Below are 57671 nucleotides of genomic sequence, written 5' to 3' on the forward strand. Positions count from 1 at the left end.
GCTGCTCTGTTGTTCTAAATCGTTTATCAGGTCCCGTATTCTTATTGGGGGATTTCAACAATCCTGCCAACCGAAAGCAAGAAGGTTATCAAATGGTGACTCAAAATTGGTTTGATACTTACCAGTTAGCTGAAGAAAAAGATAAAGGCTTTACCGTTGCAGAAGCTATTGATGGCTGGACAGAAAATCAAGGCGGTTTAAGGATCGATTATATTTTCTCAAATCAGCCAATCAAAACGCTCTCGTCAAAAGTGATTTTCAATGGAGAAAACGAACCAATCGTATCTGATCACTTCGGTGTTTCTGTTGAATTCGATCAGTAAATAAAATAAGACGACTAATCCTTGAGGATAGTCGTCTTATTTTTCTAGTTTCTTCTATCATATATCTATCAATTAGTTGACTCTTTTTATTAAGAGTCGCTAATTCCTGATTTCACAAGTTAATACAGTTTTATGGCAACTGTACTCATTTTTAACCCGTTTTTACTAATGGTTATTTCGCTGTTTTTTCATCGAAAACTCATTTAAAGACACACTGCTTTACTATAGCTTTCTTTTAAATCAGTGTCAATAAAAAGAAATTTTCACGGATGTCAAAATTTTGCTAAACTAAAAAACCCTTATTTAATAGCATTGTTTGAATGTTCAGAATAAACAAAATTGTACAAAAAATAAAAAATGAGAAGTTCTTTTAAATCCAAACTTGTTTTTAATAAACTGTGCACTTATACTAGTACAGTATCTAAAAAAAATTTATGAACGGAGGAAATAATAGTGATAAATAAAAAGGCTTCTTTATTGTTTTTATCATTATGCACTGCTTTAGTATTAGTAGCATGTGGCGGTTCAGGAAACGCCTCCAACTCAGGAGATCAAGTACTGAACTTGGTGGCAACTGCTGAGATCCCTACTATGGATTCAGCTTTAGCTGATGATACTGTTGCTTTTACTGTTTTGACAAACGTTAATGAAGGATTATACCGCCAGACACTTGACGGTACATTAGAATTAGGAATGGCTGCTGAAGATCCTGTTGTCAGCGAAGACGGCTTGACTTATACCTTTAAGATTCGTGAAAATGCAAACTGGTCGAATGGAGACCCAGTAACCGCTCAAGATTTTGTTTACGGGTGGCAAAAACTGGTTGATCCAGAAACTGCAGCTTCTTACTCTTATATGATGAGCGGCGTTATTGCTAATGCTACTCAAATCATGAATGGTGAAATGAAACCAGAAGAACTTGGTGTCACTGCACTAGATGATAAAACTTTAGAAGTACAATTGGAAACAAACCTTCCATACTTTAAAGATTTATTATCTCTAACTATGTTTTTCCCTCAAAACAAAGCTGTTGTCGAAGAACTAGGTGACGATTATGCATTATCAAGTGATAATTTAGTCTATAACGGACCTTTCATGTTAGAGGACTGGGTAGCAGCTGGTGTATCTTGGACATATGTAAAAAACCCTAATTACTGGGACGCAGAGACTGTTGCTTTAGACCAAATCAACGTCGACGTTATGAAAGAAACATCTACTTCATTGAACTTATATGATACTGACGCTACTGACCGTATTTTATTAAAAGGGGAATACGTTTCACAAAGAGCAGGCGATCCTGAAATGCACACAATGCCTACCTCTTCAGTATTCTATTTGAAATTTAGCCAAAACGATCCAAACAGCCCATTGACGAACAAGAACATTCGTAAAGCTATCGCAATGGCATTTGATAAAAAAGCTTACTCTGAAGTTGTTTTACAAGATGGTTCTATTCCAGCTAATGCTTTAGTACCAAGAGGTTTAGCTTTAGATCCTGAAACACAAGAAGATTTCCGTGAACAAAATGGAGATTTATTGTCTTATGATGTAGCAGCTGCTCAAGAATACTGGGAAGCTGGTTTAGAAGAATTAGGTGTAGATTCTATTGAATTAGAATTGCTGTCTGATGACACTGACAACTCAAAACGTTCTTCTGAATTTATCCAAAGTCAATTGACTTCTAACTTAGAAGGATTAAAAATCAATTTGCGTAACGTACCATTCAAAGTTCGTTTAGAAGCCGATAATTCTGGTGACTATGATATCCAATTATCTGGATGGGGTGCTGACTATGCTGACCCAATCAACTTCTTGGAATTATTTGAAACAGGTAACGGAAACAATACTTCAAAATACTCTAATCCAGAATTCGATGCTTTGATTGCTGAATCACGTACAGAAACAGAGGATTTGAAAGCAAGATGGAATTTATTATTAGAAGCAGAAAAAATCATGATGGAAGACGGAGCTATTGGTCCTGTTTACCAACGTGCGAATGCTGTTTTAGAAAAAGATTATGTTGAAAATATCGCAGAACATTTAGTAGGGGCAGAATACTCTTACAAATGGACATCGATTAAAGAATAAATTTTTGCTTATTTGTTTTTGTGAAAGAAAAAAATAAAGCAATCATCGGCTCTTTAATGTAGATGAGCTGATCATTGCTTTATTTTATGATTATAAGAAGTAATCCCATAAGAACAGTATGCTGAGAACGAGAAGAATCATCCCTACTGTTAAAACAGAACGGTACCCTTGTCCTATGGATTTGGAAAGTGCCTGAGGGTCATTGTCTTCTTCTATCTCATCTGTATCTTGCTTTCTTTTTCTTAATTTGGCTACTTTTTTCATACTATAGTGAAAAAAATCAAAGGCTCCGTTAGATAAGACGAATCCAAAAAGACCAATGATCACTAACGGCAACGCTACTAAGAATAAGCTGTTGGCTAAAGGAATCCATTGTACTGTTTGGTAGTTGAACCATTGGAACAAAAGAACTGCAAGAAAGATAATGAACGAAATCAAAATATTTTTTTTAGTGAAGTTCATGATCGGTGTATCCTTTCTTTAAAAGTGACATACCTAATGTAACTAAAAAAAACGATAAATACAATTCAATTCGAAAGCCAGCCTTATATTTCTCTCGTTCTATTATTATGATAAACTGTCTTTTATGAAAAAAATTATGATGGAGGTTGAATCTCAATGAAGAGTTACGCAAAGTACATTGGAAAACGTGTCTTATATATGCTTCTTACTTTGTTCCTAATCGCTTCGATAACGTTCTTTCTAATGAAACTGTTACCTGGTACGCCTTACAGCAACCAAGATAAGTTAAGTGAAGAACAAATAGCCATTATGGATGAAAAATATGGTTTGAATGAACCCGTTATTGTGCAATATGGAATCTATATCTTTGGTCTTGCTACAGGTGACTTGGGAACGTCTTTCCAATTCCACAACACACCGGTTTCTGACCTGATCAGCTACCGAATTGGACCATCCGCTCAAATAGGTATTCAGGCAGTCGTCGTCGGAACGTTGCTGGGAATCGTCTTAGGCGTTGTTTCAGCTATGAAACAAGGAACTTGGGTCGATACCACTGCTACATTGACGGCTATTGTCGGACGATCTATACCTAACTTCGTATTTGCCGTATTGCTGCAATTAGTTTTCGGAGTATGGTTGCGCTGGTTCCCGATCGCTTTATGGACAGGTTTTGCCTCTTCTATCCTGCCTTCAATGGCGTTAGCTATTTCACCGCTGGCCGATTCAGCTCGGTTCATGCGTACAGAAATGGTTGATGTATTGAGCAGTGATTACGTAGAGTTAGCGAAAGCAAAAGGTTTAAGCAAATGGGAAGTGGCTTTTAAACATGGAATCCGTAACGCATTGATCCCATTGATCACTTTATTAGGACCAATGGCCGTTGCTTTGATGACCGGTTCGATGGTAATCGAAAACATCTTTGCTATCCCTGGTATTGGTGAACAATTCGTTAAATCAATTTTAACAAATGACTACCCAACGATCATGGGTGTAACTATGCTTTATTCATTATTATTAGTTTCAGTTATTCTACTTGTTGATATTCTGTATGGAATTATTGATCCTCGTATTAGAGTAGCTACAGAAGGAGGAAAATAATTTATGATGAGCGAAAATAAATTTCAATCTGAAAACTCTATCCCTGATTTGTCACCAGACTTATTCGTCAAAGCAGATGGATTAGATGTTGAAGACAACGAAAAAATTACTGCCCCTTCTCTAAGTTTCTTACAAGATTCATGGCGTCGACTAAAGAAAAACAAAGTGGCTATGGTCAGCATGGTTCTATTGATCGTGATTACATTATTGAGTATTTTTGCTCCTGTAATTGCGCCTAATGATCCAAATGCTCAAGTTATCGAGCATGCTAACTTGCCGCCTAGAATTGAAAATATCAACATCAATGGTTTTAACGGAACGATTATAGAAAACGACAAACGTATCGATAAATACGCAGCTAAAGATGTTCCTAATGACGTCAACTACTACTTAGGTACTGACAGTCTAGGTCGTGATTTATTTTCTCGTATTTTATATGGTACACGCGTATCCCTATTTATTGCTTTTGTAGCAGCCTTATTGAACCTGACGATTGGGGTAACTTATGGTCTGTTGTCTGGTTGGCTTGGAGGAAAAGTGGATAACGTGATGCAACGTATTTTGGAAATTCTATCAGGAGTTCCAAACTTGGTTATCGTTATCTTGATGTTATTGGTATTAGATCCAGGTATCTGGTCTATCATCATTGCATTAGCTTTGACTGAATGGATTTCAATGGCTCGTATCGTTCGTGCTCAAACATTGAAATTGAAAAACCAAGAATATGTTTTAGCAGCTAAAACTCTTGGACAATCTACATTAAGTATTGCGTTCAAACATATCTTGCCTAACTTATTGGGTGTCGTGATCATTCAAGTTATGTTCTCTATCCCTTCTGCTATTTTCTTTGAAGCTTTCTTGAGCTTTATCGGTATCGGTATTCCGGCTCCTAACGCTTCATTAGGTACATTGATCAATGATGGATACAAGACATTCCGTTTCTTGCCTCATTTGATGTGGTACCCTTCAGCAGTAATGAGTATGATCATGATCAGCTTCAACTTGCTGGCAGACGGCTTACGTGATGCATTTGATCCAAAACTGAGAGATTAGGAGGAAACCTGGATGGAAAATATATTAGAAGTAAAAGACTTAAATATTTCATTTGATACGTATGCAGGACAAGTTCATGCGATTCGTGGAGTGAACTTTGATTTAAAACCTGGTGAAACGTTAGCCATCGTTGGTGAATCTGGATCTGGAAAATCAGTAACCAGTCGAAGCATCATGCGTTTATTGGCCAACAATGCCAACGTTGACAGCGGAGAGATCCTTTTCAAAGGTGAAGACCTGATCAAAAAATCTGAAAAACAAATGCAAAAAATTCGTGGTTCAGAAATCGCTATGATCTTCCAAGATCCAATGACTTCTTTGAACCCTACTCAAAAAATCGGCAAGCAAATTGCTGAACCGATTTTGAAACATCAAGACGTTTCTAAAGAAGAAGCCTTTAAAAAAGCTGAAGAATTATTAGGTTTGGTTGGGATTCCTAATCCTGCAAAAAGAATGAACCAATACCCTCACCAGTTTTCAGGTGGACAACGTCAACGTATCGTTATTGCGATCGCTTTGGGTTGCAACCCGGATATCTTGATTGCTGACGAACCTACAACAGCGTTAGACGTTACGATCCAAGCACAAATTTTGGAATTGATGAAAGAATTGCAGCAAAAAATCAAGACTTCTATCATTTTCATCACTCATGACTTAGGTGTTGTAGCAAACGTTGCTGACCGTGTAGCGGTTATGTATGCTGGTAAATTCGTTGAAGTAGGGACTGTTGACGAGATTTTCTATAATCCGCAACATCCATACACTTGGGGGCTATTGAGTTCTATGCCTACTTTGGAAACAAGCGGCTCTTTATACGCTATTCCTGGAACGCCTCCAGACTTGTTGAATCCTCCTAAGGGTGATGCATTTGCTCCTCGTAGCGAGTATGCGTTGAAAGTAGATACAATGTACGAACCGCCTTTATTCAAATTATCTGACACTCATTTTGCAGCAACTTGGTTATTACATCCGGATGCTCCAAAAGTTACTCCTCCAGCTGGTATCGTAGCCCGTCAAAACGGCTTCCGTGCTAAGCAAGTGGACCTTGCTCCGTCAAGCGACCTGACAAAACTGAGCGGTCAAGATGTTGAGATCGATCAAGAACAAGGCAATCTTTCAGTTGATGAAATCACAACTGAACGTGATTCGAAAGGAGAAGTAAATGAGCCAAGATACTAATCGTAAAAAACTTTTAGAAGTAAAAAACTTAAAACAGTACTTTAACGTTGGTTCTAAAAATGAAGTCAAAGCCATTGACGATGTTTCTTTCGATATTTATGAAGGTGAAACTTTCGGGCTTGTAGGGGAATCTGGTTGTGGGAAAACGACAACTGGACGTACGATCATTCGTTTGTACGACCCGACTGACGGTGAAATTTACTTTGATGGTACTAAAGTTCATTCCTTACACGGAAGAAAAGATCAATTAGACTTTCGTAAAAACATGCAAATGATTTTCCAAGACCCTTATGCTTCTTTGAATCCTCGTATGAAAGTAAGAGATATCATTGCTGAAGGAATTGAGATTCACAAATTAGCCAACAGCGAAGAAGAAGTTACTGCTCGTGTAGAAGAATTGCTGGAATTAGTTGGATTAAACAAAGACCACTCTTCTCGTTACCCGCATGAATTTTCAGGTGGACAACGTCAACGTATCGGAATCGCTCGTGCTTTAGCAGTGGATCCTAAAATGATCATCGCTGATGAGCCGATTTCTGCTCTTGACGTGTCTATCCAAGCGCAAGTAGTCAACTTGTTGATGGAATTGCAGAAAAAACAAAAATTAACGTTCTTGTTTATTGCACATGACTTGTCTATGGTGAAATACATTAGTGACCGTATCGGTGTAATGTACTTTGGTAAAATCGTTGAATTAGCGCCTGCTGACGACGTATACAACAAACCATTGCATCCATATACAGAAAGTCTGCTTTCAGCTATTCCATTGCCTGACCCAGATTACGAACGCAATCGTACTCGCTTTGCTTACACTCCTCGTCCTTCAAATGGCGAAGAAGAAAAGCTGAGAGAAATCGCACCAGGACATTTTGTGTACTGTCGTGAATCAGATGTACCAGGTCTTCAAGAAAAATTAGCTAAATACTAATTATTCTATCCCCTGCTATTCGGCAGGGGATTTTTTGTTTTCTTTAATTTCTAACAAAATTTCTTCCGACTTATAGGGGAATTATAGACAGCCATGGGACCACCTCGAGCCAAAGATCATGTCCTAAGGCTACAAGCACTCCCATGTTTCTCCTGAAATTTTTAGACGTATGTTTCTCATGGATGTAGAATTAAAAATAAATGTATTTAGTCAACTCTTTTCAGTTCTAGTATTTGCATAAAAACTAGATTGTATACTATTTGATATTAGTAAGTTACGATTAGTTCGTGAAGCTGTGACATACTGTCTTCGCCACTTCCTTGTTGGCTTTGAACGGTGAATTTTTGTCGCATTTAAAGAGTTTATTGAATTCCTTAAAACTAAAATAGTTTTTATAAAGACGTGTAAATAAACAGTATCGTCTTTACTTAAAAACTATAAGATGGAAAATTTTGCAATAAAAAATTGACAACTGTATAATTTTCTTCTAAAATCTTATACAGATCACCAATTAAATACGAGTATCCTTAATATTTTGATAGAGGTCGCGAGGTTCATTAATCCTGCTGAGTGAGGCAACACTGTGAAGCAGAGCTAGGGGACATCGCCGAAACAAAATGATTCTTGCTTGAACATTTTGTTGGGTTGCAAATGAACAATTTGTAAACTGTCTCAGCTATTGCTGAGTTGCGCTATGCTTGTAAAAGGTTTGCCGACGTAAAGTCTTCAGCCATTTCCCAATCATGGACGATGGCTTTTTTTGTACCTTTTTTTCTATCATTTGTTCAGACCTCGTGAAAGGAATGAGTCATTTGAAAAAAAATATTTTACTTTTACTACTAAGTGTCATTTGCTTTGTCTCTTTAGCACAACCTCTAACGGTGAAAGCACAAGAACAAAGTCCTGATAATGAATTTCGGGTTGGTTTAGAAGCCAGTTATGCACCTTTTAATTGGACACAGACATCTCCAGATAACGGTGCTGTTCCTATTTTTGGAGAGGAAGGGTCTGCTTATGCTGGTGGATATGACGTTCAGATCGCGAAAAAAATCGCAGACGGATTAGGCAAAAAATTAGTCATTGTCAAAGTCCAATGGGATGGCCTGGTTCCTGCGTTGCAGTCTGGAACGATTGATGCCGTTATTGCCGGAATGTCTCCAACTGAAGAACGCCGTGAGCAAATCGACTTTACCGATGCCTATTATGAGTCAGATTTAGTGGTAGTCACTCGAAAAGACAGTCCATTTGCCGATGCACGCAACCTGTCTGATCTTTCTAACGCAAAAATCACTGCCCAACAGAGTACGTTTCATTACACTGTTATTGATCAAATACCCGATGTACAAAAAGAACAAGCCATGAAAGATTTTTCGGCCATGCGTACTTCCCTTGCTTCAGGTGTCATTGACGGTTACGTTAGCGAACGTCCTGAAGGGATAACAGCTACTGGTGCTAATCCAGACTTAACCATGGTGGAATTTGATGAGGGAGAAGGATTCCAAACCAATCCCGAAGACGTGCAAGTGGCTATTGGAATGCGTCAAGGAGATCCAGATCTTGAACGAATCAATGAAATCATCGCAACCATTTCCGAAGATGAACGTACAGAATTAATGGACACTGCCATTAAAGAGCAACCTGCTGCAGTAGAAGAAGTACCTGATGGCGAAACTGCAGAATCTGATTCAGATGAAGGGTTGCTTAGTGATTTTAGAAACATTTTAGATGAATATGGTATCCTCTTTCTTCGTGGAACAGGTCTGACTCTTTTTATCGCTGTATTTTCAACTATTGTTGGGTTGCTGATTGGATTGCTCATTGGTATTTTCCGTTCACTGCCCTCTGCTGAAAATCCATTTAGCCGTTTCCTCCAAAAACTTGTGCATGGACTTTTGACTATCTATATTGAAGTCTTTCGTGGAACTCCCATGATCGTGCAAGCAATGGTCATTTATTATGGAACGGCATTAGCCTTTGGTGTCTCTATGAACCGGACAGTTGCAGCGTTATTGATTGTGTCGATCAATACTGGAGCGTATATGTCTGAAATCGTCAGAGGGGGCATCTTCGCTGTTGACAAAGGTCAAACTGAAGCTGCTCAAGCCATTGGAATGACACATGGCCAAACAATGATCAAGGTTGTCCTTCCCCAAGTAATGCGGAATATCCTGCCGGCAACGGGTAATGAGATCATTATCAATATTAAAGACACGGCTGTTCTGAGTGTTATTAGTGTTGCTGACTTGTTCTTCCAAGGAACAACCGCTGCGGGTACTAACTACCAATACTTCCAGACTTTCACGATCGTTGGTGTTATCTATCTTGTCTTAACGATTTCAGCAACTCAGCTCTTACGTCTGGTCGAACGAAAAATGGATGGTCCAAGTGAATATGCCATGCTTGATGAATTAAATCCTGAGGAATAAGGAGGTCTTCTCGTGTCAGCAACTATTGAAATTAATCATTTAAAAAAGAATTTTGGAAAAAATGAAGTCTTAAAAGATATCAGCCTTTCCGTTACTAAAGGGGAAGTTGTTACTATTATCGGCTCTTCCGGATCAGGAAAATCTACACTGCTTCGCTGCATAAATTTATTAGAAAAACCAACCAGCGGAGAAATCATTTATAAAGGTGAAAATGTTCTGAAAAAAGGATACAGTTTGCCAAAATACCGTAAAAATCTGGGTATGGTATTCCAATCTTTCAACTTGTTCAATAACATGAACGTTTTAGAGAACTGTGTCACTGGACAAGTAACTGTATTGAAAAGAGATCGTGAGGAAGCAGAAAAAATTGCTCAAGAAAACCTGCAACTAGTTGATATGGAAAGATACGTCAATGCTAAACCGAATCAACTTTCTGGGGGACAAAAACAGCGTGTAGCTATTGCACGAGCTTTGTCTATGAATCCAGACGTTATGCTGTTTGATGAACCGACTTCTGCTTTGGATCCAGAAATCGTCGGAGAAGTTTTGAAAACTATGAAACACTTAGCAGAAACAGGTTTGACGATGGTCATCGTCACGCATGAAATGGGTTTTGCAAAAGAAGTTTCTGACCGCGTGATCTTCATGGATAAAGGCGTTATCGCTGAATCTGGAACTCCTGAAGAAATTTTCAATCATCCTAAAGAAGAACGTACGAAAGCCTTTCTGTCTCGAGTATTGAACTAGCTTTAGCATTGCATTTAATATTGTTTTTTTAACGTAAGTTTTAAACGACGAGGTTCAAGGAGCTCTTGCCGATAATCTGATGGTCTTGAAATTTTATCGTTTAACCCATAGAAGAGTCCCATACAGTAAGCATTCTATGCTCTGTCTGTATGGGACTCTTCTTTTATTTGCTGGTTTAGGTATTGCGGAATCTGCGAGCACGCTTTCCGTCCCCTTTTTGAGGATTTTGATGCCTTTTAGGAACGCAAACCATTTGAGCATACCTTACTGCTCTTCTGCTTTAGGTAAACGAGAAAGGAAAAGCTCCAATCTGTCCATCGCTTCTTCTAAAACGTTCCTGTCGACACAAAAACTGATTCGTACATAATCATCTGCTTCAAAATAGCTGCCTGGAATCAAAGCTACTCCTTGATCAAGAACTAATTGTTTACAAAATTCATAGGAAGTCATCCCATATTTTTTGATCGATGGCAGTATGTAAAAAGTACCGTCTGGCAATTCCACGTCCACGCCCATAGCTCTCAAACGGTCATAAACATAATCTCTCCGTAAGCGGTAAGAATCCAGCATCTCTTTCACATCGTAATCCAGTGCAGCTATAGCGGCATCTTGAATGAAGGTGTTGACGCATGAAAGCACATATTGGTGAATTTTGAGGGCTTCTTCAATAAATTCCTGATCCGCTATTAAGTATCCGATACGCCAACCAGTCATAGCGTATGGTTTCGAGAAACTTTGACACGTGATGATATATTTTTTGATATCCGTATATTGCGATAATGGCTTAGGTAACTCAGTAAACACTAATTGATTGTAAACTTCATCGCTGATCACAAAAAGCTCATGTTTCTTCACAGCTTCATAGATTACTTTTAGTGAAGAAGCATCCAGCATCGTTCCTGTGGGGTTGTTTGGAGTATTGATGATAATAGCTTTAGTCTTAGGAGTGATCACTGCTTCCAGCATTTCTTCAGACAGTTGAAATTGGTTCTCAGAAGTATCGATAGAGACGCATACTCCTCTATTCATTTGAATCAATTGCCGATATAAAGGAAAAGCGGGTTGTAAAATAATCACTTCTTCTCCAGGATTCAATAGAGTCGCTAAAGCCGTTGAAATAGCTTCTGTAGAACCAACTGTGATCATGACTTCTTCTGGTGAATAATCTACGCGATTCGTTTTTTTCTCAAATGCACAAATGGCTTCTCTTAGTTCAAGGCTTCCTTGAGCTGATGAATAGCGTGTTTGGTTTCTATTTAAAGAATCGATTGCCGCTTCTTTTATAGATTCTGGTGTTGGAAAATCTGGTTCTCCTAAAGTTAGGAACAGTGAAGCCTGATTATCTACTGCATATTGGTTGAATGCCCGTATTTCGCTTGTTTGCAATTGAAGGACGTCTTTATTCAATAGTTCTTTCATTCGATCACTCCTTTTTCTTATGAAAAAAAGTGTACCAGTTTGCAGAAAAAAAACAATCTTTAATTTTTTCTTTTTTGACAAATAGACAAAGAAAACATTTAGTGGTAAGATATAAAAAATCAAAAACGTAAATTAAAAATTGAATAGAGGTAGCAATGTAGATGAGTACTACACCAGAGAAGGCATTCTGTGACGGTGTACGAAAGGCAGCCATTGCCGAACGATAAAGATCGGCGGATCTTTTTTCGTGGGGATATAGGGAATACCTATGTCACTCCTGCTGGAACAGCAGAGGCGCTATTATATGTCTGCAAAACAATTGCATACATTTAAGACGCCAGCAATGGGGTCTTTTTTTGTTGCTTGGAAAAAAATATAAAAGGGGTTTTGGTATGTCGACTTATAAATACAACGGTTGCGGCAATACTTTTGTGATCCGTGATTTTGAAGATGGAATGAATTATGCTGAGGAAGCTACTGTTTTATGCAGTTCAGAACAATTTGATACAGATGGGCTTATTGTCGTCAAACAAAACCCTTTGGAGATGCTGCTGTTCAATCGTGACGGCTCTCAAGCTCCGATGTGCGGCAACGGAATTCGTTGTTTTGCCAAATACGTTCTGGACAAAGGTTTGTCTGCAGAAAACCAATTTGCTGTCCAAACCTTGGCGGGCGAAATGACCGTAGACATCCTCCAACATGAGCCCTTCTATTGCGAAGTCAATATTGGCCGGCCTGATTATTCAAATGAAGCTTTTGGAGCTGCGGATGATGCTTCTTACGTCAATCGAACGATTTATATTGATGGGAAAGAGATTACATTCACTAGTTTATTTATGGGAACTGTACATACGGTTGTTTTTGTAGAAGATGCACCGGCTATGCTGGAATCCGATTTAGGCGAAAAGCTTTGTCACCACCCTTTATTTGCACAGCAAACCAACGTTAATTTTGTACAGGTGTTGAATCAAGAAGAACTGATCGTGCGGACTTTTGAGCGCGGTGTCGGCTGGACATTGGCTTGCGGGACTGGATGTAGTGCCAGCTTCGTCGTAGCCAGAGACGCAGGTCTCGTAAAAGATAAGGTGACTGTACATTTAGAACAAGGGGCATTGACCATTTCTGGAACAGAAGATGTTTATATGAACGGTCCAGCTGTATTTGAATACAAGAAATAATTTTAGCAAAATATTCTTTAACCCACTAGGAGGACATTTCCCATGAACGCACAAGACATTATTCTATTTATCCAACAAGCTAAAAAACAGACACCGGTAAAAGCTCATATCAACCTGACCGAGTCTATTGATTTCCCGAACTGTAAAGTATTTGGAGAAGGACTCTCTAAAGTTGTTTTCGGAGATTATGAAGATTTGAAGGTCATTCTTGAACTAAATAAAGAGTACATCAGTGATGTAGAATTGGAATACGATCGTAGAAACAGCGCTGTTCCTCTTCTTGACACTACCGACATAAATGCCCGCATAGAACCCGGAGCTATCATCCGAGACCAAGTGGAAATCCACGATCATGCTGTGATCATGATGGGAGCGGTCATCAATATTGGTGCTGTCATCGGTGAAAAAAGCATGATCGATATGGGAGCTGTTCTTGGCGGTCGAGCTATTGTTGGTAAAAATTGCCATATCGGTGCTGGTGCTGTTTTAGCCGGTGTTGTCGAACCTGCTTCAGCCACTCCTGTAGTAGTCGAAGACGACGTTTTGATTGGCGCTAATGCTGTTGTTATTGAGGGCGTTCGAATCGGTAAAGGAAGTGTTGTCGCTGCTGGTGCTGTTGTTATTGAAGACGTTCCAGAAAACGTCGTAGTTGGCGGCATCCCTGCTCGTATCCTGAAGGAAAAAGATGAAAAAACAACCCATAACACGGAATTAATCGCTGCCTTACGTGAGTTGTAAAATCATTTTCTCGTTTTAAAAAAATTTGTTGCTGTTAAATAATGCGGGTTTTCTAAAAATAAAATCTCTCTATTTAAATGAAAAATTCAGCTTTAATTATGGTATACTTTAAAAATCAGTGTGTAACGATAAACGGAAAGCCATCTGAATCAGGGCTTTCCGTTTTTTTTGTTATCTTCCATCTTTAGATGTTTTTATATACAACGCTTACCATCTGAAAAAAAATTTTGGAGCTGATACTATGAAAGAAGAAACAAGAATGCCTCAAAACGGAAAAGAATTTATTTTATTTTTAGCTGTAATCTCAATTATTTCCGTCAACACTATTGCGCCATTGATCATGGCTTTACAATTTGGATTTACTAAAGCCGTTTATCTGCAGACATTGAAAACTATTCCATTCATGTGGATTATTGTCGTACTGATCGTCCCTTTTATTGTTGAACCTATTGTAAATAATTTGATGCCGAAATTCACTCAACCTACTGATAGTTTTAATGCTGCAACGTTGTTCCATATCTTTTTCAGCGTTTTAATCATGTCTATCTTATTGACTGTTATTGGTACTTGGGTAGGAACAAGAACCATTTCTATGGAACCAATCAAAACTTTCTTCTATAATTGGCCGCGAAATTTCACGATCGCCTTTTTCATTGAGCTAGTAGTCGCTCAACCTTTGGCTCGTTTAGCGATGATTTTGATCCATAAACAACGAGCAAATAAAACGGTAAATTCTTAATTTGAGCTTTAAAAATAGAAAATCAACCTTTACGAGTCTTTTTTCGTAAAGGTTGGTTTTTTATTTTCTAACGAATCCTAAGGTTTTTTGTTTTTAAAGTAAGGTTTTCTGTGTTACAAAGAAGCAAAGATACCTTAAAACAATCAATAAAAAGGAGATTGAGGAAATGAAAAAGAACTTTGATAGTGTTGTGATTGGGAGCGGTGTTGCTGGACGGGGAGCTGCTTCCAGTTTAGCCGCTGCCGGGAAAAAAGTTGCTATTGTAGAAGAAGACTTATGGGGAGGAACCTGTCCAAATAGAGGCTGTGATCCGAAAAAAGTACTGCTTTCTGCAGTCGAAGCTAGAGACGCAGCACTGCAATTAAAAGAAAAAGGATTGCATACTGTTCCTGAAGTCAACTGGCCAGATTTAATGGCTTTTAAAGAAACGTTTACTCGTCCAGTACCTGAACAAACGAAAGACAGTCTCCAATCCTCTGGAGTAACTACTTTTTTCGGCAATGCATCATTTACTCCGAAACAAACCTTACAGGTAAATGAAGATGAACTAGAAGCTGAACAGTTTATCATCGCAACTGGAGCCCGCCCCTCTTTTCTCGATATTGAAGGAAAGGAACACTTTCTAACGAGCAACGACTTCTTAACTCTTCCAGAAATGCCGAAAACCATCACTTTTGTCGGTGGAGGATACATTGCTTTTGAATTTGCAGCTATTGCTAATGCAGCTGGCGCTGAAGTACATCTTATCCAACACAATGATCGTCCTTTGAAGGCATTTGACAAAGAACTGGTGGACCTTTTGATGAAACAATTAGAAGCTAAAGGTGTTAATTTCCATTTAAACATAGAGATCACAAAAATCACAGCTGCTGAAAACGGCTTTGTGATAACTGATGATTCTGATTTCCAACTGAATAGTGATCTTGTTTTCTGTACTACAGGGCGGATACCGAATACAGAAGCTTTGCATCTTGAAAACGTTGGCGTTGAGTACGATAAAAAAGGCATCCTAGTAAACGGTTATCTCCAAACCAGCAATGCTGCTATTTTCGCTCTAGGAGACGTTTTATCTAAAAAACAACCTAAGTTAACGCCTGTTTCCAGTTTTGAAGCGGATTATTTAGTATCTCATTTGACGGAAAAACAGTCTGAACCTATAGCTTATCCAAGCATCCCTACGATGGTCTTTTCTGGTCCCAAATTAACCCAGGTTGGAGTAACAGCTGAAACCGCAGCGGACAATCCGAATGACTATGAATTATCCACTATAGACGCTACTAAATGGTTCAGTTACAGCCGGACAAACGAACCCATTTCAACTGTTAAGATCATTACAGATAAAAAGACTGGATTATTAGTCGGTGCAGCTTGTTTAAATAACGAAGCTGATGAATTGATCAATTATTTCAGTCGAATGATCGATCAAAAAATGAGTGCTGAAGAGCTGTCTAAAAAAGTATTTGCTTATCCAACGATTGCCAGTGATTTAAGCTACTTTTACTCTTGATTCTTGCCTTATAAAATCCATGAGTCTAATTTACATTCTTGCAAGAACAAGGTATAGTAGTAATGGTTTGAAATTAGCTTACCTATTAGAGGAGAGATCATATTGGAAAGAGTAGTTGGAACAGTAGTACGAGGACTTCGTGGTCCAATCATTAATAAAGGAGACGACATCGAGCAGATCGTAGTAGATACAGTCTTAAATGCGTCAAATGTTGATGGTTTTTCAATCGAAGATCGTGATATTGTAACCGTAACTGAGTCTATCGTAGCCCGTGCACAAGGAAACTATGCCACAATCGATGATATCGCCGCAGATGTTCAATCTAAATTTGCTGGAGATACGATTGGTGTTATTTTCCCTATCCTTAGCCGTAACCGTTTTGCAAATAACTTGCAAGGTATCGCTAGAGGAGCAAAAAAAGTTGTTTTAATGTTGAGCTATCCATCTGATGAAGTGGGAAATCACTTAGTAAACATTGATGAGTTAGACACTAAAGGGATCAATCCTTGGACTGACATTTTAACTGAGCCTCAATTCCGTGAACACTTTGGTCAAGTCACTCATCCCTTTACTGGAGTAGACTACATCGAGTACTACAAAGGGATCGTCGAATCAGAAGGTGCTGAATGTGAAGTTATCTTCTCAAACAATCCAAAAACGATTTTATCATACACTAAAAGCGTACTAACATGTGATATTCATTCACGTTTCAGAACAAAACGTATTCTAAAAGCTAATGGTGCTGAAAAAGTATATGGTCTTGACGACATCCTTTCAGAATCTATCAACGGCAGCGGATTTAATGAAGCTTACGGTTTGCTTGGATCAAATAAAGCAACCGAAGAAAGCGTAAAATTATTCCCTAATAATTGCCAACCTATCGTAGACGGCATCCAAGCAAAAATCAAAGAATTGACTGGAAAAACAGTTGAAGTAATGGTTTATGGCGATGGAGCTTTCAAAGATCCAGTTGGAAAAATCTGGGAACTTGCTGATCCTGTAGTATCTCCAGGTTTTACTGAAGGTCTTAAAGGAACACCTAATGAAGTGAAATTGAAATACTTAGCTGACAACAATTTCTCTCAACTACGCGGAGACGAATTGAAACAAGCTATTTCTAAATACATTGAAAACAAACAAGAAGACTTGGTTGGATCAATGGAAGCACAAGGAACAACTCCTCGTCGTCTGACTGACTTGATTGGTTCATTGTCTGATTTAACTTCTGGAAGTGGAGACAAAGGAACACCTATGGTCTACATCCAAGGATACTTCGACAACTACACAGTTTAGAGAGCGGAGAAAGTTGTTTAGATTATTGAATATAAAAATGCCCACCATAGTTAAGTGCTTTTCTTAACAATGGTGGGCATCTTTATAGGCATATGATCTAACTTTCGCAGCTCGTTTTAAAAGCATAGATGTCTGAATCTCAAAGCACATATAGAGAGCGGAGAAAGTTGTTTTAACACATGAAAATGCTTGATTTCGAAAGCGGCTGGAAGAAAATCTTCCAGCCGCTTTTTGTTTTTTTTTAGAATATAAGGTAACTTTGGTTTTGCTAGGACAAAATGGGTGCTCAGATTTGGTCTATTAATCAAGTGAAGTCTAGTTTAGGACCCACTTGATTAATAGATAGGTTCTATTGATCAAGTGGCAGCTCTTTTTATGCTCACTTGACTAATAGCTCAGTCCTATTGATCAAGTGACAGCCTATTGCATCCTCACTTGACTAATAGAACAGATTGAACGCCCCACTTTTCCATCATCTATCGAAAACAGCCTCTCGATTCGCGAAAAGTCGTGAATCGAGAGGCTGTATTTTTCATTTCTTATTCTTTTGGTTCTAGATCTTCAATAGAATCAATGTCCATATACTCCGGCACTACAAAACCGTTTTGCGTTCCGGTCAAGTTAGGTCCTAAGTCTACTAGATCTTCTTTGTATTTTTCATAAAAAGAGTTGTGTGTAGTAGGCAGCCAAGGAGAAATAGAAGCATCTGCTTTTCCGTTTGCTACTGCTTCAAATAAAATCGCAGGATCCACATCAGATACGGTCACATCGTAGCCTTGTTGCTCTAAAACAGTTGCTAGAACTTGGCTAGAAGCTCGTTCTGAATCCCAAGGTGTTGAGACTAAGTCGATTTCTTTTCCGTCTACTTTTTCTGTACCTTCTAACCAGCCATTGATTTTTTCTGGGTTGGATTCTATCCAATCTGCTGAAGCTTCTTCAATGGAACTCGTTTGAGCGTCAAACGTGATTTTTTCCATATCTTCAACTTCCCATTCAAAGGCATCTAAAATTTTATAAGCATTTGGCATTTCTTCTTCAAATCCTAGTCGGGCAATGGTATGGATACTTTCTACTTCTCCCAATGTTCCTTTAGGATCCTCAATAAATTTCAAGTCATACTGGGTAAATTTGTAATGAGGAGCCCAGCCTGTAACAATAATAGGTTCTTCATTTTCAATCGCTTGCCCAAGCAGCGTCAACATACCTGCTGTAGAACTTTCTTCCAGTTCCCATCCCTCTAGATTATCGTATTCTTCTAATGTCTTTTCTGATAAACCTGTCAATCCTGCTCCAGGTTCGATACCTATAATAGTATGCTCTACTTGTTCACTGATGCTGTTATTCGCACTTGCAGCATCTTCTTCTTTACTACCGCATCCTGCTGCAAGCAGCACCGTTGTCAATCCCATCGTTATCCCTATGTTTCTTACTTTCATTTCTTTTCCTCCATCATATTAAAAGCATTCCACTTTTTTATTTCGGCTAATGTTTCGTCCTTGAGCAACGCATGATTAAATGCATCAATCAAGGGATAGTTAGTCTTTTCGCTCCACTTTGTTTTTTGATTACCGATAACCATATGTACAAATAAGCAGTTCTTTCTATTAGGAATCCATTAATACTCAGAAGTATACCCCTGTTTTTATTCACTTATATGCAATTTAATCTTGAGGCCTCCTCTCTTGAGAGCAGGTCACCGATTTAGAATAGCCACTATCCACTGTAGCATTAATCGTGTATCGTTTCAAATTTGATGAATAAAAACACAGAAATAGACAGCGCTGCTTCTTTCAGCAAACACTGTCTCTATTTTGGTTATTCTCTTATAAAATCAATCATCCACTCATTTACTTGTTCGGCTTTTTCATGTTGAATCCAGTGCGTCGCTTCGCCGATTAATCTTCCTCGACCATTATCGCAGTACTCTAAACTTTTGCTTGCTAATTCTTGACCTAAAAACTGGTCTTTAGCCCCCCAGATCACAAAAGTCGGGACTTTCACTCTTGCGGAAACCTTTTGGCTGGAAGGGTAACGAACTAAAGCGCGATACCAATTGATCATCGAACGCATCGCTCTAGGCTGCGACCAAGCAGAGCGGTAACGTTGCAGGTCCTCTTCACTAAACGTCCCTTTTTGACTGGTTGCTTTCAACGCTTTCACTGCCGGTTCCCAATCAGACACACTAAACAGTCGTTCCGGCACTCCTCGTAGTTGGAAAAAACCGATATAAGAACTTTTCAAAATTTGCAGCGGATGCTGTAGTATTTGCTTAGCCATAGCTTGTTCATGAGGTACATTCAAGATGATCAATTTGTGCAGCAGATCAGGGTACTCTCTTGCCACCCTCCAAGCAACGATGCCTCCCCAGTCATGTCCAACCAAATAGACTTTTTCTTTTCCGGAAGCTTTGATTAATCCGGCAATATCAGCTGCTAAATCTTTCATTTGATAATCACGGATATTTTTAGGTTTGTCGCTGAGATTATACCCTCTCTGGTCAGGAACCCAAACTCGGTAGCCTTGACTCGCTAAAGCGGAGATTTGTTTTTCCCACCCGTACCAAAATTCAGGAAAACCATGCAGTAAAAGAACCACTTCTCCTTCTTTTGGTCCTGCTTGAACCACATGCAGCTTGATGCCGTTTGTTTCAATAAACGTATGTTCAATAGTTTCCATTTTGCTTACAACCTCCTGATCGACTCTAAGTTTCAAATTGTTGGATGACTAGTTGATAATGGTATTTACTTTCCTATATTCTAGTTCATCTTTTGTTAGTATTCGAAAGATAAGGCTTTTAAAAATATCTACAAAAAAAGAAAGCCACTTGTAGGCTTTCCTTTCCGATGGAATATTAAATATCACTAGTGTTGTATAAAAAATCATAAAAGCAGACTTCAATTTTTTTAACTTCGTCACATGTTTTTTCCGTGACTTTTTCTAGAAAATTTTAATGTTATTTTGTTTTACCTACAACGTTTCCCGACAATCTACATTTAACCAGATTCAATTAGTTTCTTAAACTGCACGTATAGTTCAAATTGAGTTTAAGCTTTATGAGCAAGTCAAGTAAGTAAACGATCATTGCCAGACATAACTGATTGGCCACACCATTTTCCGTTTTTGAGAAATAGGTTTTTATGGTCAATTTTGATTTATACTTATCCATGCGTAAGTTCATTATAATGCTCTTAAAAAATAAAGATAAAAAGTTTACATTCATATAGATTTAGATGTATTAAATCCAGCTATTGCTTTATGCAGCTTAATAGTTGCTTTAGCCAACTCCACTTTATAAACACTGCTAAATATTGAGAAAAAGTGCTATAGTCTCGACTTTTTAATTAGATTGCGTTTTTAAACGTGTTCCAAAAAAACTGACCGTATGTTTATAAAATAGAATTTCCATTAGGAGTTTTGTTCCTCCTAATGGGAATTCTATTTGTATTTACTGGCCAAACCGGCTTTTGTCTCGCTCTTTTTAATTTCTGTTATTCTTCTAAATAAGAAATTTCCTCTTGAACTGGAACCTTGGTACCTTCAAATTGTTCCTCAATATATTCTTGAGCTTCTTCGCTATGGTACAATTCTCCTAATTTCAAAATGTCTTCATTGTCGGCATTCTCTTTTTGGGTGACTAAAATATTGATATTGTCTTTCGTATCTTTACTGATTTCTTCATGGAAAAGTGAATCCTCTAGAACATTTAATCCGCCTTCCATCGCAATAGTATTCCCAATTAATACTAGGTCTACATCTTGCAACACTCGCGGACCGGTAGTGTCATCAATTTCAACAAATTCCAAGTTTTTAGGATTGTCAATAATATCGCTCGTTGTTCCTAATGCATCAAACTCATCCGGCAAGGTAATCAATCCTGCTGCTTGGAGCAGCAATAAGCCTCTTGACGCGTTAGATGGATTATCAGCAATCGCCACCACAGACCCCTCGGCTACTTCCTCAATAGCCTTAAATTTATCCGAGTAAATCCCCATTGGTTCTAAGTAAGTTGTTGCAAAAGCTGTTAAGTCCGCTCCGCTTTCTTCATTAAATGATTTTAAATACGCCCAGGATTGAAAGGCGTTAACATCTACTTCCCCTTCAACAGTTGCTGTATTCAATTGAGGTCCACCATTGACTTCTTCAACTTCTAATGTGACGCCTGCTTCTTTTGCAGCATCTGTTTGGGCAATATATTCCCAGATTTGAACGTCTGAGGCTTGTGCTCCGATCACTATGGTTTGGGATTCATCTGGATTACTAGTTTCAGAAGATACGCTTTCTGATGCGCCTCCTGTTGTTGAACCGCACGCAGCTAACACGATAGCTGTTGTGATCAACATGGAAGATAGAATACTTTGTCTTTTTTTCATGCCTCATCATCCTTTCTTTCATTCCTATTCTTAGTGCATGGTCATGCCGCCAGTAACATTGATGGCTTGTCCTGTCATATAGGCTGACAAATGACTCGCTAAGAAAAGGACCACAGCCGCAACTTCCGATGCTTTCGCTGTGCGTCCAAGCGGAATTTGCGAGCAATCTTCGGCGTAGACTTCTTCAGGTGTCATGCCTCTGATCAATCCGCCTTCCACTCTTTCGCGGTGTTTCATCTCTGTCTCAACGATTCCTGGACAAACAGCATTGACAAGAATGTTGTCCTTTGCCAGCTCTTTTGCCAACGTTTTGGTGAATCCCAAAACAGCATGTTTAGAAGCCGTATAAGTCCCTAGGGCGGTATACCCATTTTTTCCAGCTTGTGAAGCAATCTGAATGATCCGACCGCCATTTCCGACTTCCTGCATAAGCTTTCCGACATTTTTTGAAGTCAAAAATACTCCTTTGGCATTCACATCCATGACTTTGTCCCAGTCGGAGACCTGACTCTCGACCGCTAGATCCATGGTAGAAATGCCCGCGCTATTTACTAAAACATCTACTTTGCCAAATACTTCTAACGTACTTTTCAACCAATTACGAACGGATTCTTCCGAAGCAACATTCAACTTTGAAACGGCAAATTGATTTGTTTCCAATTTGAAGTCTTCTTTATAACCTAAATCTCCAGAAACTACAACAGCTCCAGCTTCCAAAAAGCTGTCTACAACTGCTTTTCCAATTCCGTTTTTTCCGCCTGTCACTAAAGCCACTTTTCCAGTCAAATCAATTCCGATCATCAGCGTTTACCTCCCGAGATCCGTCATTAAGCAAATACACGTTCAAAGGGATCTCTACTCAACCCTTTTTTCAATACGTCTTTTGCATATTCTTTCGCTGAAAATAATGAATGGTCTTTGTAATTCCCACAAGAAACTTGGGAGACGGCTGGAACTTCTTCTGTCTCTAAAACACGCTGCAAGGTTTTCTCTAATGCTTCTGCTACAACTTCAGGCGAATCTTCCTCCCATTTGATCAAATAAAAACCGGTACGGCAGCCCATTGGTGAAATATCAATGATTCCATCCAGCTCATCTCGTAAGTACGTCGCTAACAAATGTTCTAACGTATGCAACGCTCCTGTAGGCAATGCATCTTGGTTCGGTTGCAAAAAACGCAAATCGTATTTTTGAACAACGCTGCCTTTACTATTCTTTTCTACTCCTGCCACACGTACATACGGTGCTTTCACTAAATTATGATCTAATTCAAAACTTTCTACTCTAGCCATCTTGAGTTCCTCCTCATATTTGCTTTTATTATTTACCCCAAACATCTTGAGCAACTTCCAGTACCAATTTGATCTTGTTCCATTGCTCTTCCTCTGTTAAATGGTTTCCTTCTTCTGTTGAAGCAAACCCGCATTGTGTACTCAAGCAGAGCTGCTCTAACGGAACATATTTAGCAGCTTCTTGGATGCGTGCTTTGATGTCTTCTTTTGCTTCCAATTCCCCAGATTTCGAAGTCACTAACCCTAATACGATTTGTCCATTCCCTTTGTAAAAACGCAAAGGCTCAAAACCGCCAGATCGTTCTGTATCGTATTCTAAAAAGTAGCCATCATAGCTTGTTTGACCAAACAATTCTTTAGCCACCGGTTCATAAGCCCCGCTGCCAGCATAAGTAGAAGCGTAATTTCCTCGGCAAATATGTGTGGTAATGACTAAGTCAGCCGGTTTGTCTTTCAAAATGCCCTGCACATTTTTTGCAGACAGCTCTTTTAAATAAGTTAACTCTTGTTCAGAAATATCTTCTACTACTTTGTCGTAACACAACACACCCCAGAAACAGTCATCGATCTGCAAATAACGACAGCCTAAGCGATAAAATTGTTGGATCGTTTCACGGTATGCTTGTTGGATATCTTCGCAAAAAGCTTCTACCGTTGGGTAAATAGCTTCATCACGAATCCCTTGGTGCAATAATTGATTTGGACTTGGAATAGTGGCTTTAGGTATCGCTCTATCGCCTACCGTTTCTTTTAAATATGTGAAGTGTTCAAAAAACGGATGATCTGGATTGAAGGCTACTTTTCCTGTATTTCGTACGTCGTATTTTTCTGTTTCCACTCCTTCAAAGAAGTACCCATGTTCTGGTACATACCCATCAATGCCTGTTAAACCTTCCAGAAAATCTAAATGCCACCAACCTCTGCGGAACTCCCCATCAGTTACTGCTTTGAGTCCCACTTCTACTTGTTTATCCACTAATCTGTTGATTTCCTGATCTTCTACTTTACGCAGCTCGTCTGCAGTAATACTGCCTGATTTAAAAGCTTGTCTGGCATCTTTCAATGCTTTTGGACGTAAGTAGCTCCCTACTTGGTCTCCTCTAAATGGTGCGATTGTTCTGGTTGATTTTTCTGTAGCTGTTGTCATTTCCATTCCCTCTTTCTATTTAATAGTTAAAAACAAATAAAAAATCCGCCCTTACACAAAAGAATAGTCTTTTGTGCAAGGACGGAATCAATGATTTCGTGTTACCACCTTGGTTTATGAAAACCTCACAGTTTTCATCTCTTCCAGTACTAAAGCTGAACGCAGCTCGGCATACTGTATCACTATAACGGGTGCACCCGTAACAATTTAAGGTTCTAATAAAACAGAAGAACGTTCAATTGCTCCGCTCAAAGACCATTTTCCATTCAGCTTCTTCTTCCCTTTTTCAGCTACCAGGGCTCTCTGTAAAGATTCCACTTAAATGTACTTTTCTTATCATTGCGTTTAATTAAATTATGATGTGTTTTATAATTTAAATTTAATATAAATATAAATTAACACTTATTAATTATAGTGTCAACTTAATTTTAATAACAAGATTGATAATCACGGTTTTGGATACAAAAGAAAGTTCAGCAAGTTGGTTGATATTCACGTACGGAATCTCTTCCAAATGATTCATCATGTATGATAGAGCTTTTCTTTCGCTTTCAGTCAAATCATCGTAGCTGTCTATAAAATCAAGCATGGCACTCATCCTTTTAGCAGTATACCTTCAGTATATCACACTCTTTAAATCATGGAAGTTGGATTTAACCACTGCTTCAATTCTTCTTTAGACGCATATTCTAGAGACAATGCGGCTTCTTCTAATGTCGTATTTTCTTTTAAAGCTTTATGAGCGATCTCGGCCGCTTTTTCATACCCGATGTGAGGTGTCAAAGCTGTAACGAGCATCAACGAACGATGAACCAATTCATCCATACGATCGGTATTTACGGTCAATCCTGCCAGACATTTTTCTCTGAATGAGCGCATCCCGTCCGTTAACAAACCGACCGTTTGCAAGAAATTATGAATAATAACAGGTTTATAGACGTTCAATTCGAAGTTTCCTTGACTGGCAGCCACTTGAATCGTGGTATCGTTCCCCATAACCTGAGCGGCGATCATCGTCAGAGCTTCCGCTTGAGTAGGATTAACTTTTCCCGGCATGATGGAACTTCCCGGTTCATTAACCGGCAGAGACAGCTCTCCTAATCCGCTGCGGGGTCCACTCGCCAGCCAACGGATGTCATTAGCTATTTTCATCAAATCACTAGCTAATGCTCGTAAAGAACCATGAACAAATGACAATGGCTGATGACTAGTCAAAGCAAAGAACTTGTTCTCATCACTGACAAATGGTATCCCTAAAGCTTTCTCCAGCTCTCGAGACACTTTGACACCGAAATCACTGGATGCGTTTACTCCAGTCCCGACAGCCGTCCCTCCAATAGCCAACTTCAATAAAGTACTGCTGCTCATTTCTATGGCTTTTAAACTGTTTTCGATCATGCTTCTCCATCCGCTCAGTTCTTGAGCAAATGTAAGAGGTGTGGCATCTTGCAAATGGGTTCTGCCTATCTTGATGACTCCTTCATATCGTTCCATCAATGCTGAAATGACTTCCAGCCACAGTTTCATTTCCGTTATCAGCTGATCTTGAATTTCTTTATAAGCTGCAATATGCATAGCCGTTGGAAATACATCGTTCGAGCTTTGTGACAGGTTCACATCATCATTAGGATGCACAGGAGTCGTTTTAGAAGCCAAATGAGCCAGTACCTCATTCACATTCATATTGGTTTGCGTCCCGCTTCCGGTTTGCCATAAGCACAATGGAAATTGCGATTCATACTCGTTCAAATTATCCAATACCAGCGCACAAGCTTCTTGGATGGTGGTCCCTTTATCTGAAGAAAGCTTACCCTCTTCTTCATTTACAATAGCACAGGCTTTCTTCACTTGAACCAAGGCTTCAATCAACTTTAATGACATTTTTTCTGTTCCAATTTGAAAATTTTCTATACTCCGTTGGGTTTGAGCACCCCATAAAGCATCTTGGGGAACGGCAATTTCTCCAAGAGAGTCCTTTTCGATTCTATCCACTCTTATTCCTCCTAGATAGTCGCTACCCCGGTGTTTCGAGCAGCTTGAGCGACATACTCAGCCACTTGTTCCGCAACTTTTTTATTTAAAGCATCCGGTATAATATAGTCTTCCGATAATTCTTCTTCAGGAATCATGTCTGCGATTGCTTTTGCTGCAGCGACTTTCATTTCATTATTGATCGTCGTTGCACGTACTGCCAGTGCCCCTTTGAAAATACCTGGGAAAGCCAGTACATTGTTGATTTGGTTTGGAAAATCTGAGCGGCCTGTCCCCATAATGCGTGCGCCGGCTGCTTTAGCCTCATCATACATGATCTCAGGTATTGGGTTGGCCATCGCAAATACGATCGCATCATTTGCCATAGATTGAATCATTTCACGCGTAACGATTCCTCCGACAGAAACTCCGATAAAAACATCTGCACCCTTCATAGCGTCGCTCAAGTCTCCGTTTGCTTGTTGAGGATTAGAGCGCTGCGCCAATCGTTTTTTATGCTCATCCATTGGTTCTGGTCTATTTCCAGCCAAGATACCATATTCGTCGCAGATGACAGCTTCTTTTATCCCCATATCCATCAGCATCGTTATGATAGCTGTACCAGCTGCTCCAGGTCCATTCAAAACTACTTTTATCTCGCTTAACTCTTTCTTGATCAAACGCAAACTGTTCATGATCCCAGCAACCACTACGATAGCTGTTCCATGCTGGTCATCGTGAAAAACAGGAATCGGCAACAAGTCATCTAGTTGTTTTTCGATTTCAAAACACCTTGGCGAAGAAATATCTTCTAAGTTTATCCCGCCAAATGTTGGAGCTAAAAAACGTACCGTTTGAATGATTTCCTCAGAAATTTTTGTATCTAAGCAAATCGGAACGGCATCTACTCCAGCGAATTCTTTAAACAAGATCGCTTTTCCTTCCATTACCGGCATTGCAGCTTCTGGTCCGATATCTCCTAATCCAAGGACAGCTGTTCCATCTGTTACGACCGCCACAAGATTCCCTTTTGACGTATAAGTATACGCTTCTCTCAAGTCTTCATGGATTTTTCTGCATGGTTCTGCGACACCTGGTGTGTAAGCCAGAGCTAGATCCTCTCTTGTATTGATCGAAACTTTGCTTTCAATAGATATTTTCCCTTTGTTTTCTTTATGCAGAGCTAAACTTTTTTCATTCGTATCCATTCTTTTCTCACCTTTCTGTAAACCAGTCTCAAACGAGGAAAAGAGACCTCTCCATTATATAAATTGAGGTCTCCAGACACAATAAATAATTATTTTGAATATTCAGCAACTGTTCCGCACAAAAAAAAGAACCATTATCTCCATTTGAGGAAATAATGATGCTTTTCTTTTATGAACTTATTTCACTGGTTTTTAGAGTATTAAATGGCATTGTTTGTCTTACTCTTAAATGACTCCATATATTCCACGGATGATCCATGGGAGGCAAAGAATATACTTCTATAGGCTCTTTTTTTATAGGGTGGTCAAATGACAACACATCCGCCCAAAGTGCAATTTGCTGTCCAGGTTTGTTGACGTGCTGTCCGTATTTTTGATCTCCAAAAATTGGATGACCTATTGAAGACAATTGGACACGAATTTGGTGAGGTCTTCCTGTGTGAAGTTTGACAGCAAGCAAACTAAAATTATTTCTAGACTCAAGTACTTCATAATCCAACACCGCTTTTTTAGCTTTTGGATGTTTGGGGTCGACGAAAACTTTGTTCTCTCTTTTGTCTTTATGAAGATAGTGAACCAGTTGCCCTTTTTTCTGCTTTGGGACACCGTGAACGACAGAAAGGTAACTCCTTTCGACGACTCGACGGCGGAACATATCTGATAACCTGGATGCTGCTTTGGATGTTTTAGCAAACACCATCGCACCGCCAACTGGACGATCCAATCGATGAATAAGTCCTAAATACACATTCCCCGGTTTTTGATACCGCACTTTCAGGTCTTCTTTCAGTACTGTCAGCATATCTGAGTCCCCGCTTTTGTCTGCTTGTACTGGAATATTGACAGGTTTTTGAACCATCAGCAAATGATTATCTTCATACAACACATGAACCTTCATTCTTTACTCTTCTCCTTAATGCATAATGTTTCCATCATATCATTTTTAAGAGAAGGCGAGTCCTTCTTAACAACATCTCTCATCAATCCCTTACTAACAGGGGTAAGAGTCTACAGCTCTTTTTTCAATCAGTCTATCTCTTTATTATTAGAGGCATTGCAAAAAGTACTTGGTTTCATTTTTTTAAAATGAGACTCAGATACTTTTTTGGATGTCGCTTTACTAGATTTTATTTTATTTCTTTTTTAGCAAGGTAAAGCAAAATAATAAAATTTAGTTGAAAGAGATACGCAGCAGGTCTTGCTATTAATTCGTCTTGAAAAATAAAAAACATTCCCATAAGAAAGTTGAATAGTCCTAATAAAAAAAGTGGATTTTTCTTAATTTCTTTATTCAAAAGTAACCCTCCCAGTAAAAAACGATATAGCTAATGATAGATTTTTTTAATTTAAAAGTAAATGGGGCGCTATGGGTTTTGCCTTAAAAGGTATCGATGAAGCTGCTGACATTGAAGTTTTGATTTAACCAGCCACTGACTTTATTATTGGGCAAAGAAAAAAACTTCTCATAACCGAGAAGTTTTTTCATTTAGCTTAACCTTTGACAGATGCACTCGATACGGCGTCAACTGTTTCTGTGGTTTCTTCTTTTGTACTCATAGAAGCTCCTGAAGTAGCATCGACGTCTTCTGTTTTATGGTCTTTAGCAGAAGCACCAGAAACCGCATCTACATCGCCGACCAACGCTTGTCCAGTTTGTTTCAAATACCAATCGATGATTGGTTTGAAGTCTAAGATAAATTCATTGATTCCAGCAAAATTGCCTTCTTTATCGTGCATAGCTTGATAATTGTGCACGACATATTTGTCAGGACCATGAGTAGGTACGTTAACGCGAAACGCATCCATAGCGCCAGAACGCAACTGCTGGATCACATATCCTACATTTTTATGCACTTTTTCCGGATGACATTTAGCCAATGGGTTTCCTACTTGCCCTGGAACTCGTGCAGCCAGCATCTCTTCTGCCGGTTTTGTTTGGTTGTAATACAAGAATTGGTTATTGTTATCTGCATAGGTCAATTCCATTGGCATGGATGCTAAGAAATAATTCAATTGGTCGACAGTCAATAATCCACGATCCAATTTGACATACGTATTTCCTTCAACTGCGCCAACTTTTTGGGCCGCTTGTTCCAACCAGTCGTCAGCATACATATCGACACCTTCAATAGTCGTATCTATTTTTCCAGTTGCGTAAAGATCTTCCGGTTCAAGTTCGATTTTTTTAGGTCCTTCTATGACTGCCACCACTTTGATAAATTGAATGAATTTTTCTAAACAGCTGCCTAAAAATTGAACGGTTCCTGGATCTTTCAAGTTCGCATTTTCATCAAACGCTTCTTTTACTTTGCCTAATAAGAACTCATTTCCCGGTAATACCATAGCATTGACCCCTGGAGCATCCAAAATCTGACGTAAATGCAACTGCGCACGAGAAGATCCTTGATCGTAATAAGAAGCCCCCACGATCATGACAGGTTTATTTTCTAAAGGATGAATCTTAAATGACAACCACTCCAAAACACTTTTCAATGCAGCTGGAATTGTCCGGTTGTGTTCAGGTGTAGCTATGATGACGCCATCCGCGTTTAGAATCTGTCTGTTTATTTTTTGGATGACCGGGCTGTTTGTCTGGTCGTCGCTTTGATTGAACATAGGAACATCTTTGATTTCAATGATCTCCAAATCGAATAATGGACTGAATTGTTTTTGGATAAATTTTAGCAATGTACGATTATAAGATACTTCTGCGTTGGAACCTACAATACCGACTAATTTCATTTTTATTAACCCCTTTTAGATAGTTTCCCAAGAAAAGTTTTCCGCTTCTTTTTTGTTTTGTTCATGTGCATGAGTCAATTGATTAGTGATGGTCACAAAAGTTAAGAAATCTTCAAACAGTCTGTCTAATTTTTCAGTTTGTTCCACATTCGTTAAGTTGTTTTCTTCATCAAAAGCTTGTAATGAATGACTTAATAAAAACTCAGAACTCGGCATGATACGTGCTTTCAACTCTGGAGCATCAAGGATTTGACGCAAGTGAAGTTGAGCCCTTGAAGATCCTAAAGTCCCGTAAGAGGCTCCTGTAATCATTACGGGCTTATCAACAAAAGGGAAGATACCATAAGAAAGCCAACTCAATGCATTCATTAATGAAGCTGTAACGGCATGATCATATTCTGGCGTACTGATAATGACGCCATCTGCATCATCGATCTTATCTGCCATCGCTTGTACGATTTCAGGAATATCTTTATTTTCGGGCTTATTGAATACGGGTATATCTTTGATTTCTACAATCTCGATTTCTGCTTTTGAAGAAAAATGATTTTTCATGAATTGCAACAGCTGACGGTTTGTAGAGTGATCTGAATTGGTTCCTACGATTCCAATAAATTTTTTCATTTTTTTACTTCCTTTCAAATCTATTTTTTACTTTTAGCTTTTAAATCCTTTTGAATACATCAATTTCTCATCTTTCGTAATGACTAAACCTTCGATTCCTTCCAACTGATTCAGCTCATTCACTATTTCATCAGAGGGTTTGCCATATAAACGAGTCGTCCATATTTCACCGTCTACCGATCGTTCAGACCGAATAGTCAAACTGGCCACATCTGTTTCAATGGGATACCCCGTTTGTGGACTTAAAATATGATGATACGTTTGGCCTTTTTTTACCAAACTTCTTTCGTAGATTCCTGAAGTGACGACCGATTGATTGTTGATTTTTACGGTCGTCAAATATTGATTGCGAGATGCGCTTGGGTTTTGTATCCCTATATTCCAATACTCTTTTCCAGACTGTTGGAAAGGATTTAACCCTACGATGTTTCCGCCTAAATTGATTAATCCAGACGTAACCCCTTCGCTTTTCAAATACTGAATGATCCGGTCTGCTATGTACCCTTTTGCTAAAGCGCCCAAATCAATCCGCATACCTTTTTCGGTCAAATAAACCGACCGTTCTTCGTTCTTCAAGATGATATTTTGAGGACTTGTTTTCTTCAATAACCCATCAATGACTTCTTTTGAAGGAACTTTAGCGTCATGAAATCCGATTCGCCAAGTTTGGACTAAAGGACCAATAGCAATATTCAAATAACTTTCAGGCGCGCAACTGTGCATCTTTCCTATCTGGATCAACTCATACAACTCTGGATGAACCACAACGCTACGAATGCCGGCACTTTGATTGACCGCCATTAATTCAGAATCAGGGTCATTGGCGCTGAACCGCTTTTCGTATTTCTTTAATCGAGCGACAGCTTCTTCTAAAATAGGAGTCGGCTGTTCATGCTCAATCCGTACATCAATGACCGTTCCCATCAAATGGACCGTTTTCATTTTCTCCGGCATCTTTAATCCGCTCCTTTAGTCGACAATACTTTTTGTTCCAAATCCGCTAATTCTTTTAAGGCAATCGCATTTTTATTGATTTTGGAGTAGGCTCTGGCATCGTAGATCAATTCTAAGATGACTGCTGCAGGCTTATTTTGAACGATAGCATTTTTCGCTAATTGAGTAGCTGCTCTTGCCAAGTAGTACGTCACGTGATTGTCTGAGCAAATAGAAACAGCATAAGTCAATAAAGCATTACTGATCTCTAATTCTTGTATTCCTGAATAGAAAACACCGCACTGGAATACGATATTCAATACTCTCCAAGTATCTTCAATTTCTGTTGTTGGATAAGTATAGATTTTCTCCAGTACTTTATTGAAGTAAAACTCTGCTTTCTCTTGGTCTTTCTCGCGAGAATACACCATTCCGCTTCCTGTATACGCCAGCAAATGAAAAATGTTCTCTTCATTAGGTTCGTCAGCGAGCAAAATCTGGTCAAATAAGAAAAGAATCTCTGTCACAGGACGACCTTGAAAAATCATCACAAAACCTTTCAAGTAATAGTACTGCATACCCAAACCTGGCTCTTTGATGTCATCGTTAGAAATAGTGTCCAACAACGCCTTAGCTTGTTCATACTCGCTAGTGATCAAAAAGAATTCTGCTTGGTTCATTTTTTCGATGGTTTCTGTATGCTTAACACCTACTCTTGGGAATAATTCGCCTAAAGGCAAGTTAAGACGATTACACAATTGGATCAAAATCTTCAAATTCGGGACTTTGCCATTGTTTTCAAAACGACTCAATGTAGCTTGAGTACATATCCCCTCTGCCAATTCCATCTGAGAAAGCCCCAAAGCTTTACGCGCTTCAACAAATCGTTTTGTATTCAAGATTTATCCCTCCAAACAAGCATGATCATTTTATTGTGATTTTATTCACATTTATAATTCACCCAAATTATACCCCCAAAGAATTTTTACGTCAACATAATATATAAAAAAATATATAATTAAAATGAAAAACAATTAACAGTTTGTGAACTTATGCGTAAAAAAGTATAAGAAATACCTTTTTATTTCTGTATAAGATAAAAAAAACTGCTTAATGAGAATAAGATTTCTCATTAAGCAGTTTTTATACGAATGTAGGATCACAGGTTGTCCGGCTTTTAAAATGTCTCTTCAACTCGCTCTTTCTTCCTGTTCTGCATAGACCTGCACTTGATTACGCCCAGCTTGCTTTGCTGCATACAAAGCTTTATCTGCCTTATTCAATAATTGATCGGTTGTTTCTATTGTTTCATGAGACGATTCAGCTACCCCCATACTGAAGGTCACAGGAATATCACCTTTTGAAGAACGAAAAACTTGCTGTGCCAAGTCTTTACGCATATTATTTCCTAATTCTTCAGCTTCTTTAGCTGTATATCCGCTCAGATAAAAAGCAAACTCTTCTCCGCCATATCGAGCAAATACCTGACCTTCAAGTAAATACTTCTTACAAACTTCTACAGCATACTGAAGCACTTGATCGCCTATATGATGCCCATACGTATCATTCACTTCTTTAAAGTGATCGATGTCCATCAACATAACTGTAAAAGCAGACGCACTCTGTTCTGCTGTTTCCAAATCCTTTTTACAATACTTCATGAAGGCTCTTCGATTATAGAGTTGTGTCAACTCATCGTAATTAGCCTGATAATGCAGCTTATTCTGGAGCTTTTTCAGCTCAGTAACATCAGAAAAAATCAACACTATCCCTTTGCTGTTTTTCACTTGTACCAATGGTGACGTACGGATTTGATAAACTCGCTTTGTTTCATCGTTAGCCAACTCGATTTCTTGAGTATGATTGATCAATTCTAGTTCCAAAGACAATTCGTTGCCTGAAAGTTCATACCAGATTTCATGAAAGTCCTTTCCCACAAACGTTCTATCTAGTTGCGGAAAATATAGTTTGGAAGTTTGGTTAAATTCGATCAAACGCATAGAGTCGTCTAAAACGATCACTCCATCATTCATACTATTGAATATAGCATCTTTGGCAATAGGCATCAGCACAAATAAAGGAGATGAATTAATAGACCATAAGTACAACAAAGAAGACAGCCATAAGACCATTGGAAGAGGATCTATCCCGTGAGGAGTAAACCCCATCAAATACCCAAAAGATGTAACCATAAAAAGCAGCTGACTTAATATCACAGAAAATAACTGAGCTCTGTAAACTTCAGCTACCTCTTTCCAGTGAGAGAGAGCTACCAATAAGGTTGTTACCATACAAGAAGACATATAGACGGCATGTACCACATACCAAATCCCTGCTTCTTGCAATACATAAGGAGCTCCTAAAACGGGATCTATCTCTAATACTTTATATTGAAGATGATGCCATTCGTTAGTGGCTACGATAACCAGTGTGATTATAGGCACAATAAGTAAGGTCAGAATTTTTTTTCTTGATAAAGTTATGCCTAAATAGTTCATCACAAACATCAACCCTACGACGGGAGAAACCGATATTCCTATGTATTGGATCACTGTCCAAAATTTTATTTGCTCTATTGTTTCAGCGAGTAAGCCGAAACCTGAACCAAAACAATAAACAGCTATTGCTGCAGCATAAGCCATAAAAAAATAAGTACTATGCTTATAACGGTGGCGATTCATACATACGTAACATGCTAAATACAAATTCAACGCACCAGATAAAAAGGTCATTACTACGTAAATTGTCAATTGTGAATTCATTATATAAGATCCTTTTCAACTAATTTTTCTTTACTATAACACACTTCTTTTTATCAGGTTATGACAAAAAACGACACATTTATTACCAATACCATTCATTTTGAGTGGACGAAGCATCAGAAAAACAAAAGCTGAGATACACCCATCTACTTACTTATAGGGCACTTCTTGAAAACATATTATCAAGCTACAGCATAGTATTTATTCTTTTATATGTGAACTACTTATGACATATCTATCCTATTTATGCCTAGTTCACTAGTCTGACTTGCTTTTGTTCTAATATAAAGTACAGTTATGAGTGGAAGATAATACTAGTGTCAAAGGAGTGGAGATTTGCGCATAAATAAATACATCAGTGAAGCAGGAAAAGCCTCTAGACGAGGAGCAGATAAATTAATTGCTGAAGGAAGAGTTCTGATCAATGCTAAAAAGGCTACAATAGGCAGCCAAGTCGAACCAGGGGACCAAGTATTGGTCGATGGTCAACACATCTTTGTAGCAAGAAACAACGTCTATATTGCTTTAAACAAACCCATCGGGATTACAAGTACAACTGAAAAAGGAGTTAAAGGAAATATTGTCGATTTAGTCAATCACCCTTTTAGAGTCTTTCACATCGGTCGTTTGGACAAAGAATCTGAAGGCCTGATTCTGCTGACAAATGATGGAGACATCGTAAATGAAATCTTGCGTCCTGATCATCACCATGAAAAAGAATACGTTGTTTCAGTAGACCGCCCTATTTCTCCTGAATTTTTAGAGAATATGTCAAAAGGCGTTAACATATTAGGCACGAAGACTCTTCCATGTGAAGTTGAACAATTGTCTAAATTTGATTTCAAAATTATTTTGACGCAAGGATTGAACCGTCAGATCCGCCGTATGTGTGAAGCCTTGGGGTACAACGTTTATCGCCTGCAGCGTTTGCGAATCATGAATATCCATTTAGGCAACTTGCCTGTTGGACAATGGCGCTATTTGTCTAAAAAAGAAAAATCACAATTATTCGCTGAGTTGAACTACGAACCGAGAGAGTGGTAAGTCTCAGGAGGGATTCGAACCCCCATAGTAAAAAACCTCATGATCTTCAGTGCACGTTTCTCTGTGCACTAAAAATCATGAGGTTTTTCGTCTTTATTTGTTTATACCTTCAAATATATGGTGCATAAGCTGAATTGATCACTGCAGAAAGTTTTTCTTTTGTCTCTGAGGTCGTAAATGCCCCTGTTAAACCATTTAAGTTCAATTTTTTCATCATTGCATAATCAATTCCCAAGTGTTCCGCCAGAAGCAGGTATTCTTTTGTCAGTGTCGTATCAGAAACCGTTCGATTGTCAGTATTGATGCAGCATTTGGTGCCTTTTTCCATAAAATCCAATAATGGATAAGATTCCCAATCTTCAACAGCATTCGTTTGGATATTGCTGGTCGGACACATTTCTATGACAGTGCCTTTTTCAATGCAGAGTTGTTGCGTTTTTTCGTCCATTTGAGCAGCGATTCCATGCCCGATACGTTTGGCACCTAGATGTATCGCTTGAACCACGTTATGCGCACAGCCGCATTCGCCAGCATGAAGCGTCAGTTGAAGTCCGCTGTCTTGTGCAAAAGCCGTTAACGGTTCAATATGATCGTTTGCCATATCTGGCTCTGGTCCGGCCATGTCGAAACCAACCAGCAGCTGTTCTTGTGTACTGATAGCTTCAGACAACATTTTCAAATTGTCTTCATTGGAATGCGGACGCATGCCGCAAATCAATAAATTCACCACGATATCGTACTGTTCCATAGCCTTTTTGATCCCTTGGCTGACCGCTGCAATAATGTCAGGTACCGTCATACCAGCGTCTGTATGTAACAAAGGAGCAAAACGCAGCTCCAGATAGCGCACATTTTCTAAAGCCGCCGCTTCAGCGATAGCAAAAGCAGATTCTTCTAACTGCTCACTAGACTGCAAGAGTTGAAGCAGAACATCAAATCCTTTTAAATAATCCACCAAATCAGTACATTTCTCCGGTGCTGCTATTTGATCCAATAAACTCATATCAAAGTCTTGCTTTTCTGCCAGTTTTTTTAAGGTTGCCATAGGAACAGAACCGTCTAAATGACAGTGCAATTCTACTTTAGGTAATTGACGAACGATTTCTTTCTGCACATGAACAAATCCCTTCTCAAATGATATGCTGTTGTATTTGGTATACCTATTTCGATGAAGCCATAAAAAGGTCTTAACAGTTCCAAATATAACAAATATTATCTTGTATAACAACTCCCTCTAAAATCCTTTTAACCCTAAACAGATGATTTAAAATGCATCACGAGCTTTACGCAAAGTTGTAAAGTCTTCTAGGGTTTCCGCCTTAAGAAACAGATTGATCTTTTTCTCTTGTTTGATAGTCGATGGCAAAGTAGGTACCTCTTCTGCACGCAACTCTTGAACTTGATTCAAAGCCTCAGTAATTTCTTTATTAGACGGCTCCATAGATTGGGCAAATCGCAAATTGGTCTGTGTGTATTCATGTGCTGCATACACTTTTACTTCATCGTTTAATCCTTTAAACTTTTGCAAAGCTTCGTATTGCGCTTGATAGTCTCCTGTAAATACTCGACCACAACCTGCTGAAAATAAAGCGTCCCCGCAAAACAGCTGATTTCCCATTAGAAAACTGATGTGTCCAAGAGTATGTCCAGCAGTTTTAAAGACTTGAACACCCTGTCCCATCAATTCAAAAGTATTTCCTTCTTGAAGAATATGGTCAGCTAACGGTTTTGTTTCTTCCGGTCCATATACAGCGATCTTGGGATAATGTTCTAAAATTTCTTCTACCCCGCCAATATGATCATCGTGATTGTGAGTCAATAGAATGGCCGCTAGATCCAGTTGTTGTTCCTTCAAGTAATCAAGCACGTCTTTTGCTTCTCCCGGATCGACCACCACTGCTTCCTTTCCTTCTTCAATGATCCAGATGTAATTATCTGAAAGAGCTTTGATTGGTTTAATAGTCATTTCGATTCCTCCTTATATTCCCTTTCATTGTAAACAAATAGTTCGTTGCCAAGCAACTGAATGATTTTGTTTAGATCTTTTGCTGCTATCACCATCGTCTGATCTGGCCGGGCAGGAGCAAATACAAGCTTTTCTTGCCGGAACAACTCCTCATCTACGATCAAAGAGACCGTGTCTTAATATCCCAATGGTGTCACCGCCCCTGGTATCTGTCCAGTGTCTGCTTTCATTTCATCCGGTTGAACGATTTTTATTTTTTCGCCAACAACTTTTTTTAACTGTTTGAAATCCACATTTTTTGTCGTAAACGTCACAAAAGAATAATAACGTCCAGATTTTCCTTTTAAAAAGAGAGCTTTAGTTTCTGTTCCGATAAATCCTTTTTCTTCTTTCATCTTCACAGCCGCTTCATTTGTATAAATTGGATCATGTTTATACAGTTCAAAATAAATACAATGCGTTCTCAAAAACCCTTCTAGATTAACGATCACATGAGACCCTCCTTTGGCATTCCCTTTTTTATTATTTACTCTATTTTTGAATGAAAATTTCATCAATAAGTTATTATTGATGTGCCTTTTCTGATATTATACTCTTATGACGATTAATTGGGGGAATAGAATCATGTTGACATTTAAACAAAATATCCGAGGGAATGTGGCTTTAGGCGTTAATCCGCTTGGATGCAAACAAGACGTATTGAATCAAATCGATTATGTAAAAAGCAACGGTACTTACGAAGGTCCTAAAAAAGTATTGATCATCGGAGCATCATCAAGCTATGGTCTAGCTACTCGAATCAATTTGGCTTTCGGAGCAGGTGCTGACACTATCGGGGTTTCATTTGAAAAAGGCCCAAAAAATGAACGAAATCTTGGAACAGCTGGTTGGTACAACAACATTGCTTTTAGAGAAGAAGCTGAAAAAGAAGACTTGATCGCTAAAAACTTTGTTCAAGACGCTTTTAGTCATGAAACGAAACAAGAAGTGATTGAGTACATCAAAAACGAATTCGGCGGCAAAGTTGACTTAGTTGTCTACAGTCTGGCAAGCGGGGTACGAAAAGACCCTGAAACTGGCGAATTATACAAATCATCGATCAAAGCCATTGGTGAACCAGTTGTTGGTCCGCATATCAACATGCAAAATGAATCTTTTTACACTGAGACTCTAGAACCAGCAGATGAGCAGGAAATCGCTGATACAGTCAACGTAATGGGTGGAGAAGACTGGCAATTATGGATGGAAGCATTAAAAGAATCCGGCGTATTAACAGAAGGCGTTCTTACGACCAATTATTCTTACTTAGGAACTGAATTGAACCATGCCTATTATGGTGGCGGTACTTTGGGTCGTGCAAAAGCAGATTGTGATGAAAAAGCAGAAAACATCAATCAATTATTAGCTGATATCAACGGGAAAGCTCAAATCGTTGTAGCGACTGCTGTTACCACTAAAGCCAGTTCAGTTATTCCTTTCTTCCCCGTTTACTGTATCGGTCTTTACAAAGTGATGGAAGAAAAAGGCACTCACGAAACGCCGATTATGCACATAGACCGTATCTATCGCGACATGATCTATGGAGACAAACCTGAATATGACGAAGTTGGCCGACTAAGACCTGACAGCTGGGAACTAGACAGCGACACACAAGCCAAAACAAAAGAACTAATCGAGCAGTTGAACGCAGAAAACTTCAATTCTGACATGACGGCTTACGATACGTTCTTCAAAGAGTTCTCAAACTTGAGCGGCTTCATGGTGGATAACTATGTCGAACAAGAAGTCACTTTAGATGAGTTGAAAGCCTTGAACTATTAATCTAGTTGCATTGCACAAAAATAAGCGAGTGGAGCAAACCGTTTAGGCTGCCTTTTCGAGCACGTTTACGAAACCAATTTGCATCAAAAAAAAAGGGCTGGGAGTTATTTCCCAGCCCCTTTTTTTGATGCATTTTTCAGCGTTACTTTCCATTTGGTTGAACCAATTTTACCAATTCCCAAGCATCCAGTGCCGCTTTTTTCAAAATGAACTGACAAGATATATCATCTTGTCCAGAGGGTATCGGAAATTGATAAGTTTCATTCTTGAACAGCAATATGATCATTTGATCTACCACTATAAAAGTTGCCGCGCTCTTATCATTTTTGGCCAAAGGAAAAGAATGCTGCAGTTGGAGTTCTGGAATAGTGATTCTTGTAGGCTCCAAGTGAATGTCAATTTTCTCTGCCCCTAATTGCAAGCGACAAATGACTTTACTCTCTTCATTTGGCAAAGTATACGTTAGACTATATTGGTAATTTTTTTTGAGCTCTGTTGTTAGAGTGACAGGGTCTTTTCGAAAAGAGGCCAGCTGATTGAGCGTGTTGACCAATACCGGCACATCAGAAGAAAAAAAGTTTCCGATCAAACGCATCTGCAAGCCAAAAAGATCGATTGTTTCCGTCACTGCAAAATAATGGAAGACAGTCGTTGTATACCCTGAACAAATTCCCACACGTGCAGGTTGTTCATCAAGGAGCACTCGGCCGATATAGACGCCGTTCAAGTACAGTTCGTAATCGGCAAATCGGCGAAGGACTTCAAGGTGTTGATTCACTGTTGCGTCAAAATCCTTTAACGGAAACGTAGCTAAAATAGAGTGGATACCATTCTTCACTTGCTCCACTGCCAAGACTGATGTCCCATTCCTCAAATAAACACTTGTGTAGTCATGCTCGCTGCGGTAAGCAATCACAGCACCATCCTTGCTGCCAAGATTAGCCGGCTTTGCTGTAAGGTCCAGCTCCAGATGGTAGTATTGGTATTCTTTATCATAGAGTGCGATGAAAGGCGTTTTTGCAGTGAGCCAACCTTTGTCTAAAACGGTATGTTCTCCGGATTCGACTACTAGTTTTGTTTCTCCTTCAAAAAATTCTTGCAGATCGGGCAGTCCAGGTGCTGGTTGTTCATTGGCAGAAGGAGCATAGGTCATCAAAGCATCTCCGTCAAAAAACAAACGGTCCATTCGCAGCGTCCGATGATCCTCTTCGGGAGACCACGTTCCTCCTGTCTCCTGCCCGTGATAAAAGAGCCAAAAATCTACATTGTTCGGCGCTTTTATCAATGCGGTATGGCCAGTTCCTTCCACGTGTTGGCTGGCTTTCACCAACGGATAGTAAGTATAATTGTTAGGATACTTCTCCCATTTCAGTTGATGAATAGGCCCATCCTTATCCGCCAAAGCGTAGCCGATGTAATAATTTTCGCTCGCATAGATATTAGCTGAATAAATCAGATAGGCTTTCTCATGGTGCTCTGCATAAGTTGCCCCTTCTACGATCGACCAATCTTGAGCTTCTTCGACACTGACCCAATCCAACATCTCTTCCTCCAAAGTAGGCAAGACTACCGCTTGAGGTTCTCCCGCTACCTCATCAAAAGACGGCAGTCGGTCAACAAGAATGCTGCTGCCAGTATTTTCAAGAGCACTATCCGTCACATCAAGTGTACTGTAGAAGAGATAGTAATTGGATTCCTTGTCTTTCACGACTTCCGCATCAACGGAAAATTTTTTAAACAGTGTTTTTTCGTAACGAAAAGGGCCTTCCGGTTTGCTTCCTACCGCCATTCGAAGCCACTCATTTTGTGTTTCCGGAGCTTCAACGGGTGTGTTGGAATAATACAGATAAAACTTTCCCCCATTAAAAACCACACAAGGGGCCCAGTAGTTCTTGCGCCCCTCTTCTTGAACGGCATATCCTAATGAATCCCATTGGACCAAATTACGCGAGACACTCACTTTGATGCCATGGTAGTCAGTGGCATAACAATAGTAACGCCCCTGAAATTTCAATACATAGGGATCTGGGTTTGTGTGTACCTTTCCTGCACCATCTCGCAGAGGATTTTGGTAAAAACGGGTACCGTATAAAGGTAATGATTCAACCATTGTGACACATCCTTTTTATATGGTATTCATGTTTTCAGCAGGACTCACTAAAGGACGAGATCCTAGTTCTTTTGCAACAGTTTTTAAAGACTGACTGATAATGTGGTGCATGTCATAGTATTTATAGGTTGCTAATCTGCCGCCAAAAATCACATTTTCTTCTTGATCTGCTAGTTGTTTATATTTCTTGTACAGAGCCGTATTTTTTTCATCATTTACAGGATAATACGGTTCATCGCCTTTTCCCCATTCTTTCGGGTACTCTTTCGTGATGACCGTTTTTTCTTGAGTGCCAAATTCAAAATGCTTGTGCTCAATGATTCTTGTATAAGGCGTCTCGCTGTCTGTATAATTTACGACTGCATTCCCTTGGTAATTCGGTGAATCTACTATTTCATGTTCAAATTTCAAGCTTCTGTACTCCAAATTGCCAAATCGATAATCGTAGTACTCATCAATCATTCCTGTAAAAACAATCTTATCCGCTAAGTTATCCAGTCTTTCTTTTTCTTCAAAGTAATCCGTCTCTAACTCTGTGTCAATTCCCTCCAGCATCTTGTCGATGATTACATTGTATCCACCTATAGGGATGCCTTGGTAAGAATCGTTGAAATAGTTGTTATCATACGTAAATCTCACTGGGAGTCGATTAATAATAAATGCCGGCAATTCGGTTGCTTTTCTCCCCCATTGTTTTTCCGTATATCCTTTAACTAGTTTCTCGTAGATATCGGTCCCAACAAGAGAAATTGCCTGCTCTTCCAAATTACTCGGTTTTGTGATGTTCGCTGCTTTTTTCTGTTCTTCTATTTTTGCTTTCGCTTCTTCTGGACGAATGACTCCCCATAACTTATTGAAGGTGTTCATGTTAAAAGGCAAATTGTATATTTCTCCTTTGTAATTCGCAACCGGGGAATTGGTGTATCGATTAAATTCTACAAACTGGTTTACGTAATCCCAGATATATTTTGAACTCGTATGGAAAATATGAGCGCCATATTTATGCACATTGATGCCTTCAACATTCTCACAGTAAATATTTCCACCTAAATGATTTCTTCGATCGATGACCAGACACTTTTTCCCTCTTTTTTTCGCTTCATACGCGAAAGTAGCTCCAAATAAACCAGCACCTACAATGACATAATCGTATTTTTCCATCTTATTCCCCTCCCTATTCTACTTCAGCTATCTTTTCTTCAAAATCGTTGTCTTTCTCTGCCAATTTTTCTGCGATAAGCTCATTCATTTGTTTGCATGTATCATCCCACGAAAAATCTTTGAGGTACGCTTGGACTTCAGCTTCCCATTGAGGGCTTTCAACCAACGTATTCCTCAACTGATCCGCAAATTCTGCACTGCTTCTGGCGATACTGACAAGATTAAGGTCCTCATAAGGATGCACCACATCGTGAACAGCTGTTGAGACAACTTTTTTGCCAGCAGCCAAATACTCAGGTGTTTTCGTAGGACTGATGTATTTGGTTGACTCATTGAGAGCAAATGGCATGATCGCTGCATCCCAGTTCGCTAAATAAGAGGGCAGTTCAGCGTATTTTTTTATTCCTAAATAATGAATGTTTTCAGCTTGAGGGAGTGTAGTGGGATCAATTTTTAAAACTGGCCCTACAATTACGAAATTCCAGTCAGGGAGATGACTAGCCACTTCTTTTAATAAATCTGTATCAAATCGCTCGTCCACTACGCCATAGAATCCTGCTCTAGGGTGATGGATAACTTTTTGATCTTCGGGATCTGGGAGATCTGCCGCCGCTCTTTTAAAATGACTTTGGTCGATACTACTCGGGAAACAATAAACAAAATCATGATGTTCTTTTTTTGCTTTATAAAGGCTTTTTCCGCCTGTGAAGATAAGATCTGCTTTTTTGAAAAGCTCCTTCTCCAACGAAATGAGGTTTTGAGGTGCGTTCTTAAATGCTGCTAATTGATCCATGCAATCATAGATAGTGATCTTGGGATTAAAAAAAGAGGTGTATTCCATAGCCATGGGCGTGTAGTACCAAAAAATATCCTGTTCAATATTGAAGTCTTGATATACTTGTTTGACAATTTTCTCTAGTAAAGGAGCATTATCCATATCTCCTGCTTTCAGTAGAGGTACGATAACATTTACGCCTTCTTCGCTGATGTAATGATGATAATTAGTTTGTTTACTTTCATTTGAGGGGTATTTCTCGATGTCTTCCGGTTCTTCAAAATAAAACGTGCGGTATTCTTTTGCCATCCTTCCAATCAGGTGCTGAGGTCTTTGATAAACGAAATTCCATCTTAATTGTGAGAAAATTGACATATCCATAAGTATAATCTCCTTTAATAAAAAATGGTTGTATCAAAAAAGTCATCCGCAAATACTCTACAGATAATTCTAGCTAAAGAATAAATAACAGAGTTTACGAATGACATAAATACATTTTAGCACAGCCTAACTAGTGGTGAAAAATTTTAACACCTGCAATACTTATTTTGTGACATTCAAATATAGTATCCCAGAATCCTCAAGGTTAGTGACATCTTACCGGAATCAATTTACTCCTCAATGGATTGATACTCTACTTCCAGACCTTTTTGAACACCTGGACGTTCATTGATCCGTTTTGCCCACTCCAATAAGTGAGTGTATTCATCCAAATTCAAGAACTCGTAAGAGCCTTCATACAATTTCCCTAGAGCCAAACGACCGTACCAAGACCAGATCGCAATATCTGCAATAGTGTACGTATCTCCAGCTACATAAGGACGCTCTGCTAAGGTTTTGTCCAGCAGATCCAATTGACGTTTTGTTTCCATCGTAAAGCGATCGATTGGGTATTTCATTGGTTCTGGAGCATAAGCGAAAAAGTGTCCGAACCCGCCGCCAACATATGGACCGGCTCCTATTTGCCAAAATAACCAATTCAGGGTTTCTGTACGGCCTTGGATATCTGTCGGGATCAGTTGTCCAAATTTCTCCGCTAAGTAAAGGAGAATAGATCCTGATTCAAAGAGTTTTACCCGAGGACTTCGGTTTTGACTTTGGTCAACTAAAGCTGGAATTTTAGAGTTCGGGTTAATATCAACAAAATCTGAACCAAATTGGTCGCCCTCTCCAATGTTGATGGTGTAGACATCGTAATCTGCGCCTTCTACGCCCAATTCTTTCAACTCTTCCAACATGATAGTAACTTTGATGCCATTGGGTGTTCCTAATGAATAAAGTTGGAACGGAGCATCTCCTACAGGTAATTTCTGTTCAAATCTACTGCCTGCTGTAGGACGATTGCCGGTCTTATTAGAATTTTCTTCTTCCCATTTCCATACTTTCGGTAATTTATAATCTGACATCTTACCACTCCTCATAATATTTTTTCGTAATCTCATCATACTACTTCTACATCGATAGACTCAAATTTTAAAGAAGATTCATCATACAAGGATAGTGAAAGAACAACTAAAATGAATTTGAAACTGGTATAATTTACCGAACAAGATTAAAATATGGTATGGAAAGAAACCATTAAGAGGGATCAACTTGAATCATTTTGGTGAACTTTTATACACGGGAAAAACCGATAACAACAAAAACGGGTTTGTATTTGTTCTTTCAGGGATCATGTTTTTGATCGTAGCAAATTTTATCTATGCAAAAACATTTGCGCTGGTAGTAGGTGGATTATTTACCCTTTTTGGATTGTACTTGCTTCTATTTAAACGAAGCGAGGAATTTTTCATCTATGAAAATGCGATCGTTCTGAATCATAAAGGACAGGAAGTTTCTATTCCAAAAGAACAGATCAGTCACATAGAATACCAAGAAATAAAAGCTAGAAGAAGTTTGATAGTGAATTATTACCCAGTTCTTGTACTTAGCGATCAGAAAAAAGTGTTGCTGAATAAAGTATTCAATTCCTCCGTCAATCAAGATTTCAAGAAAGTTCTGGAGTCCTATATCTGAACATTTTTCTCATAAAAAAAGTCTTTGCTAATTTTTCATTGCTGAAAATCGGCAAAGACTTCTTTTACGTATGCTTATTGATTATCTTTCACAAAATACAGAGTTGTAATTGGAATGGTTTTAGTACAATATTGCAGTCTAGTTTATCTTGTCCGATTACTTTTGTTCTGCAAAATAATGATCTACCGCATATTTAAACGAATGGATGAAAAAAGATATCGCTTTTTTACTTACTTCTGCTTTTGGATTGATGATATCAAAACCGTGGTAACATCCTTCAAACATCTCAAAATCAACTGAAATACCAGCTCTTTTTAAATTCTCAACATACTGTATCGTTTCATCTCTGAACGGTTCGATATCTCCCACAAATGTCACTGCAGGAGGCAAATTTCTGTAAGCAACTGCTCTAGCAGGTGCTGCATAAACCGGCACCTCTTTCTCGTAGAATTCCCCGAGATACAACTTCCAAGCCCAAGCGTTCGTTCGCGAATTCCAAATAGGCGCATGGTTGTTTCTAGCAGATTCTGTCTCCATACGGTCGTCTATCATAGGGTATAATGGCATTTGAAAGGCAATGTTCACATCACCTTTGTCTCTTGCATAATGAGTCACTGCAGCGGTTAATCCTGCCCCTGCACTTTCTCCGCCTACCATCAATTGATTGCTTTTGATGCCCAAATATTCTGCATGTTTTTTCATCCAAAGAAGGGTGTCGTATGAATCTTCTAGAGCAGCGGGATAAGGAGCTTCTATGGATAAACGATAGTCAGGAGCTACGACTACACAATCCCTTGCTTCAATCAATCTCTTGTATGTATTTGCGAATAATTCAGGGATTCCTTGAGCATAGCCTCCCCCATGCAGCCACAATACTCCTGGTGCATCACCTTTCAAATGCAACGGCTTATAGACACAGACGCGGAGCTTAGACCCATCTTCTCGAGTAATCCATTCTTCAGTCATTTCGAGACCATCAACTTTTCGTCCTTTTTGTCTGCTGGTCAATTTTTTGACAGTCTGCATCAATTTGATGTATTTGTCTTCACTTGATCTGCTGACGAGAAGATTAAAAAGAAACCCTCTTAGTCTTAATTGTTTATCTATCATCTTGTAAGATACTTTCATCACGATACCCCTCGCAGTACTGAATACAATTCTTTTATAAATCTATCTTCTCTCCGTCAACGCTAAAACCGATGATCTCAGCAACTTTATAATCATCTTTGTGTTGAATTATGTAAGCAATTGTATGAGGTTCTCCATCTACCTGAATCTGTTGATGTACTGAGGTAGTTACGTTTCCTTCATAAAAATTATATCCCCCACTGACATATTCTATCGTTTCCGCTACAATATTTTTTTCAATAATTTCAGCAGTTAATTTGTTTTGACCTTCTGACAAAATAGCATAGTTCCCATTGTCTCCATGCCATTTCGCATCCCAGATCTCTAACCAGTCAGAATACAGCTCTTCTGGATCTTCTCCATATTCTTCGGCTATTTCATATACCGTGTCTCTGTCACCTGAAAAATCATCTATAGCATTCAACCTCGTTATGATGATGTCGTACCACTCAAGGTCTTCTTCAGTTAGATGCCTTAATCTGGTTACTTCTGGATAGAAAGTAGTTGTGATTTCATCCGCTACAATACTTTTTTCTTCCGTTTCAACCGATTCTGCAGTTGTAACTAAAACCTCTTCCGCAGCATTCTTTGAGCTTTCTTCTTTGCCGGTTTCTGCAGAACAAGCTCCTAACAACAGTCCCAGCGACCCTATCAATAATAACTTAATACCCGTAAACGCCATTTTCTTCCTCCTTCAAAATAGATCAAATCGAAAGGTCAGAATCACTAACCTTAACATGACGTTATTTTATCACTAAACTGAATGGGGTTACTAGAGTGGTTTCTTCAAATTTACCTATACGTCTTATTTACCTTCATCTTTTTAACTATTTACGTCATTATATATGCATTCCTGTACTAATCTTTCATCTGAATCATATAAATAAGAGGAAAAGAGGGTGTGGGACCATTACTAATACTGCATTCGCTCTTCCTATCAAACTCTTACAAAGCACTCCATAAAAGAACCTAAGCGTGCCTGGATGACCTATTCATGCTAGAATGAAATAAGAAACTATTTTGGAGGATGATATTATTATGAAACAACAACTTGTTGAGATTTGCTTGCGTGTTAGAGATCTTGAAGCTACTTTAGATTTTTATACTGATCTATTCGATTTTGAAGTTGCCAGCCGAAGAGAATTCCCTGAAAATAAATTTGATTTAGTTTATTTGAATTCTCCCGGTTCTTCTGTGCAAATTGAACTTACTTACAACTATGATGCTGAGCCTTACAATGTAGGAGACGGCTTCAGTCATTTAGGTGTGACTGTCGGTGATTTAGAAAAAATGCACGAAATTTGTAAAGCTTCTTCTTACGAAACAGGTGAGTTAAGAGGACTTTCAGGTGGTACACCGACTTATTTCTTTGTGACCGATCCTGACGGCTATAGAATTGAAGTAAAACGCGCAAAATAATTTTTTGACTCTTTTAAATGTAAGCATGTTGGTTATTGCCAATGTGCTTACATTTTTTAATTTTCTTTTCATACTAACTCCAACAAGTTTGCTGAATGCTTTTTATGTATAGCTTTACGATTTTTACAGTATACTGATTAAACAGAGATAGTAAGCCTACATAAAAATATAACATAAGAACCAACGTGCCAGTTTTAGCGGTTCATAAAGGAGATCGACATGGTTAACACTCATCCAATGTGGAATAAATTCCCTAGTATCCAATCCCTTTTAATAGAATGTCTTGAATTGATTATAGAAAAAACAGCCATTGAAAATACAGAAATTGAAAAAACAGTTACTGATCTAATAGTGAGTCAGGGAAAATTACTTAGACCTGCTTATTTTTTGCTTTTTTCACGATTAGGAACCGCTGCTCAAGATGCACACAAAAAAATTATCGCTGCCGCTGCGTCTACTGAGGTACTTCATTTAGCTACTCTCATTCACGACGACATCATAGACGAGGCAAAAATGCGCCGCGGTGTTGAAACGGTCCAATCTAAACATGGTAAAGATGTTGCCGTTTATGCAGGCGATTTATTGATCTCAGTGTATTTTGATTTATTAGCAGATGCGACGGATTCCGTCGAAATCATCAAGTTAAATACACTCTCGATGAAACAAGTATTATTAGGTGAAATCAATCAAATGAAAAATGCTTATAATACAGAGATTACTTTTGAAGACTATTTGAAAAGTATCAAAGGAAAGACAGCACAACTGTTTGAATTAAGTTGTTACGAAGGTGCCTATTTTGGAGGATGCAGCCCTGAGGTCATCGAACAAAGTCGGTCGATTGGTCAAAATATTGGGATTGCTTTTCAAATGTTAGATGATATTTTAGATTACACTCAAACACCTGAAAGCCTATCAAAGCCTGTTTTAAACGATATCAAACAAGGGATTTATACCCTTCCGCTCATTTTAGGCGTAGAGAAAGATGAAGCCTTTCTTCCTCTATTGAAAAAAGGTGAACATTTATCAGACAGTGACCTAACTGCTTTACTTTCCTTATTACAAAAGAATGATTGCATCGAACATGCATACGACATCGCAAAGAAATACATTGATGAAGCTTTAGCATCCATTGATGCACTTCCAAGTCATCCTGAAAAAGACGTATTGTATTCATTGACCAAATCACTACTCAAAAGAGAGTTTTAAAAGGAGATCACTATGACACTTAAACAATATATCTTGCTTGCTCAAATGGAATCCACCACTACTAGTTTTTTCCCAGCTTTTATTGGTATCTTGTATGCTTGGTATAATTATGATACTTTTCATTTGGGATTTTCGTTATTAGGGTTACTCACAGCTATCCTTTTTCACTTAGCTGTCAATATCCGCGACAACTACTTGGATTATTACATCGCAGACAATAAAAATGCGGACTATGCTCAAGAAATGGTGGTAGGTAAAGAAAATATTCCGCTCAAAAATGTTCGTTTAGCCTATTGGATTTCTGGTATTGTTGCTTTGGTCATCGGTCTGTACTTAGTTCTTCAAACGTCTCTTTTCTTATTCTATATCGGCTTTGGAGGCATGTTGATTGGAGCACTTTATACTATGGGTCCTGTTCCAATCAATAGTACGCCCTATGGTGAATTCTTCGTCGGGTTGGCAATGGGCTTTGGCATCTTTACAGCCATGGTCTATCTCAACGCATACGATGTCATTCAATTGGATTGGATAACTATGTTCCAACTGATCATCGCGTCCATACCAACATCCATTACGGTTATGTCCGTTTCACTAGCCAATAACATTTGCGACTTGGAAGAAGATATTGAAGATAACCGGTTTACTCTTCCTTATCATATCGGCGTAGACAAAGCACTAGTTGTCTTCAAGTACTTTTATTATGCTGCTTATATCGCGATTATTTTATCACTTCTTTTCGGGACTTTCCCAAGACTTGTCGCATTATCTTTATTGACTTTCCCTTATGTCTTAAAAAATATTCGCATCTTCATGAAAGAACAAGACAAAAAAACAACCTTTATAACGACAATCATCAACTCAGCTGTCATCCCGATTCCTATCATTATTACTTTGTTCATTGGGACTTGGTTGGACATTTGATTTTCATTTGATAACAGCTTCTGAGTAATGAAATAAATAAATAAAAAATAGTGATGAAGTGAAAGGTTTTCTCTTTCAGTCTTCATCACTATTTTTTATTTTACTTATGATACGGTTCTCCGTAATATGTCTAAATGAGTTTTTTAATAGCCTCAAAATAGTTACAAAGTAGTAATAATAGGTCCTTCCTGCGTAAGAATAATTGTGTGCTCGTATTGAGCCACCAAACTTTTATGAGTTAGCAAGGTCCAGTCATCTTCGGATTGAAATACCTCTTCTTCAAGAGTAGAAATAAAAGGTTCAAAAGCAATCACCATACCCTCTTTTAAAAGTTCATCATCCCAACGAGAAAAATAATTAAAAATATGGTCCGGTGCTTCATGAATCGAACGTCCAATGCCATGTCCAGTAAGATCTTTAATCACGGTCAATCCATGTCGTTTTGCCACATTGTGCACTGCTTTTCCGAGGGCACTTTTTTTGGAACCTGGTTTCGCTTTTTTAAGGCCTGCGTAGAATGCTTCTTTAGCAACCTCACATACTTTTTCTTTATCTGTCTCACCCTGACCAACCACAAAAGAAATCCCGGTGTCTGCGAAATACCCATTTTTAGAAGCTGATACATCAATATTTACAATATCACCTTCTTGGATAATTCGTTCTCCTGGAATTCCGTGCGCTACTTCCTCATTTACACTTATGCACACATACCCTGGAAAATTATATATTTCTTTGGGTGCGGATAAAGCTCCAGCTTCTTCAAAACTCTTTTTTGCCATTTCATCAAGCTCTTTTGTAGTCACTCCGGGCTTAGCATATTCGACCAGCATATCTCGGATCGATCCACAAATACTGCCAATTTCTTTTAGTCCATTATAATCTTCTTCGCTCTTTGCAATCATTATATACCTTCTTTTTTAATGTGACTTTATACATATCATTTTATTTAACTGAGGTACTGTCAATTTCTCTATACCTTCTGTAAATGTTAGCTTCGTAGCTACGGCCTTCTTTACATAGCCAATAAACTTTCTCATGGCTTCCTTTGTTACATACTCATATTAACAGATTAAGCTCTGTGTTTTTTACTAATTGATATATTAGAAAGCAATATAGAAGATAACATGAATGTACCTATATGACCTATTCATGCTAGAATAACAATAAGAAACTATTGGAAGCTGATATTATTATGAACCAAGAACTCGTTGAGATTTGCCTACGTGTCAGAGATATTGAGGCTACTTTATACTAATCTATTCGATTTTGAAGTTGCCAGCTGCAGAGAATTTCCTGAGAATAAGTTTGATTTAATTTATCTGAATTCTCCTGGTTCTTCCGTGTAAATTGAACTCACTTACAACTACGATGCTGAGCCATATAATGTAAGAGATGGTTTCAGTCATTTAGGTGTGACTGTCAGTGACTTAGAAAAAATGCATGAAGTTTATAAAGCTTCTGCTTACGAAACGGATGAGTTAAGAAGACTTTCAGGCGGAACCACCTATTTCTTTGTTACGGATCCTGATGGCTATCGAATTGAAGTAAAGCGCGCAAAATAATTCTTGGAATATTTTAAATGTAAGCATTTTGGTTGTTACCAATATGCTTACATTTTTTTAATTTCTTCTTATCACCGCTCAAAATCCCTTGTTAATTCATTACTTTCTAAGAATCTCATTTACTTATGATACGGCTCATTCTTCATAATTCTAAACCCACGATAGATTTGTTCAATCAGCACCAATCTCATCAACTGATGCGGTAACGTCATTTTTCCAAATGAAATTTGGGTATTGCTTCGATCCATAACGGCTTTACTTAGACCTAACGACCCGCCTATAACAAAGACGATATTGCTTTTACCTTGGATGCCCAACTGTTCGATTTCCTTAGAGAAAGCTTCAGAAGTCCGTTGCTTCCCTTCAATCGCTAAAGCAAATACATACGCTTGATCGGGTATTTTTGAAAGGATTCGTTCTCCTTCTTTTTCTTTCACTTGGATCATTTCCGCTTCACTCAGTTTTTCGGGTGCTTTCTCGTCAGGAACTTCTACTAATTCTAACTTGCAATATGCACCTAACCTTTTAGAGTATTCTTCAATACCCATTTTTAAATATTTTTCTTTTAATTTTCCAACACTGATTATTTTGATATTCACAGTTATCCCCCTTTGACCACATGTTATCCACAATAGTTATCCACATATCCACAATTTCAAAACTGTATCTAGTGTCCGAAAATATGTTCATCACTAAATGTAGTTTTGTGGATAACTATTTTTGCTGTTCTATCCACAGATGATTTTTATGCATTTTTTAGTTTTTTTCATTTCAAAACCTTGACTAATCAGCGTAAACGACAGATATAAATAATATTTATAATAGTTGTGCACAGCCGTTAAAAACTTTGTGGATAACTTTTCCACCTTGAAAATAGTAGCTTTCTCTTTATTTTACAAAAGTTATCCACAAAAAGCGAGCTTTACTTTGCCTCGGTTCTGAAAATTATTCTTTATTTTCCGCATAAAAAAACGCTGGTGAGTAATAAACTCATCAGCGTTTTTTGTCAGGTTACTTAAAATGACTTTTTTTACATCATGTCATCCGAAGAAGTCATTGTCACGTTGACAGTTACCAATTCTCCGCCACGATAAACTTCGATTTCAACTTCTTGTCCTACATCTGTTGAGTAGATCGCTTGACGCAATTCTATCGTGTCTGTGATCTCTTCTCCATTAAAGCCTACGATTACATCATATTGTTCCAGACCACCTTGTTCAGCAGCAGAACCTGCTTCAACTTGTGCCACTACAACACCAGAGTTCACTTCATCCGGCAGTTCGAGAACTGCGGATTGTTGTTGTTCAGAAATTTGGCTCAAATCCAATAAGCTGATTCCCAGTACCGGACGAACAACTTCGCCATTTGCTTCCAGTTCTGCGATGATTTCAACTACATCATTACTTGGAATCGCAAAACCCATTCCTTCTACAGTATCTGATGAGATTTTCATCGAATTGATTCCGATGACTTGTCCCGCAATATTTACTAGTGCTCCACCAGAGTTTCCAGGGTTGATTGCTGCGTCAGTTTGGATAGCTGTCATTTCCCAATCTGCAGCTCCATCTCCATCAATATCAGCAGGAACGCTTCTGTTTTTAGCTGAGATGATTCCCGAAGTTACAGAAGAAGCATAGTTCGTTCCTAATGGAGAGCCGATAGCAATGGCTGGTTCTCCAACGTTCAATAGATCTGAATCTCCAAATTCCGCGACAGTCGTCACATTTTCAGAAGATATTTTTAAAACGGCCAAATCTGTCCATGAATCTGACCCAACTAATTCAGCCTCTACCTTAGTACCATCTTTCATCAAGACTTCTATAGCATCTGATCCCTCAATAACGTGATTATTGGTAACGACATAAGAGCTGTCTCCCTCTGTTTTATAAATAACCCCGCTACCTTCTCCGGCAGTTTGCAATTGATCATCTTCTTGAGCGGATTCTGTAGTTCCAAATAAGCCGTTGAATCCTTCGGTATTTTGCTGCTGCATGTTAATGACTGAAACGACTGCGCCTTCTACTTTCTCTACAGCTTCTGTGATATCTGACGTAACTTCTACTCGAACTTGAGTTGTGTCTGCTTCATTTTGGGTCGGAGAAGTTGATTCTGTTCCTTCATTAGAAGCAGTTTGGCAACCAGCAAGCGTTAATGTTGCTACACCTACTAGTAAACTTCTAGTTAATTTTGTTGACTGTTTTTTCATTTTCCGATCTCACCTCTTAATATTATTTTCCGCATGGACTGATTGATCTCTATACTTCTTGCAATGACCCTGTGATAAATAAAGATACAGTCATTAATCAATATCCCACTCTGCTATGAATTCATTTTATCTAAGATTCTTGAATTTTATATGAAACAATTTAGATAAAATATCCACTTTTCTTTTTTATTTTATCACAAACGGCTGTTTTTATGACATATAAGCTCCTTCAGCAAGCTACAATAAAAAAACACAACAGCATTTGTTGTGTTTTTTTGGGAATCCTTTTTATTCCATCACTTCGTTTTGCTGATATCTGAATTTTCCCACATATAGTACCCTGCTGAAAGATTGACCCGTGCAGTCGTAATGATTCGTTTAAGAGCCATATCATTAATCTCTGAAAGTTTGAATCGATATAAGTTGCGTTTTATCTCTTTTAACTGATGTTTGTCCTTAGGTCGGCGTTCATACAAGACCATCAATAAATATAAATTTAAACGCAGATACATTTCTTTTATCAACCACAGTAAATCTAATTGGATCGATTGAGATTCAAGACGTTCCAACGCTCTAAGGAGCGCTGCGGATCCAGAGTAATAATTTTCAACCTTAGTGCTTTCCCATTGGTGATTTTCTGACATATAATGATAACGAGGTTCTGATACGTATATGATAGAACGACTTTTTAAAAACAGCTGACAACAGACATCAAAATCCTCATACAAATGTATATTTTGATCAAACATGATCACCGGTTCTTCTGTAAATAGTTTGATCGAAAACAGTTTGTTGCACAAAAAACTTTCTGTTCGATTTTGCAGCAGCAGCAAGCGGATAGCTTCTTCTGCAGATAAAAACCGCTTATCCTCTGGACCTGGAGGAAAGATCAATTCATCCCTTGTTTCTTCTACATACTTACAAGCTGCAATATCAGCTTCATGAATGGTTATTGTGGTCATCAATTGCTCAAACATGATTTCCTCAACCCAATCAGCTGGATGAACGAAACCGATCCAATCACCTTTAGCTGCTAAAATACCCACGTTACGAACTGCAGATAGTCCAATCTGGTTGGTATTGATCAGACGGAAACGATTATCCAGCTTTTGATATTTTTCACAAATTAATTTGCTTGAGTCGGTTGAACCATCATCTATTAATATAATTTCCAGACGGTGATACGTTTGATAGCGTAAGCTGTTTAAACACCTCACCAGATACTTTTCAGAATTATAAATAGTCACAATAATTGAAATCACTGGTCTCTTACCTCCTTTCCAGTTCACCCGATTCAAGCCATTCCTCTATTCTTCTATTCCGTAATATTGATAAGCTGGATTTTCTTCCCTTTTTTTATCATTATAAACAACACCGATAACATTTGCATGAACGTGCTCCAACAATTCTTTTGCTTTATACAAATTATTCTTTTCAGCTACACCATTGCGAATGACAAAGACTGTTCCATCTGTTTTATTTGCCATAACTTGAGCATCCGTCACCGCTAAAATAGGCGGTAAATCAAAAATAATCATGTCAAAATGCTTCTTCAAATTTTCAATCAGCTGGTCCATTCGTTTAGAAGCTAAAAGTTCCGAGGGATTAGGAGGGATCAAACCACAAGTCAATACAAACAGATTCTTTTTGGTCGTGCGATGAACCACATCTTGGATAGTCGTTTTATTTTCTGTCAATAAGTTGGTCAATCCTCTATGGTTTACAAAATTGAACAGTCGATGGATACTAGGATTTCGCATATCTGCATCGATCAGCAATACCCTCTTACCCTGGGACGCAAATACCACGGCCACGTTAGATGCTACTGTAGTCTTACCTTCTCCTGGTGCAGCAGAAGTGAACATCAGCGTACTGAGTTGCTTATCTACCATTGAAAACTGGATATTTGTCCTCAGGGTTCTGAATTCCTCCGAAATAATTGAACTTGGTTTTATCAATGTGATCAAACTATTGAGTTTCTCACTATGGGAAGTTTTTTTATGATTAAACATGAGTAGGCTCCTTTCCAGCAATGTGTTTTACTTCTGTAGAAGATACTTTTTTTGTTTCATCAATAGATTGGATAAGGTCATTCATTTGAATCAATTCCTTTTTGCTTATGGTTGAAATAGCACCTAATGGCAACCACCCTAAATGTTCAGCAGCAAAATTTTCATCATGGACTTTTTTGTCTGCTAAATTCTGAACCAGAATGAGTCCTAAACCGAATACGGACCCCATTAAGGCTCCAATAACGATGTTGAACAAGTAATGAGGTGAGATAGGTTCAGTGGGGATACGCGCCGGGGATAAAATAGCTGCATTGTCTATATTGATCACTGATCCTACGTTCTCTTTAAAAATCGTTGCAATCGTATCTGCGATCAGAGCAGCACGTTCTGGGTCTGCATCTACTACTTGAATACTAAATATTTGGGAATCTGTTTGCGTAATGACTTCCATTTTCCCTTTCAATTCCTCTTCAGAAAGGGTGTTGCCCAGCTCTTCTCGAACTTTATCCAACACAATCGGATCTTGGATGATATCTCGATAAGTATTGATCATTTGGATATTCGTCTCAATATCCCCTAATTCCAAAGCCTGAGCAGAATCAACAGGCCTGCTGACCAGTATTTTCGTTTCCGCACTATACTGCGGAACAATAACATAAGTAGTTAAAATATGAGCGGAACTAATTCCGATCAATAAAAAGGCTAAGATCCAATACCATTTTTGTCTGATTAAGCGTCCTAATTCAATGACTCCAATAACTCTATTCATCTAAATTCCTCCTATTTTAACAAATAATTTTCGTTACAAATAAATAGAGAGTAAGTGATTAATTAATTAAGTATGTTTGTAGGTTTTCATTCATAAAGAGATGGTAATAGGGATGTGATTTTATGGTGATCATAACAATTAAACGGTTTATATTTTAAAAGAGTATTCCAAGAATGTAACGGCGCACCGTGTGCCGTAAATAAAGATGCGTGAGGTGCTTTATTGTTGGGTCGAGGACAAGATTGAGTAATTTACTGTATGCTTCATTCTTGGAATTACTCTTTGGGGAACAATAAAATGACCGAAAACAGACTTTTTGTACATGAAAGTACGGTAAACAAAACTACCATAGACTATTCATTTGCAGTATCGAAGTGATATTAGATAGGGTAATAGTATGAAGGTTAAATGCATATAAAGGTGTTAAACTTACTTGCAGAAAAATACATGGGGAAAAGTACAAGACTATCCAACTGAGTGAATGCCAGAAACTATACTGATGAAGAATAGCGGCCGTCTTATATGATTGACAAAATTCTACCATGGTTTATTTCAAAATTAAAATAGAAGCCCGGCAAAAATTTATTTTTTGTTGGATTTGTGACAAAAAAATGAACAGCTCAGTTTTATCACTAAGCTGTTCGTTTTTATTTACTTTTATATAGAGAACAATAATGAAGGTTCATCAGGATCTGTATCAAATAGAGTGAACGATTCGCCAACACCTTTTCCTTTTTCTCTCAAGATACTGTCGACTGTATCATGAGCAATAGCTTTCATATTGTTGTCTTTGCTTAAATGACCTAGATAGATTCGCTTAGTGTTGTCTCCAATCACGTCGCATAAAGCCAAGGCTCCGTCTTCATTAGACAGATGTCCTTTATCGCCTAGAATACGTTGTTTCAAACTCCATGGATATCTTCCCATGCGCAGCATATCTAAATCGTGATTGCTTTCAAATAAATAGGCATCTGCATTGGCCACTACTCCACGCATACGATCACTGACATAGCCTGTATCTGTCAGCATCACGAAAGATTTATTGTCTTTGTGGAAGCTGTAAAATTGGGGAGCGATCGCATCGTGAGATACACCAAAACTTTGAATGTCTATATCACCAATCGTCATCGTTCTTCCCATTTCAAAAAGATGTTTTTGTTCCATTTTGATATTCCCAATAATAGGAGACATTGCAGACCAGGTCTTCTCGTTTGCATAAATGTCTAGATTATACTTCCTTGCCAAGACACCTACACCATGAACATGATCTCTGTGCTCATGAGTCACTAAGATACCGTCTAAATCTTCTGGAGTACGGCCAATTTGGC

General features: G+C 38.5%; 52 protein-coding genes, 2 pseudogenes, 2 riboswitches and 1 other annotated feature (2 of these 57 running past the window's edge). Of the genes and pseudogenes, 20 read left to right on the forward strand and 34 right to left on the reverse strand.

The features are described 5' to 3' along the window. Both BM137_RS06495 and BM137_RS06500 read left to right on the forward strand, forming a co-directional pair. Positions 1-323 carry the final stretch of an endonuclease/exonuclease/phosphatase family protein gene (locus tag BM137_RS06495; protein WP_092480357.1) on the forward strand. 493 nt of this gene lie to the left of the window's left edge, so only the last 323 of its 816 coding nucleotides appear in the window; its start codon lies off the left edge, out of view; the stop codon is at positions 321-323. A 450-nt stretch (positions 324-773) separates the two neighbouring features. Further along, complete coding sequence (locus BM137_RS06500) at positions 774-2411, forward strand: peptide ABC transporter substrate-binding protein (RefSeq protein ID WP_092480358.1); 1638 nt, start codon at positions 774-776, stop codon at positions 2409-2411. 90 nt (positions 2412-2501) lie between these two features. On the opposite strand, the gene BM137_RS06505 is transcribed toward BM137_RS06500, so the two are convergent. Next, the gene (locus BM137_RS06505; protein ID WP_092480359.1) at positions 2502-2873 is read right to left on the reverse strand and encodes a DUF3899 domain-containing protein; all 372 of its coding nucleotides are present in this window, start codon (positions 2871-2873) and stop codon (positions 2502-2504) included. Positions 2874-3029: 156 nt separating this feature from the next. Here BM137_RS06505 and opp3b point away from each other — a divergent pair, with 156 nt between their 5' ends. From opp3b to BM137_RS06535, 6 genes are all read left to right on the forward strand, one after another. Further along, on the forward strand, positions 3030-3971 hold the full coding sequence (gene opp3b / locus BM137_RS06510; protein ID WP_092480360.1) for an oligopeptide ABC transporter permease: 942 nt from the start codon (positions 3030-3032) through the stop codon (positions 3969-3971). 6 nt (positions 3972-3977) lie between these two features. Further along, positions 3978-5024, forward strand: coding sequence for an oligopeptide ABC transporter permease (gene opp3C, locus BM137_RS06515; protein ID WP_092480470.1), 1047 nt, complete (start codon positions 3978-3980; stop codon positions 5022-5024). Between the two features lie 12 nt (positions 5025-5036). Beyond that, a complete protein-coding gene (locus tag BM137_RS06520) occupies positions 5037-6203 on the forward strand; it encodes an ABC transporter ATP-binding protein (protein WP_092480361.1) in 1167 nt (388 codons plus the stop codon). Continuing rightward, a complete protein-coding gene (locus tag BM137_RS06525; protein WP_092480362.1) occupies positions 6187-7131 on the forward strand; it encodes an ABC transporter ATP-binding protein in 945 nt (314 codons plus the stop codon). The genes BM137_RS06520 and BM137_RS06525 overlap by 17 nt, the downstream gene beginning before the upstream one ends. A gap of 531 nt (positions 7132-7662) precedes the next feature. Then, a riboswitch (Lysine riboswitch) is annotated at positions 7663-7834 on the forward strand. A 109-nt stretch (positions 7835-7943) separates the two neighbouring features. After that, positions 7944-9557 (forward strand): ABC transporter permease subunit, encoded by a 1614-nt coding sequence (locus BM137_RS06530; RefSeq protein ID WP_425248178.1) that lies wholly within the window; start codon positions 7944-7946, stop codon positions 9555-9557. Between the two features lie 12 nt (positions 9558-9569). After that, positions 9570-10304: an amino acid ABC transporter ATP-binding protein gene (locus BM137_RS06535; RefSeq protein ID WP_092480364.1), complete on the forward strand. Its 735-nt coding sequence runs from the start codon at positions 9570-9572 to the stop codon at positions 10302-10304. Between the two features lie 264 nt (positions 10305-10568). Here the strand turns inward: BM137_RS06535 and BM137_RS06540 are convergent, their stop codons facing one another. Continuing rightward, complete coding sequence (locus BM137_RS06540; RefSeq protein WP_092480365.1) at positions 10569-11723, reverse strand: pyridoxal phosphate-dependent aminotransferase; 1155 nt, start codon at positions 11721-11723, stop codon at positions 10569-10571. 136 nt (positions 11724-11859) lie between these two features. Continuing rightward, positions 11860-12031, forward strand: a riboswitch (Lysine riboswitch). 84 nt (positions 12032-12115) lie between these two features. Here BM137_RS06540 and dapF point away from each other — a divergent pair. From dapF to BM137_RS06565, 5 genes are all read left to right on the forward strand, one after another. Continuing rightward, entirely contained in the window at positions 12116-12901 is a 786-nt protein-coding gene (gene dapF / locus BM137_RS06545) for a diaminopimelate epimerase (protein WP_092480366.1), read from the forward strand. Positions 12902-12943: 42 nt separating this feature from the next. Then, complete coding sequence (dapD, locus tag BM137_RS06550) at positions 12944-13639, forward strand: 2,3,4,5-tetrahydropyridine-2,6-dicarboxylate N-acetyltransferase (RefSeq protein ID WP_092480367.1); 696 nt, start codon at positions 12944-12946, stop codon at positions 13637-13639. A gap of 241 nt (positions 13640-13880) precedes the next feature. Next, on the forward strand, positions 13881-14378 hold the full coding sequence (locus BM137_RS06555; RefSeq protein ID WP_092480368.1) for a DUF2798 domain-containing protein: 498 nt from the start codon (positions 13881-13883) through the stop codon (positions 14376-14378). A 166-nt stretch (positions 14379-14544) separates the two neighbouring features. Continuing rightward, complete coding sequence (locus BM137_RS06560) at positions 14545-15885, forward strand: dihydrolipoyl dehydrogenase family protein (protein ID WP_092480369.1); 1341 nt, start codon at positions 14545-14547, stop codon at positions 15883-15885. 102 nt (positions 15886-15987) lie between these two features. Then, positions 15988-17178, forward strand: coding sequence for a coenzyme F420-0:L-glutamate ligase (locus tag BM137_RS06565; RefSeq protein WP_092480370.1), 1191 nt, complete (start codon positions 15988-15990; stop codon positions 17176-17178). Positions 17179-17717: 539 nt separating this feature from the next. Here the strand turns inward: BM137_RS06565 and BM137_RS06570 are convergent. The 16 genes from BM137_RS06570 to BM137_RS06640 all read right to left on the reverse strand — a co-directional run bounded on the left by BM137_RS06570 (position 17718) and on the right by BM137_RS06640 (position 34227). Then, entirely contained in the window at positions 17718-18614 is an 897-nt protein-coding gene (locus BM137_RS06570; RefSeq protein ID WP_092480371.1) for a glycine betaine ABC transporter substrate-binding protein, read from the reverse strand. Between the two features lie 379 nt (positions 18615-18993). Continuing rightward, positions 18994-19854: an alpha/beta fold hydrolase gene (locus BM137_RS06575; RefSeq protein ID WP_092480372.1), complete on the reverse strand. Its 861-nt coding sequence runs from the start codon at positions 19852-19854 to the stop codon at positions 18994-18996. Positions 19855-20666: 812 nt separating this feature from the next. After that, the gene (locus BM137_RS06580; protein ID WP_092480373.1) at positions 20667-21548 is read right to left on the reverse strand and encodes a MetQ/NlpA family ABC transporter substrate-binding protein; all 882 of its coding nucleotides are present in this window, start codon (positions 21546-21548) and stop codon (positions 20667-20669) included. Positions 21549-21578: 30 nt separating this feature from the next. Beyond that, positions 21579-22349: an SDR family NAD(P)-dependent oxidoreductase gene (locus BM137_RS06585; RefSeq protein WP_092480374.1), complete on the reverse strand. Its 771-nt coding sequence runs from the start codon at positions 22347-22349 to the stop codon at positions 21579-21581. 26 nt (positions 22350-22375) lie between these two features. After that, positions 22376-22840 carry an S-ribosylhomocysteine lyase gene (locus BM137_RS06590; protein WP_092480375.1) on the reverse strand — a complete coding sequence of 155 codons (465 nt, stop codon included), beginning with the start codon at positions 22838-22840 and terminating at the stop codon, positions 22376-22378. A gap of 28 nt (positions 22841-22868) precedes the next feature. Further along, positions 22869-23987 (reverse strand): 5-methyltetrahydropteroyltriglutamate--homocysteine S-methyltransferase, encoded by a 1119-nt coding sequence (locus tag BM137_RS06595; protein WP_092480376.1) that lies wholly within the window; start codon positions 23985-23987, stop codon positions 22869-22871. Positions 23988-24061: 74 nt separating this feature from the next. Beyond that, positions 24062-24336 (reverse strand) — a binding site (T-box leader). 60 nt (positions 24337-24396) lie between these two features. Beyond that, the gene (locus BM137_RS06600; protein WP_177192521.1) at positions 24397-24576 is read right to left on the reverse strand and encodes a hypothetical protein; all 180 of its coding nucleotides are present in this window, start codon (positions 24574-24576) and stop codon (positions 24397-24399) included. Between the two features lie 44 nt (positions 24577-24620). Next, positions 24621-25979 carry a class II fumarate hydratase gene (gene fumC / locus BM137_RS06605; protein ID WP_092480378.1) on the reverse strand — a complete coding sequence of 453 codons (1359 nt, stop codon included), beginning with the start codon at positions 25977-25979 and terminating at the stop codon, positions 24621-24623. An 11-nt stretch (positions 25980-25990) separates the two neighbouring features. Next, positions 25991-27166 carry an NAD(P)-dependent malic enzyme gene (locus tag BM137_RS06610; protein ID WP_092480379.1) on the reverse strand — a complete coding sequence of 392 codons (1176 nt, stop codon included), beginning with the start codon at positions 27164-27166 and terminating at the stop codon, positions 25991-25993. A 169-nt stretch (positions 27167-27335) separates the two neighbouring features. After that, positions 27336-28064, reverse strand: a complete 729-nt coding sequence (locus tag BM137_RS06615; protein WP_092480380.1) for an RluA family pseudouridine synthase — start codon at positions 28062-28064, stop codon at positions 27336-27338. A gap of 229 nt (positions 28065-28293) precedes the next feature. Further along, on the reverse strand, positions 28294-28461 hold the full coding sequence (locus tag BM137_RS11285; RefSeq protein ID WP_177192522.1) for a hypothetical protein: 168 nt from the start codon (positions 28459-28461) through the stop codon (positions 28294-28296). A 196-nt stretch (positions 28462-28657) separates the two neighbouring features. Continuing rightward, positions 28658-29908, reverse strand: coding sequence for an NAD(P)H-dependent oxidoreductase (locus tag BM137_RS06620; protein ID WP_092480381.1), 1251 nt, complete (start codon positions 29906-29908; stop codon positions 28658-28660). Between the two features lie 15 nt (positions 29909-29923). Beyond that, positions 29924-30532: an NADPH-dependent FMN reductase gene (locus BM137_RS06625; RefSeq protein WP_092480382.1), complete on the reverse strand. Its 609-nt coding sequence runs from the start codon at positions 30530-30532 to the stop codon at positions 29924-29926. 33 nt (positions 30533-30565) lie between these two features. Further along, positions 30566-31486: an FAD:protein FMN transferase gene (locus BM137_RS06630; RefSeq protein ID WP_244887661.1), complete on the reverse strand. Its 921-nt coding sequence runs from the start codon at positions 31484-31486 to the stop codon at positions 30566-30568. Between the two features lie 2 nt (positions 31487-31488). Then, positions 31489-32364 carry a helix-turn-helix domain-containing protein gene (locus BM137_RS06635; RefSeq protein ID WP_092480383.1) on the reverse strand — a complete coding sequence of 292 codons (876 nt, stop codon included), beginning with the start codon at positions 32362-32364 and terminating at the stop codon, positions 31489-31491. Between the two features lie 291 nt (positions 32365-32655). Beyond that, positions 32656-34227 (reverse strand): histidine kinase N-terminal 7TM domain-containing diguanylate cyclase, encoded by a 1572-nt coding sequence (locus BM137_RS06640; protein ID WP_092480384.1) that lies wholly within the window; start codon positions 34225-34227, stop codon positions 32656-32658. Positions 34228-34563: 336 nt separating this feature from the next. Here BM137_RS06640 and BM137_RS06645 point away from each other — a divergent pair, with 336 nt between their 5' ends. Continuing rightward, positions 34564-35271: a pseudouridine synthase gene (locus BM137_RS06645; RefSeq protein ID WP_092480385.1), complete on the forward strand. Its 708-nt coding sequence runs from the start codon at positions 34564-34566 to the stop codon at positions 35269-35271. A 109-nt stretch (positions 35272-35380) separates the two neighbouring features. On the opposite strand, the gene add is transcribed toward BM137_RS06645, so the two are convergent. The 3 genes and pseudogenes from add to BM137_RS06660 form a co-directional block, all read right to left on the reverse strand. Next, entirely contained in the window at positions 35381-36385 is a 1005-nt protein-coding gene (add, locus tag BM137_RS06650) for an adenosine deaminase (protein WP_092480386.1), read from the reverse strand. A gap of 150 nt (positions 36386-36535) precedes the next feature. Continuing rightward, positions 36536-37237: a hydroxyacylglutathione hydrolase gene (gene gloB, locus BM137_RS06655; protein ID WP_092480387.1), complete on the reverse strand. Its 702-nt coding sequence runs from the start codon at positions 37235-37237 to the stop codon at positions 36536-36538. Then, positions 37234-37725 (reverse strand): annotated as a pseudogene (locus BM137_RS06660) (YbaK/EbsC family protein). Before BM137_RS06660 ends, gloB begins: the two are co-directional and overlap by 4 nt. Before the next feature lie 136 nt (positions 37726-37861). Between BM137_RS06660 and fabV the strand changes: the two are divergent. Beyond that, on the forward strand, positions 37862-39058 hold the full coding sequence (fabV, locus tag BM137_RS06665; RefSeq protein ID WP_092480388.1) for an enoyl-ACP reductase FabV: 1197 nt from the start codon (positions 37862-37864) through the stop codon (positions 39056-39058). A 142-nt stretch (positions 39059-39200) separates the two neighbouring features. Here fabV and BM137_RS06670 read toward each other — a convergent pair whose 3' ends face one another. The 4 genes from BM137_RS06670 to yghU form a co-directional block, all read right to left on the reverse strand. Beyond that, a complete protein-coding gene (locus BM137_RS06670) occupies positions 39201-41168 on the reverse strand; it encodes a glycoside hydrolase family 43 protein (protein WP_092480389.1) in 1968 nt (655 codons plus the stop codon). A 15-nt stretch (positions 41169-41183) separates the two neighbouring features. Then, positions 41184-42329 carry a UDP-galactopyranose mutase gene (gene glf, locus BM137_RS06675; RefSeq protein WP_092480390.1) on the reverse strand — a complete coding sequence of 382 codons (1146 nt, stop codon included), beginning with the start codon at positions 42327-42329 and terminating at the stop codon, positions 41184-41186. A gap of 13 nt (positions 42330-42342) precedes the next feature. Continuing rightward, complete coding sequence (locus BM137_RS06680; RefSeq protein ID WP_092480391.1) at positions 42343-43485, reverse strand: glycosyltransferase; 1143 nt, start codon at positions 43483-43485, stop codon at positions 42343-42345. A gap of 230 nt (positions 43486-43715) precedes the next feature. Beyond that, positions 43716-44510, reverse strand: a complete 795-nt coding sequence (gene yghU, locus BM137_RS06685) for a glutathione-dependent disulfide-bond oxidoreductase (RefSeq protein ID WP_092480392.1) — start codon at positions 44508-44510, stop codon at positions 43716-43718. Positions 44511-44697: 187 nt separating this feature from the next. On the opposite strand from yghU, the gene BM137_RS06690 reads away from it, so the two are divergent. Next, the gene (locus BM137_RS06690; protein ID WP_092480393.1) at positions 44698-45120 is read left to right on the forward strand and encodes a hypothetical protein; all 423 of its coding nucleotides are present in this window, start codon (positions 44698-44700) and stop codon (positions 45118-45120) included. 156 nt (positions 45121-45276) lie between these two features. Here the strand turns inward: BM137_RS06690 and BM137_RS06695 are convergent, their stop codons facing one another. Both BM137_RS06695 and BM137_RS06700 read right to left on the reverse strand, forming a co-directional pair. Further along, positions 45277-46248 carry an alpha/beta hydrolase gene (locus BM137_RS06695; protein ID WP_092480394.1) on the reverse strand — a complete coding sequence of 324 codons (972 nt, stop codon included), beginning with the start codon at positions 46246-46248 and terminating at the stop codon, positions 45277-45279. Positions 46249-46282: 34 nt separating this feature from the next. Next, entirely contained in the window at positions 46283-46930 is a 648-nt protein-coding gene (locus BM137_RS06700) for a hypothetical protein (RefSeq protein ID WP_092480395.1), read from the reverse strand. Between the two features lie 356 nt (positions 46931-47286). Here BM137_RS06700 and gloA point away from each other — a divergent pair, with 356 nt between their 5' ends. The 3 genes from gloA (at position 47287) to BM137_RS06715 (ending at position 49794) form a co-directional block, all read left to right on the forward strand. After that, a complete protein-coding gene (gloA, locus tag BM137_RS06705) occupies positions 47287-47667 on the forward strand; it encodes a lactoylglutathione lyase (protein ID WP_092480396.1) in 381 nt (126 codons plus the stop codon). Positions 47668-47886: 219 nt separating this feature from the next. Next, positions 47887-48873, forward strand: coding sequence for a polyprenyl synthetase family protein (locus BM137_RS06710; protein WP_092480397.1), 987 nt, complete (start codon positions 47887-47889; stop codon positions 48871-48873). Between the two features lie 12 nt (positions 48874-48885). Further along, positions 48886-49794, forward strand: coding sequence for a prenyltransferase (locus tag BM137_RS06715; RefSeq protein ID WP_092480398.1), 909 nt, complete (start codon positions 48886-48888; stop codon positions 49792-49794). A gap of 161 nt (positions 49795-49955) precedes the next feature. Here the strand turns inward: BM137_RS06715 and map are convergent, their stop codons facing one another. Continuing rightward, a complete protein-coding gene (map, locus tag BM137_RS06720; protein WP_092480399.1) occupies positions 49956-50696 on the reverse strand; it encodes a type I methionyl aminopeptidase in 741 nt (246 codons plus the stop codon). Positions 50697-50986: 290 nt separating this feature from the next. Between map and BM137_RS06725 the strand changes: the two are divergent. After that, positions 50987-51356: pseudogene (locus BM137_RS06725) on the forward strand (VOC family protein). A gap of 119 nt (positions 51357-51475) precedes the next feature. On the opposite strand, the gene rlmH reads toward BM137_RS06725, so the two are convergent. From rlmH to BM137_RS06755, 6 genes are all read right to left on the reverse strand, one after another. Further along, positions 51476-51955 (reverse strand): 23S rRNA (pseudouridine(1915)-N(3))-methyltransferase RlmH, encoded by a 480-nt coding sequence (rlmH, locus tag BM137_RS06730; RefSeq protein WP_092480400.1) that lies wholly within the window; start codon positions 51953-51955, stop codon positions 51476-51478. A 431-nt stretch (positions 51956-52386) separates the two neighbouring features. Further along, complete coding sequence (locus tag BM137_RS06735; RefSeq protein ID WP_092480401.1) at positions 52387-53562, reverse strand: S1C family serine protease; 1176 nt, start codon at positions 53560-53562, stop codon at positions 52387-52389. 296 nt (positions 53563-53858) lie between these two features. Then, complete coding sequence (locus tag BM137_RS06740) at positions 53859-54824, reverse strand: glycosyltransferase family 2 protein (protein ID WP_177192523.1); 966 nt, start codon at positions 54822-54824, stop codon at positions 53859-53861. A gap of 45 nt (positions 54825-54869) precedes the next feature. Next, on the reverse strand, positions 54870-55574 hold the full coding sequence (locus BM137_RS06745; protein ID WP_092480403.1) for a CpsD/CapB family tyrosine-protein kinase: 705 nt from the start codon (positions 55572-55574) through the stop codon (positions 54870-54872). Then, positions 55567-56343 carry a YveK family protein gene (locus BM137_RS06750; protein WP_092480404.1) on the reverse strand — a complete coding sequence of 259 codons (777 nt, stop codon included), beginning with the start codon at positions 56341-56343 and terminating at the stop codon, positions 55567-55569. Before BM137_RS06750 ends, BM137_RS06745 begins: the two co-directional genes overlap by 8 nt. Positions 56344-57000: 657 nt before the next feature. Next, positions 57001-57671, reverse strand: the 3' portion of a protein-coding gene (locus tag BM137_RS06755) for an MBL fold metallo-hydrolase (RefSeq protein WP_092480405.1). 139 nt of this gene lie beyond the right edge of the window; the window shows 671 of its 810 coding nt (coding positions 140-810); the start codon falls outside the window, past its right edge — the gene reads right to left on this strand; it ends in the stop codon at positions 57001-57003.

It is taken from the genome of Desemzia incerta (genome assembly GCF_900115825.1).
GTDB lineage: Bacteria > Bacillota > Bacilli > Lactobacillales > Carnobacteriaceae > Desemzia > Desemzia incerta.

Coding starts and splice junctions, on each gene's coding strand:
- gloB (WP_092480387.1), bottom strand. CDS start 37,237: ATGACTATTAAACCAATCAAAGCTCTTTCAGATAATTACATCTGGATC.
- BM137_RS06710 (WP_092480397.1), top strand. CDS start 47,887: ATGGTTAACACTCATCCAATGTGGAATAAATTCCCTAGTATCCAATCC.
- fabV (WP_092480388.1), top strand. CDS start 37,862: ATGTTGACATTTAAACAAAATATCCGAGGGAATGTGGCTTTAGGCGTT.
- BM137_RS06575 (WP_092480372.1), bottom strand. CDS start 19,854: ATGGAAACTATTGAACATACGTTTATTGAAACAAACGGCATCAAGCTG.
- dapF (WP_092480366.1), top strand. CDS start 12,116: ATGTCGACTTATAAATACAACGGTTGCGGCAATACTTTTGTGATCCGT.
- BM137_RS06570 (WP_092480371.1), bottom strand. CDS start 18,614: ATGAAAGTAAGAAACATAGGGATAACGATGGGATTGACAACGGTGCTG.
- opp3C (WP_092480470.1), top strand. CDS start 3,978: ATGAGCGAAAATAAATTTCAATCTGAAAACTCTATCCCTGATTTGTCA.
- BM137_RS06540 (WP_092480365.1), bottom strand. CDS start 11,723: ATGAAAGAACTATTGAATAAAGACGTCCTTCAATTGCAAACAAGCGAA.
- gloA (WP_092480396.1), top strand. CDS start 47,287: ATGAAACAACAACTTGTTGAGATTTGCTTGCGTGTTAGAGATCTTGAA.
- BM137_RS06625 (WP_092480382.1), bottom strand. CDS start 30,532: ATGAAAAAATTTATTGGAATCGTAGGAACCAATTCAGATCACTCTACA.
- BM137_RS06600 (WP_177192521.1), bottom strand. CDS start 24,576: ATGCTTGATTTTATAGACAGCTACGATGATTTGACTGAAAGCGAAAGA.
- BM137_RS06595 (WP_092480376.1), bottom strand. CDS start 23,987: ATGACAACAGCTACAGAAAAATCAACCAGAACAATCGCACCATTTAGA.
- BM137_RS06580 (WP_092480373.1), bottom strand. CDS start 21,548: ATGAAAAAAAGACAAAGTATTCTATCTTCCATGTTGATCACAACAGCT.
- BM137_RS06505 (WP_092480359.1), bottom strand. CDS start 2,873: ATGAACTTCACTAAAAAAAATATTTTGATTTCGTTCATTATCTTTCTT.
- BM137_RS06680 (WP_092480391.1), bottom strand. CDS start 43,485: ATGGATATGTCAATTTTCTCACAATTAAGATGGAATTTCGTTTATCAA.
- BM137_RS06640 (WP_092480384.1), bottom strand. CDS start 34,227: ATGAATTCACAATTGACAATTTACGTAGTAATGACCTTTTTATCTGGT.
- BM137_RS06620 (WP_092480381.1), bottom strand. CDS start 29,908: ATGAAATTAGTCGGTATTGTAGGTTCCAACGCAGAAGTATCTTATAAT.
- BM137_RS06670 (WP_092480389.1), bottom strand. CDS start 41,168: ATGGTTGAATCATTACCTTTATACGGTACCCGTTTTTACCAAAATCCT.
- BM137_RS06585 (WP_092480374.1), bottom strand. CDS start 22,349: ATGATCGGAATTGATTTGACTGGAAAAGTGGCTTTAGTGACAGGCGGA.
- BM137_RS06750 (WP_092480404.1), bottom strand. CDS start 56,343: ATGAATAGAGTTATTGGAGTCATTGAATTAGGACGCTTAATCAGACAA.
- yghU (WP_092480392.1), bottom strand. CDS start 44,510: ATGTCAGATTATAAATTACCGAAAGTATGGAAATGGGAAGAAGAAAAT.
- BM137_RS06695 (WP_092480394.1), bottom strand. CDS start 46,248: ATGAAAGTATCTTACAAGATGATAGATAAACAATTAAGACTAAGAGGG.
- map (WP_092480399.1), bottom strand. CDS start 50,696: ATGATTGCAAAGAGCGAAGAAGATTATAATGGACTAAAAGAAATTGGC.
- glf (WP_092480390.1), bottom strand. CDS start 42,329: ATGGAAAAATACGATTATGTCATTGTAGGTGCTGGTTTATTTGGAGCT.
- BM137_RS06700 (WP_092480395.1), bottom strand. CDS start 46,930: ATGGCGTTTACGGGTATTAAGTTATTATTGATAGGGTCGCTGGGACTG.
- BM137_RS06560 (WP_092480369.1), top strand. CDS start 14,545: ATGAAAAAGAACTTTGATAGTGTTGTGATTGGGAGCGGTGTTGCTGGA.
- BM137_RS06610 (WP_092480379.1), bottom strand. CDS start 27,166: ATGGATACGAATGAAAAAAGTTTAGCTCTGCATAAAGAAAACAAAGGG.
- opp3b (WP_092480360.1), top strand. CDS start 3,030: ATGAAGAGTTACGCAAAGTACATTGGAAAACGTGTCTTATATATGCTT.
- BM137_RS06745 (WP_092480403.1), bottom strand. CDS start 55,574: ATGTTTAATCATAAAAAAACTTCCCATAGTGAGAAACTCAATAGTTTG.
- BM137_RS06555 (WP_092480368.1), top strand. CDS start 13,881: ATGAAAGAAGAAACAAGAATGCCTCAAAACGGAAAAGAATTTATTTTA.
- BM137_RS06715 (WP_092480398.1), top strand. CDS start 48,886: ATGACACTTAAACAATATATCTTGCTTGCTCAAATGGAATCCACCACT.
- BM137_RS06520 (WP_092480361.1), top strand. CDS start 5,037: ATGGAAAATATATTAGAAGTAAAAGACTTAAATATTTCATTTGATACG.
- BM137_RS06735 (WP_092480401.1), bottom strand. CDS start 53,562: ATGAAAAAACAGTCAACAAAATTAACTAGAAGTTTACTAGTAGGTGTA.
- BM137_RS06525 (WP_092480362.1), top strand. CDS start 6,187: ATGAGCCAAGATACTAATCGTAAAAAACTTTTAGAAGTAAAAAACTTA.
- dapD (WP_092480367.1), top strand. CDS start 12,944: ATGAACGCACAAGACATTATTCTATTTATCCAACAAGCTAAAAAACAG.
- BM137_RS06630 (WP_244887661.1), bottom strand. CDS start 31,486: ATGCCGGAGAAAATGAAAACGGTCCATTTGATGGGAACGGTCATTGAT.
- BM137_RS06615 (WP_092480380.1), bottom strand. CDS start 28,064: ATGAAGGTTCATGTGTTGTATGAAGATAATCATTTGCTGATGGTTCAA.
- BM137_RS06590 (WP_092480375.1), bottom strand. CDS start 22,840: ATGGCTAGAGTAGAAAGTTTTGAATTAGATCATAATTTAGTGAAAGCA.